This window comes from Pirellulaceae bacterium (genome assembly GCA_029243025.1).
In the GTDB taxonomy this organism is placed as follows: domain Bacteria; phylum Planctomycetota; class Planctomycetia; order Pirellulales; family Pirellulaceae.
Genome location: JAQWSU010000023.1, coordinates 1 through 57,671, shown reverse-complemented (window position 1 = coordinate 57,671; position 57,671 = coordinate 1). Strand labels below are relative to the sequence as shown.

Sequence of the window (57,671 nt, the reverse complement as noted above, 5' to 3'; positions counted from 1 at the left end):
GCGGTTCGCAGCTGCAAAATGAGTGCTGCCGCGTTGCGGCAATTGATTTAACAACGGGAGCCTTTGCCAATGGGGAAAGGTTCCTTTTTTTTTTGCTATCAATGCTGGTTTTATCTTAGCCAGCAAGCATTAGCCGTTGGCGAAGGGGGATGGTGTGATGCTGTTTGGGGCTGCATTTTGATTCGAATAGCGGCGTGCTGCCAGCCATTCGTGCTGCCTATGAAAGCACGTGCCCAAACTTTTCGGTTCTTCGCTTGACCAGAATTCCGTCGCCGCGTATCATCCCGCCGCGCTCGACGCCAGAAATGGTCATGCGAGTCAGCAAAAGTTTGAGGATTAGCTAGTGAATTTGGCGTTCCGTGTCCGAATAGCTTCAAAACGGCTCATCGACTTTTCACTTTCGTTAATTACCTTCAACGAGCCACGTCGCTTGCCATTTCGTCAAGCAGTTCGTTGAATTATCCGCAAGAGGCTGAAATCATGCGATTCATGTTGTACCACCCCGCACGATGCGCAGTGGTCCTCGCCGTAAGCGCTGTCATGTTCTCCGTCGGTTGTCAAACCACGCGAAATGGTTTGGCGCGAGTTCCCGGCATGGGTTGGGTGGGAGCCAGCGAAGACGAATCGTTTTCTGGATGGGAAAGTGAAGCGGATTCGGCAGCTCTGCCCACACCTTCGTCGGGGGCTACCCCGCAAGTGGTTTCGACGGGCGAGCAAGTGAAGCCGAATTCCGAGGCAAGCGAGGCTTATCCTAGCACGGGTTACTCGTCACCGTATAGCGGTGAGTCGAGTAGTACGAGCGAAGAGAGTTACGCGGTCAGTTCGGAAAGCTCAACCGAAGGCTCTGTCGGTGGGACCCAGAAGGGTTTCTATGATGAGAACTACGCGGCCACGAATGACTCAGAATCGGTCGCCGATCAACGAGCGGCCGCTCAGCCTTACAGTTCAGAGCCTTACAGTTCAGAGCCTTACAGAGATTATGCAACGCCTTACGGTCGAGAGCCGGAACAAGGTGGCACCATTGCGGCTTCAGCGAATGCGGATTTCGAACAGATTGGGCGAGAAAACGCCGAAACGATCGCGGAGCCATACGCGATGGATCCTGTCGATGATTTAGGCGATGGGGACTCAGGTTTACGTGAAAACTACGGGCGTTTGAAAGACGGTGTGAATGCGCGGATTCGCGACGGTGCCACCGCGATTACGGATTCGGCCGATCGCTTCCAGGATGATGTGAATGGCTATACTCGCGAGAAAGTTCAGGATCTTCGCGACTCGGTCGAATCGGGTTACGAGAACCTGTCCGAGACGGCTAAAGACGGTTACGGCAACGCGATTGGTGCCGCACAGAATGCTGTCGGAAAGGTGTATGGTCGAGAAGATGAGACGCAGGTCCCCGGCGATTACTCGGGTGCACCGGTCGATTATGATTTGCCCACAACCGATTCGCCTAATCCTTATGATTCAGCGGGCCCGTATGCGGACGTATCAACCGATCGCGTAGGTGGATATCAGGGAGTTGACGGGGATGCCGTCCAGGATTCGATTGCTCCTGCTGGTCAGCCTGCGGCGACCTTGGTTCCGGACTATTCCCAGCCCGCATCGCGTGCTGCCCGACCCCGGCGGACTCCGCGTCCCTGGCGGCCAGGAAGCACTCAAGGTTATGGCAGCAGCTCGGAGAGCGACCAGAGTCGCAGGGAGACGCCACCGACGAGTTACTCAACTTCAGGTGGCGATTATGCTCCACCGCAGGCGGGTGTCGCACCCGCCTCTTATCCGCCGCAGGAACGCAATCTTGCTCCCAGTGGCGAAGCGAACTATCGGAACGACGGCTGGGAATCAGAAGCGGACTCGCGACGTCTCTCGCCTTCTTATCGGTAGCTTGCAATCACCAAGGGGTGTTGCCACCGTTCACACAGATCGTCTGGCCAGTGACGAAGGATGCTTCTTCACTAGAGTAGTAGACGATCGCGTAAGCGACATCTTCCGGCAAACCCCAGCGACCCATTGGGACGATTGCTAAATAGCCGTCCTTCATTTCTTGTGGGTCCGTTTCGTGTCGCTCGGTGGGGATCCAGCCGGGGGCGACCGTGTTAACCGTGATGCCGAAGGGAGCCAGTTCCGTTGCCATGCTGCGACTCCAACCAATTTGTCCACCTTTGGCTGCCACGTAAGCGCTGAATGGAGAGACGCTGCGGTGGAACACTTCGCTCGTAATGTTGACGATTCGTCCCCAGCCTTTTGCCTTCATGCTCGTGAGGGCTCGACGAGTAAGTAGATAGGGGCTCTTGATGAAGAAGTCGAGCATCTGCTGGTAGAATTCCCAATCGTATTCTTCGATAGGTTTCAACGGTTGATCGGGGGTGGCGTTGACGACCAGGATGTCGACCGGGCCTAACTTCGCTTCGATTTCGGTGAACATACGGTCGACGTCTGCTTCGTCGATTACGTTGGCCTTCACGAGGATGCACTCGACACCGGCCTCTTCGAGCTCCGCTAAGGTGGCATTCGCACGCTGGTCATTGTTGAAGTAGTTGACGGCAACCTTCGCACCCGCTTTTCCCAAAGCGAGAGCGGTTGCTTTTCCCAAGCCCGTCGAGCTACCGGTTACCAGAGCCACGTGCCCTTCTAATGAGAACATCGACATGAAAAACCTCCTAGTCGAATCGCGTCACCTGGCCAGCTTTGTAAATCGCTTTCCCACGTCGGCGATTCGCCTGGAAAGAATCAGGCCCGTTGGCCTCAGCGAATCGACGATCAATCGGCTGCTTATTTGCACTGTTGATTTCTAGATGTGACTACCAGCCCATCACCATATTGGACTCGATCACCTTGCGGGCTGCCGGTAGGTCAACGCCCGTTTCCTGCATGTACAGACGGATTGCGTGAACTTTATCACCGGCCGCTTTGGCCAAGCAGTCGCGAGCGACAGAACACGGATCGACTTCGTCAGCGATTCCCAAGGCTGCTTTCGAAATAACCCAGGTATCCCGCGGTCGCTTCGTCATCCGAATCACTTCGTCGCTCGGATAGGCGTCATTGACCACCTTTGTTGCGTCTGTTTCGCTGTCGGCCCACGTGATAATGATGTGGGCCGTTGTCTCAATTTCATATAACGGCATCGTCCAATCTCCAACGTCCTCAAAAGCGAGTTTTGCGACAACCGTCGGGTGGCATTGCGTCGCTGGTGCCAATGTAAGATGAGGCACAGATGCCCCGTAGGGTCAGTTGTCCGAAAGTGCTAGAGATTCTACCTGAGGTGGTGGGCTTGTCGATGCCACACTTCAGAAGTAGCTTACAAGTTTTCCGCTTGAGCGCGATTGTCGTACCTTTGACACACGTTGCGGATCTACCTCATTTATCTGGGTTAGGCTGAAGAAATACCGCGATGGACGACCCCAAGCAGATCGGTCCAACTGGCCTTCATCCCCCTTCCTCCGTGGAAAAACCGATGCGGTTTGGTGGCTGGATTGCCATCATTCTGTGCCTGTTGCTGGTTTTGGGCCCGCTTTTGGTGATGGGCTTTCCGCATGAAGTTGCCCGCTGGCTGCAGGCGGCTGCGAAAGAGTCGGTTCTGAATGAGGATCTCGAATCCGCGAGTAATTATCTCGATCAGGCAATCCAATGGGCTCCCGATCATTCCAGCTTGTACCTCCAACGGTCCGGGATTCGTCTGCAGCAAAACGATGTTTCTGGAAGTTTGGAGGATTGTGAACGCACGCTGCAGCTGAATGGGGCTGGATTTGTCGATGGTTTGATGCAGCGACTCTTGGTCTACCAGCGGATGGGCCAGCACGAACTGGCACTCGCCGATGCGGATCGAATGGTTGAAGAATCTACAAATGCCCTCGAGCGAGCCGTGGCTCTCAACACGCGGGCCTACGGACGGGCGCTGGCCAAACTTGAGCCTCAGAAGGGTTTGGACGACATCCAAGCCGCATTCGAGGCTTTGGGGACGGAGGACAATCCGGCTTTTTTGGACACACGTGGCTACTTGTTCTATCAGACTGGCAATTTTGAGCAGGCCTTGGTTGATATGGAACTCGCCCTACAAATGTCGGAAGACGACCGCTCCAACGCCGCCATGCAGCGGGAAACCTGGTTGGAGCAGGGAGGTGATGAACGGCTGCTCGTACGGCAGGAACGGCAGGTCGACGAAAGTCTGGCCGTGCTTTACCAACATCGAGCCTTGGTCTACGAGGCGCTTGGGCGGACGGAAGAGGCAAACGCGGACTTCAAGTTGGCCGAAGAGTATGGTTACAACCCCGAGCTGGGCATCTGGTAGGTAGCCCGCGGCGGCCCCCCAGTGTCTGAGGGCCAGTGTCTGAGGGCCAGTGTCTGCTTGCTGCCGGAGTTCGACTGTTGGCACCTAGTAGTCGTGTCGGGAGCCAAAACCGCGGAGGCAGAAAAAGCTCATCACAAACACGATGCAGGCCAGGATCATCCAATCATTCAGATCCATGCGATCGAGCATGATCGATGACTTACTTATAATTTGTTGAAAGCGGTCCATTTCAATAAGGCTCCGGCCGAAGCTGGCTTTATCGCAAGTCTAGTACATGGCCTGAGGAATGCGTGGTCTGCGTCCTTGGGGTAGGTTAGGTTGGTTTGACGCGCCGATGGAGGATGGGGCTCCGTTGCCGCTTAATTGCCGCTTGAGACGGCGAGTTGTCGTTTCCTGCCGGTCGTAACAATAAACCGAATTCGCACCGAAAACCGGCTCAGATTTCGCATTAGGCGACCTTGCGACTCGGCAAGCACGCGGTATAATTCGAGACTTCAATCCACCAGGGGCCGTAGCTCAATTGGTTAGAGTACCGGACTGTCGATCCGGTGGTTGCGGGTTCGAGTCCCGTCGGCCTCGCTGATGATGAATAAAAGCCGGTGATAAACCGGCTTTTTTCGTGCGCGGATGATTGCTCCGCTTTGTTTCGGACGATGTTGAGCGCTCCTTGGCGCTTGCCGACCGCGGTGGGAAGCTGCTCAGACCAGCTTACCGTTCGCTCGGGTTCTGAGGTTTTTTCTCCTGTCCTCTGGTTTTCGACGGTCCCAGCGGGAAAAACGAGCCAGTTTCTCCCGATTGCTTGGATAGATCGGGCTAGGATTCAGCTAAGCGTGCTTCATTTCCCGGACTTGGTAAACGGTTGACGATGTTTTCTTTGTTTTCTCAAAAAAACTTGCTTGGCGTTGAAAAACAGATCCACCGACTTTGCCAACTCATTAAGTCGGATCAGGCCACTACTTCCGATGCAAGGCTGGACGTGCGACACCGGCGGTGTGTCCCGGTTGTGATTCTTCCTTGGACGGCCAGGCGACCCGCTGTTGACTTGTTGATTTCTTGTTCGACTTATGATTTGGCCGATCAAGGAATCAGTCTGATTTCGCCACGAAAGCTGAAGGATTCGACGATTTTGATCGGCTTTTGGGGGGGCGATGGGTCGCTTGAGGAGCCTTGGTTTTTTCGGGCTGAGGTCAAATCGGTTGAACCCATCGAAGCTGGATTTTGGAGATATGGGACGCATGTCCATGAGTTTATGAACCAGCAACATCGAGAATTGGTTGTTCCACTCTTCCAAGACACGAAAGAGCGACTCAACTCGGACGAAGCGACCGTGCTATCTCCGGGGTAATCCGGTTAGGGAGAGCGATGGCGTCCGAGTCCGAATTGATCTCCCACCGCGACGGGATGCCCGTCCAACATGTCGATCTCTAACATTTTCTCGCTTTGGACCACACGACCCTTTTCGTCACTAAGTTTGGCGATGATTTTTCGTGACTCAACATCGATCACCTCGCCGGTGGATGGATAAGCCAAGTCGCCATGGATTGAAAAGGTCACCCATCCTGGTTGGTCTCGTACCGGGATACTGTCAATTTGCACCGGGGGCATTTGGGTGGCGTCAAAAACATGAATCTGACTGTTTGCTCCATCGGATAACCAGATCTGTTTTTCGTCAGGTGTCATGCCCACGCCATGACTCGGGCAGCCATGTCGTTTGATGGGACCTGTTGAGAAACCTTTGACTTCGACACGGTGCAACATTTTTCCGGTTTGCAGATCGCCAATTTCGAAGCCGAGCAAATCGTTGACATTCACAAAACACTGGGTTTGACTCCCATTGATTGTGAAGGGGCGAATGCTGTTGCTGAAAGGCCCTACCGTTTTGAGCACTTTGTGGCTGGAGCAGTCGGCGACGGTTAGTAAGGGGGAACGTAATCCGGCCAGGTAGGCTCGCTTGCCGTCGAGTCCGACAATTGTATTGTGAGCACCGGAGTGAGGTGAAATGCGTGTGATTTCTGCGCCGTCGCTTCCTCGGACTACTTTCCAGTGATTTCGTTCGAGTGTTGGCAGGTAGATAAATGATCCATTGGGGGAAATGGACATGCGATCACAGCCGCCTTCGTACTGTTTTTCCCAAAGCATTTCATCGGTTGTTAGGTCAAGGCAGATTAAGTGCCGCAGTGTGCTGAGATAGATCCGTTCGCTTTTTGCATTCGCGCAGATTCCTTTCACATTGAGCGGTTTCCCTTGCTCATCGAGTCCGCCGATCGGAATTCGTCTTAGGAATTGGTGGTGGTTGTCCATGTCGTAAACCAGAATGCCGTGGCCGCCGAATTCCAAGTAATTTCGAATGCCTGGAGAAGCCACGTACAGAAGGCGACGAGCCGAGTTTTCAGCTCGGGCAGGAAAAGTCAGGATAACGCTCAGGAGTAGCGAAATGATGATGGAGTTATGCATGATCAAATCTCGTTAGGCGAATTGTTGAATAATTTCCTGGTAGCGAAAACAATTTGATGAATGGTCGTTGACGAGTCCGGTTGCTTGCATGTGAGCATAGCAGATTGTTGACCCGACGAATTTGAATCCACGTCGTTTAAGTTCTTTGCTTAGCCGGTCCGACTCGCGAGTTGTTGTGGGGGAATCTTCAGATTCAGACCACTGATTCACGCGTGGTTTTCCTTCTACAAATTCCCACAAGAAGGTTGCGAAGGAGCCAAATTCATTTTGAACCTTCATGAATTGCTTTGCGTTGTTGATGGTCGCTTCGATTTTCAAGCGATGTCGCACGATTCCCGCATTTTGCATGAGCTTGGTGACCCGTCGTTCTGTGAAACTTGCTACCCGTTGCGGATCGAATTCGGAAAAGGCCGTGCGGTAATTCTCGCGTTTTTGCAAGATGGTGTACCAATTGAGTCCCGCTTGTGCTGATTCGAGGGTCAAAGATTCGAAGAGTTTTTGGTCGTTGTAAACCGGCACGCCCCATTCTTCGTCGTGGTAGGCGACGTAGTCAGGTTTCGAGAGATCGACCCACGGGCAACGAGTCTTTTTGTCGTTCATGATCGATCACTCTAGAACTTGTCCGGCATCCAGGGTTGGGGACCGGCAAACATGGTATTTGCGCGATGAATGGCAGCTGCTGGTCCGGTTAGTTTACCCATCTGCTGCAGCGTGGTAGCGTCAAAGAGACTGGAATATAGCGATGCCAAGCCACGAATGTCCATTTCTACTTCTCCATTGCCACCTCGCGTGATCTGTCCGCTCCCATCTTCCACTTGAAGACGGAAACGGCCATTGTTTTCGGCAATAAGTGGGTCAGACAGCGAAAAATCGAGGCTCGCTTTGACGTGAGGATTGTAACCTCGCAGTGTGAGCGCTCGAGTGACATGAATGATTCGCATCATCCAGCGTTCACTGAAAATTGGTTTGGTACGAGCTTCTTGAGTTGTTGCGATGAGAGGATCGAGCGATGCGCCGTAGAAGCGGATTTTTGGGAAGATGGGGCGGTGCCCATAGAGAAATGCCGCCAGACTTTGATACGAATCTCCAGTCAAGGCAGTCATGTCTCGGATGAAAAGGTAACGATCGTCAAAACGGTTCCCCATGTGTTGCTCAAAGATGATGTAACCGGATGGGGTTTGGCTTTCACCGATCAGATAACCTCGCATTGGATAAGCTGAGTTTATGGGCGTGATTAATCGATCCCACAGACCCGGCGTGCGGGTTACGTTTCCGTTTGTGAGTGCTGCTCGCTGATGGGCAAGGTTGTCGAAGTTGACAAGATCCAACTCAACCTGATTGAGTGGCAGCGGGAAATTTCGATGACCGATCTGTGACATGTCCATTTCGTATTGATTCCACGTTCCCGCTTGTTCAAAGCCGACATTTCGATAAGCGTGTTGCGTGGAAGCAAACAGCGTCGCCAAAGGGGTCCCGTCCTGGTAGAGTTCGTTCAATAACGAGGACATCATCAACCGTGAGATCCCTGTCGCCCGTTTTTCGGGAGGGACACACACCAATGCAATTCCCGCCATGGGAATGGCTTTGCCACCGAACCACTGGGCAAGCCGATAAATCGCAAGTCCGCCCACGACCGATGCTTTGTTACTGGCCACGCGCAGGTTGTTCCTGCCTACACGTTCGACGACTTTTTCGAATGCCGCCTCGGGGAAGCCGAATGTTTCTGCAGCAATTCGACCCAGGACAGATAGTTCGTCACCACTGGGTGGGTGAAATTCGATCATTCCATCAATCCCTGCAAACCTGGAGGGATTTCCTAATTTCAAGGTGCCAAGTTCGGCAGGTTCATGGCAATATCGATTCGTCCGCGTGGTGCACACCCGCCGAATAACGACAAATTACATTGTGGTGCGATTTGTGGTGGAGCTGCAAGATGGTATCCGGTTGAGTTTCGTCATAGATTCAGTTCTTGTTTTACCGCTCCGAAGGCAGTCAACGCTGCCTGGATGTCCTCTGACGTGTGTGCGGCTGACAATTGAGTGCGAATGCGAGCCTTGCCTTTGGGCACCACCGGAAACGAAAAGCTAGTCACATAGACACCGCGTTTGAGTAAACGATCTGCCATTTCTGCCGCGGTATGAGCATCGTACAGCATGATCGGGACAATTGGATGCTCGCCAGGTAATAGTTCGAAGCCGAGTTCAACCATGCCTTGCCGGAATGTTTGCGTATTGTTGGCTAGTCGTTGGCGTAAATCGTTGGATCGGGTTACCAATTCTAAGGCTTTGAGCGCGGCCGTTACGATTGGAGGAGCAACAGAATTCGAAAAGAGGTAGGGACGAGATCGCTGACGTAGCAACTCCACGAATTGACTGCGACCGCTGGTATAGCCACCGCTGGCTCCACCCATCGCTTTGCCCAAGGTGCCGGTCGTCAGGTCGATACGATCCATCACCTTACAATACTCGTGAGTGCCGCGGCCGCTTGCTCCCAAAAAACCCGTTGCATGGCAATCGTCAAAGTGAACAATCGCATTGAATTCGTCTGCTAGTTCGCAGATGCTGTCGAGGCGAGCAATGTAACCGTCCATCGAGAAAACGCCATCCGTCGTGATCAGCTTGTATCGGGCACCCTCAGCGTCGGCTTGCTGGAGCTGTTGCTTGAGGTTATCCATGTCTCGGTTCGCGTAGCGGTAACGCTTGGCCTTGCAGAGTCGCACGCCGTCGATGATGCTGGCATGATTCAATTGATCGGAGATGACGGCGTCCTCTGGCCCCAGCAATGTTTCGAATAATCCGCCGTTGGCATCGAAGCAGGACGGATACAAGATCGTGTCGTCGGTGCCAAGAAAGTCCGACAGGCCTTGTTCCAACGTTTTGTGAATCTCTTGGGTGCCACAGATGAAACGTACCGAGGACATGCCGAATCCCCAACGATCCAGCCCTTCGTGCGCGGCTTGCACGATTTCGGGATGATCGGACAGACCTAGGTAATTGTTCGCGCACAAATTGATGACGAAGGCGCCATCACCAACCTGGATTTGGTTGGCTTGCGACGAGAGAATGACGCGTTCATGTTTGTATAGTCCTGCTTCCCGTATGGAATGCAGTTGATCTTGAATTTCATCTTGGATCGAAGAAGTCATTGAAATTCCAATCTGAAGACGCTTAGCCCAGGTCTTGCCAGTGAAGGATTACCTTTCCCGACTGCCGACTTTGCATGGCGGCAAAGCCCTGTTCGAATTCGGTGTAATGCAAACGATGGGTGATCACCGGTGATATGTCCAAGCCACTTTGAAGCATAACGGTCATTTTGTACCAGGTTTCGTACATTTCACGACCATAAATGCCTTTGATTGTCAGCATGTTGAAAACAACTTGATGCCAATCGATTGCCATTTGCTCGGCTGGAATACCCAGCATCGCAATTTTTCCGCCGTGACAGGTGTTTGATAACATGTCACGAAACGCATCCGCGTTGCCAGACATTTCCAGGCCCACATCAAAGCCTTCCTGCATTCCCAGTTCGGCTTGCACGCTGGCCATCGTGGTTTGCCTCGCATCGATCGCACGTGTCACTCCCATTTGTTTGGCGAGCTCTAGTCGGAATGGATTGACATCGGTGACCACCACAAATCGAGCGCCCGCATGGCGTACCACCGCAGCTGCCATCAGCCCGATTGGGCCTGCACCGGTAATCAGTACGTCTTCCCCCAAAACATCAAAAGAAAGTGCCGTATGAACAGCATTTCCGAAGGGATCGAAAATCGATGCCACATCCAGGTCGATCGAAGGATCCTGATGCCAAACGTTCGTCATCGGCAATGAAAGTAATTCGGCAAAGGCCCCCGATCGATTGACGCCAATTCCTTGCGTGTCTGCACAGAGGTGGCGACGTCCAGCGAGGCAATTGCGACAGCGCCCGCAGACTACATGGCCTTCGCCGGAGACAATGTCTCCCGGGAAAAAGTCGTTGACGTTTGTCCCAACATCGACGACTTCACCAACGAATTCGTGTCCGACTACCATGGGGACAGGTACCGTTGCTTGCGCCCAAGTGTCCCACTCATAAATGTGCAAATCGGTTCCGCAGATTCCTGTTCGACCTACTTTGATCAAGACATCGTTGACGCCCATCTCAGGTTCGGGTACATCCTCCAGCCAAAGTCCTTCGGCTGCGTGTCGTTTGACGAGTGCTTTCATAAGATGACGTCGGCCGACGAGGTGCAAATCGTGTCAGTCGACATTGGAATCCTTCCAATCCGAGTTGAGTGATTTCCGCCACATTTTGGACTAGATAGCAGCTAGAGTCTAGGTCATACCAAGCCGGGTGCGAAACCCCGACGCATCGTGTTTTCACAACAAGCAATAGGATTGGCGAAATGTTTTAGGTACTCCTTACTACCTGCTTTGGTACCGGTCCCTGAATGGCCGAAGCCTCCGAACGGTTGTCGCCCCACCAAAGCGCCCGTGCAGCCACGATTTAAATACAAATTACCGACTCGGAACTGTTGCTTGGCCTGTTGAAGATGAGTGGGGGTCCGGCTAAAGACACCACCCGTCAGTCGATAGACGCTGTTATTGGCGATTGAAAGCGCCTCTTCGAAGTCGGCCGCTACCATGACCGCCAAGACGGGACCAAAGATCTCCTCTTGAGCGATGGTGTCGTCGGGTTGGACGGCGGAAAAAATATGAGGCCCAATGACCGGTTTGCCAATTTGTTCTGCTAATCCTGGTGGAGTGGGCATGCCCAATTCGAGCCGGTTTTCCTGTTTGGCGATTTGAATGAAGTCGCGAATGTTTTTCGCTGCCGCTTCGTCAATGACGGGCCCAAAATCGGTATTGGGGAGCCGTGGGTCGCCCACCGTCAAGGAGGAGGTCGCTTCAACCAGTCGGCGCAGGAAAGGTTCATAAGCGTCTTTGACGACGATCACCCGACTACAGGCCGAGCACTTTTGTCCAGAGTAACCGAATGCCGAATGTCGAACGGCGGATACGGCTTCGTCCAGGTCGGCGGTGGAGTCGATAATAATCGCGTTCTTTCCACCCATTTCACAAATCACCTTTTTCGCGTTAGGAATTTCTGGTGATAATTGCCCCGCAGCCTGTAGGATTTGAAAACCAACATCCCGACTGCCGGTAAAACCAATGAGATCGATCCGCGGGTCATGAGTTAGGTAGGCGCCGACACGACTGCCCGATCCTGGAATGAAATGCAGCGCGTCGCGAGGAACTCCGCTTTCCCAGAGTGCCTCGCAAAGTAAGGCCGCACTGCCAGGCGTTTGTCGTGACGGTTTGACGAGCGTGGGATTGCCAGTGACCAAGGAGGCGACCGTCATGCCGGTGCAAATTGCCAGCGGGAAATTCCAGGGACTGATGATGGCGGCGATCCCCGCCGAATGATAACGCTGTTCATTCAGTTCACCCAGGAAATCGCCCAATCGTTCGCCACGGAACAGCGGTACTGCTTCGCGTGCGTAGAATTCGCAGAAGTCGATTGCTTCACAAACCTCTGCGTCAGCCTCCTGCCACGTCTTCCCTGCCTCTTGGATGATGACGCCTGCCAGAAAATCACGACGTTGGCGAAACCAATCGGCGGTCGCCAACAAAGTTGCGGAACGTTCGAGAACGTCGCGCTCTGACCAATCGGATGTGTTGGCGACTCGAATCGCTTGATCAGCCTGTTCGACCGTTGCATCAAAACGAACTTCAGGGATCTTTGCTTCGTTGATCGCTGAGGCAAAAGCGGAACGCTGCTGCGCATCGGCAAAGTCACGGAAAGGTTCGGTGGAAAATGGTCGACCCGCATCGATTTCCGGAACGGACACCGATAGATGATGCCGCTTGCCAAAGTCCTGCGGCGAATTCTCAGCCTTGGTTTGTCGTGGAGCTTCCAGCAGCTTCTCATCGCTAACTTCATTTGAAAGAGAGCCTCGGAGCCATGACTCGTTCGACGTGTTTTCCAGCAAGCGACGAACAAGATAAGCCATTCCTGGAATCATCTCGCCAAGTGGCAAGTAGCTGCGAACTCGAGCCCCGCTCTCGATTAAGGCAGCACGCAGTTCGTCCGCCATCCCTTCCAGAAATTGGAATTCAATCGCATTCAGCGGCAAATTTAGCTCAGAAAGCAAAGCCTTCGCTCTTGCGATCGATCGCACATTGTGCGAGCCCAAGGCTAATTTGATTCCACCTTCGGAATTTGAGCGTGGAGTCGCCTGCAGGAATTGTTCTGTCATTCGCTCAAAGCAAGCGTCCGTATCGTTCTTTTCTGTCCATACCGGAATCGGCCAGCCCATTTCCTCAGCATGGATAACTTCGTAATCCCAATAGGCTCCTTTGATTAAGCGAACTGTGATTTGACGTTTGGTTGACTGAGCCCAACTGATTAGCTGGGCCGCATCGTCCGGCCCGCTGCGCAGGTAGGCCTGCACTGCAATGCTCGCTGGAAAATCGATGCGTTCGCAGCAGTGGCGGAAAAGAGCAAGCGTTAAATCCTTGAATGCAAATTGTTCCATGTCGAAGTTGATTAAGACGTTCCTCTTAGCTGCCAGCTCCAAAATCGGACGCAATGACTCAAAAAGACGTTCGATCGATCCGTGAAAGTCTGTCAACTGAAGCTGACTCGAAAGTGAACTTATCTTGAGAGATACGTTGGTGCGTGGAATCGGCCCTAAGTGATCCGACTCTAGAATCGGTTGCTCCCGCCACTTTTCCACCTGATCCGGCAAGTGATGAAGCAGGTCGAGATAACGTTGGCGGTATGCTTCAGCCTCTTCGTCACTTAGGCAAGCTTCCCCCAACAAGTCAACGCTGAAGCCCGTTTGTTCCTGCCAGAGACGCTCAAGTTTAGGTAAGGCTGACTCTGCATCGCAACCGGCAATGAAGTTTCCAGCCATCCGTTTGATGTTTGCGGTGATCGTCTTCGCCAACGCCCCTTTCACAAAACTTCCCGCTTTGAGCCCAACTCCCAGCCCCGGCGGAATCTGCACGCCCGGTTGGCTGAGATAATCTTGCAGCACGGAATGAATCTGGTGCGAATCACGAAGTGTGGGAAACGTGTCGACATACCGAAACATCTGTACTTTGAAGGCCGCGTCCTGCATTGCCCATTCCATTAGCTTGTTTGACCAGGTCCGATGACTCAAGACAGGTGCGCGTCGTTCGCGTGTCGACTTTAGCAGATCCAAGCCAATCGACTGGGTCCGCTCTTCCAAGGACGAGGAATCTAGGCGAGCAGCTGTCGCGTGGATAAAGGATGAGTCGGAAAACGTTGATTTCGCAGTGGAAGATCCGTGCATGATTACGCTCCTGTAGCCAAAGACTGCAGCGATTGGATTTCGGCGGGCGTCAATTCGACAGCCGATGACGGGCCGAACCCCAGGCTGCGTTTCCCCAAGGAAAGCGCTCCGAGGAATCGTAGTGAGCCCGGATCTTGGATGCAAGAATTCAATGCACTATAATGGAAGCATGATCGAGCAAACCGATAACGACCGGCCTTCTGTCTCCGACAAAACGGCCGATTCTGCGACCCTTCGTCTCTGCCAACGGGTCCGTGCGTTGCGGGCCTTACGAGCTTGGACACTTGAGCAACTTGCCCAGGCCTCCGGGGTAAGTCGCTCGATGTTGAGTCAGATTGAACGACAACAGGTCAATCCAACATTTCATGTGGCCTATCGAATTGCACAGGCCTTCGGGATGTCGCTGGGACAGTTAGTTGACGAGGAGCCGAAGGAGCCATCGATTGAGGTGATACGCGCGGAGGATCAGCATTATCATTTTCAGGAGGAGTCCGACCACAGCGTTCGCTCTCTCCATCCGGTGCATCTGGAAAAAGATGTCGAGTTTTACGAGGTTAAGTTGCGACCTGGAGCTATCTTGCCGAGTAGTTCGCATTTGACGGGCACTCGTGAGTTTTTGACCGTCCAAAAAGGCAGGATTCAGGTGCGTGCGGGAACGGAAGAGGCGGTCTTGGACGCCGGTGATTTGGCTCGATACACGGCCGACGTGGATCATGTCATTGAAAATGTAGGACGTGGTGAAGCGACGGCATTCTTGGTTGCGATCTATCGACCCGGTGGGCCATGACCATCCGCCAGGAGTTGTTTTTTCCATATTTCCGTGCATTATCTGACTTTTAGGAATCCAGTCGGTTCTGCAGAGAAAAAGTAAATTTGATCTCTGCCTCACGTTATTGAGACCAAGATGACGCTCTCTATGGATTCTAATTTGGTAGAGTTGATTGCCGGCACTAATGGGTGATAATAGCGGTCCTCGCTGTTGTTCGTGGGGCTATTCAATCATTGCTAAAGAGGGACGATAGAAATGTCTGGAACGATTTCTAAAACGGTGGCTGTGGTCGCCATGCTTGCTGGGTCGATCAGCGCGGCGGACTATGGTCTAAAACAAGGTGATGCAGATCTTCAATCAGCCGGAGCGCTCGCCTTTGGTCCCGATGGGATACTGTTTGTAGGTGACAGCAAAGGGGCTGCCGTATTTGCCTTTGAGACGGGGGAAAGCCAGCAGAAATCTATCAAGCAAATATTTGAAATACCTGGAATTGGCAAGGAGATCGCGGCAGTATTGGGAACGACTGCCGATGACGTTTTGATTAACGATCTGGCGGTCAGTCCCGGCGGCAACATTTACCTATCTGTTTCCCGCGGTCGCGGCCCCGATGCGGATCCTGTTATTTTAAAGACCGACGCAACGGGGACTTTTTCAGAGCTCTCCTTCAAGAATGTCAAGTTTGCGAAAGCCCAACTCCCCAATGCGCCCGCACCGGGTGGGAAAGGGCGTCGGAATCGACGTGCCCAGGCGATTACGGATCTCGCTTTTGTCGACGATCAGTTGTTCATTGCCGGTCTTTCGAATGAAGAGTTTGCATCCAACTTGCGTTCGGTGCCATTTCCGTTTCGCGAAGTTGCCGATGGGACAAGCGTCGAGATTTATCACGCAGCCCACGGCAATTTTGAAACACGTTCTCCAGTACGGACGTTTGTTCCATTCAATATCGATGATCAACCGCATCTATTGGCGGCCTACACTTGCACTCCGTTGGTTAAATTTCCCGTTTCGGCATTGAACGGTGGTCAGAAGGTGCGAGGCGTCACGATCGCTGAATTAGGCAATCGTAATCGGCCTTTGGACATGATCGTCTACGAAAAAGATGGGAAGCGTTACTTGTTGATTGCTAACAGCAGTCGAGGCATCATGAAAGTCTCGACCGATACGGTGGCTAACCAAGCCTCGCTCGATCAACCGGTTCGAGGGGGTGGGACCGCTGGTGTTCCCTATGAAACCATCAAGGGTTTGAGCGGCGTTGTGCAGTTGGACCGCATGAATGACAAGCAGGGGGTGTTGCTCGTTGAGTCAGACAAGGGGCTCAGCTTAGAAACCTTTACGCTTCCGTGATGGAAAATCATCTGCTTAGCCGGAGGGTATCGCCCGAGGTCTTTGTGAGTCAAAGCAAAGCTCCTCGGTGCGTCGTTTGGCTGTTGGTCATCGGTTGGCTTAGCGGGGCTTCCGCCGAAGCTGTTTCAGCTCCGGCGGAAGGCTTGTCCGTTGATGAGAACTGGAGATTTGTTTCTGCAGGGCCGCTGTCCGGTGACTGCTGGGCGGAACTCGAGGCAAATCTTGCCCAGAACGCACCTCGTTTCTTACGAGTTCGGGTGCAAGTTACCGAACGGGTGACTCCGATGTTGGGGGACTACCGACGTGTGGGAAACTCGTTGAGTTTTGTGCCCCGCTTTCCATTTCGGCCGAATGTTCGTTACGTCGCAGAGTTTGATCCTCGGGGGATGTTGGGTCAATCGATCGACGAGGCAGTGCAGCTCGAATTTCATCGACAAGTCTCCAAGCCATTGGAGCGTCATCGGGTAGAACAGGTTTTTCCCACCGCGAATCGATTACCCGAAAATCTATTGAAATTCTATCTTCATTTTTCGGGGCCGATGAGTCGTGGTGAAGCTTACCGTCGCGTTCGCCTTATCGATCAGCGCGGCGGGGTGATCGCTCTGCCCTTTTTGGAGCTCGGCGAGGAACTATGGGATCCGGATGGCAAGCGTTTGACGTTGTTGTTCGACCCCGGGCGAATCAAACGAGGGCTCAAGCCCCGCGAACAAGAGGGGCAAGTTCTCGAGGCGGGAAATCGTTACACGCTCCAGATCGATGAGGCTTGGCCAGATGCCAACGGAATGCCTTTGAGGGAAGGTTTTCAAAGGCAGTTTTCGGTTGGGCCAGCCGACTACAAGCAGCCGGATTCTCTCGATTGGATCCTGCAAATCCCCGCAGTCGGGTCGCGAGATTTGTTGCTGGTCACTTTCCCTGAGCCACTGGATCACGCCATGCTGCAGCGCGTGATGAGAGTGGTCGGTGCCAACGGGCTGCCGGTGGTTGGCCAAGTTGCGGTAAAAAACGCCGAGACGCAATGGCAATTTCGACCGAAGCATCGTTGGCGGGCAGGCGATTATCGCCTGCGATTTGACAAGGTTTTGGAAGACGTTGCAGGCAATAGCATCGGTAGGCCTTTTGAGCTGTTGCAAGGAACGGTACCTAAGAAAGTACGCTTGGAACGAAGCTTTTCGATCTCTCCAGCCAATTAGCAATGATTGCCAGGCCGTTTGTGGTCCTGTTCTCGTTCTGCACTCAACGGTAAGATGCTCGTTCCCTGTCCGGAGTTTATTGATCCTGTCCGGAGTTTATCGAAGATGAAGTTAACAGCTGAGATCGTCGAGCATTGTCGTGGACAATTTCCAAGCTTGTCGCGTCAGGTAGGTGATCGGTCTGCCATTTATTTTGACGGCCCCGCCGGAACTCAAGTGCCTGAATGCGTAATCGATGCGATTCGGGAGTACCTCTGTCGTTGTAATGCAAATCACGGGGGGTTGTTTGCAACCAGCATCGAAAGCGATCGTTGGTTGGACGAAATCCATCGAGCGGTTGCCGATTTTCTTGGCGCCAACGATCCAGATGAGGTGGCCTTTGGTGCAAACATGACGAGTTTGACGATGGCCGTTTCACGGGCACTCGCCAAGACATGGCAGCCGGGTGACGAAGTGGTGGTAACTCGACTTGAACACGATGCGAATTTTAGTCCTTGGGTGCTTGCTGCTCAGGATGCGGGCGCAACGGTGAGATATGTCAATATTCATCCTGAAGATTGCACACTCGACTTGGATGACTTTCGGGGGAAAATCAACACCAAGACGCGGCTCGTGGCGGTGGGATGTGCCTCGAACGCGTCAGGAACCGTTAATCCCGTGCAGCAGATTTGTCGCTGGGCCCGTGAAGTTGGTGCAATCAGTTTCTTGGATGCTGTCCACTATGCACCTCACCAACTGATTGACATCGATGAATTCGGTTGCGACTTGCTTGTCTGCAGTGCCTACAAGTTTTTTGGTCCACACGTGGGCATCATGTGGGGACGACGCCAACTACTGGAACAACTGCAACCTTATAAGCTCCGTCCGGCAACGGACGAACTTCCCGGTCGGTGGATGACTGGCACGCAAAACCACGAGTGTCTGGCGGCAACGAAAGGGGCGATCGATTATTTAGAAACGCTGGGGCAAACCGTGGCGGAAAGTACTCCGCCGGATCGAAGACACGCATTGCGGACAGCTTTTCAAGCCATTCGCCAATATGAAAATGGTCTGGCAGAAAAACTCTTGGATGGACTGCAGCAAATTGAAGGGGTCAAAGTTTGGGGGATCACTGCCAAAGATCGAATGTCAGAACGGTTTTCTACCGTTTCGTTCACGCATCCTCAATTCACTTCAACACAAATTGCCAAGCGACTCGGTGAGGCCGGCATTTTTGTCTGGCATGGGAATTTCTATGCTCTGCCCCTGTCGGAAGCATTGGGGCTGGAGCCGGACGGCATGGTGAGAATCGGATTGGTGCATTACAACACGGCTGAGGAAGTACAATCTTTCTTGGATGCGTTGCGGGATATCGTTTCGTGACTCACGCAGACCCGCATGATGGCTGAAAACGACCCACTCGTAGCTCAAGAAAGGTCACGCGTTGAGTTGTTGAAACGCGCGATTTGTCTGTTCACCGTCGCTTTGTTGTTTAGTACCTGGAGACTGTGGATTCCACAGCCGACGTTTCCTCAGGTACCGCTTTTTCAAGGGCTGGTCGATCTGCCTTGGTGGATAGACCAAATCCTTCTCTCCCTGCTGGTTCCAATGCTGATCCTCGTGGGTATCATTCGGATCTCGCCTCGCCTTACAGCCGTGTGCCTGCTGCTGATTGTTGTTTTGCTCACGACGCTCATGGTCTTGAATCAACATCGTATTCAACCGTGGGCTTATCTTGCGCTCCTCGTTTTGGCGACGATTGCCTGTTGCACGTCCCATCAGATTGTGATTTGGTTGCGCGCGTTATTCATCAGCGTTTATTTGTTTTCTGCTTTGAGTAAATTCGATTACCTCTTTTTGACCACAATCGGACAACAACTTTTGTCGGCAGGTCTGGAATTATTGGGCATCTCCCTTTCCGAGTGGTCGGAACGAGCGAGAATTGGGTTTGCCTTACTCCTTCCAGCGGGTGAGTTGTTGACTGCAGTCTGTTTGGTTTTTCCCCGTACGCGCCGTCTGGGCGTGATCATGGCCATATGCTTGCATCTGACTCTTATGCTGATTCTCGGCCCCTGGGGCATGCAACAAAAAACAGCTGTCTTGATCTGGAATCTGCAGTTTTGCATCTTGATTCCTGTGGTCTTTTGGCCGTTTTACAATGTTTCAGCGGATGCAAAAGTGGCGGAGATTCAAGTGACCAGACGACGTTTTGTTGCGTCGGTGGGAGCACGCCTGCTGCTCTGCTTGGCGATTTGTTTGCCCGTCGTTGAGGGCTTTGGCTTTTGGGATTCCTGGGTGTCATGGGGATTGTATTCAACTCGCACTGCGCGAGTTGAACTCTATTTTCAGGAGGACCTGGCGAAGCGATTGCCTGCGGAACTGCAGCCTTATTTGAGCGAAGGCACCTACCAGGGCTATTTGAAAAAGTTTTACATCGACCGTTGGTCGTTGGCAGCATTGAACGCCCCCATCTATCCCTCGGATCGATTTGGTACGGGAACAGTCTTGGCCCTCCTCGATCAGCTTCAAATTTCCGACGGCGTCTTGATGGTTCACTCATCGATTCCTGCGCGTCGGACGGGAAGCCGCAAACAGGACCGCATTCGAGCAGTTGACGTGATGATGAGATTGCCCACTGTGTATCGGCTCAACGCGAAGCCGCGTCAGGGGTTTCTGCTGTCTTCTGATCGACAGTGAAAGCTAACGAGTGAATTGATGGCGGACGATTCAACTGAAGGCGATAAAACGATAGCAGCTGTTTGGGATTATTAGCTCCGGAAACTGAAAGTGTCATTGTTGTCGACAATGGAATCCCGTTAGATCTTATCTCTAGGTGACTTTCAAGGAACCGTCTGTCTGGCTATGATGTCGGAATTAATTCGGAGATCCAGATCATGAATATCGTCATACGTGAAGACAAAGAAGCAATGGGGCTGCAGGCCGCCGTCGATGGTGCTGAGCACATTCGTAATGCGATCCAAGACAAGGGCGCAGCGACGATCATCGTCGCGACCGGCGCATCTCAGTTTACGATGCTCGATAACCTGATTCGCCAGCCCGACATTGATTGGTCCGTCGTGACCGGTTTCCATCTCGACGAGTATCTCGGGTTGCCGATTTCTCATCCAGCTTCGTTTCGTAAATATCTGAAAGAACGATTCGTTGACCACCTTCCGCTCAAGGCATTTCATTATATTGATGGAGAAGTGCAGCCGATCGCGACTGAATGCGACCGTTTGTCTGCAGCGATTCAACAGCACGATGTTGACGTCGCCTTTGTGGGAATCGGCGAAAATGGCCATCTTGCTTTTAATGACCCTCCCGCCGACTTTGACACGCAAGTTCCCTATTTAGTGGTTGATCTGGATGATGCCTGCCGGGAGCAGCAGCTAGGCGAGGGGTGGTTTCCAACATTCGAAGATGTGCCGAAACAAGCCGTCAGTATGTCCGTACAGCAGATTCTGAAATCGCAGGCGATTGTTTGCACGGTGCCCGATCAACGTAAGGCTCGGGCTGTTGCCGATTCAGCCGAAGGCACGGTTACACCTCAGGTGCCTGCATCGATACTTCAACGTCACGAGCGGACGACGCTTTACTTAGATCGTCTCGCTGCTTCGCTGCTGAGCAATTCCTAAAACTGGCCAGCTTTGTGCTAGAGACGGCCGGCAGAGTGATTTTTCGCTTCCGGTTGTGCCCGTGAGGGATTGAATGGCTGGTAGGGCAGATGCTTGTTTTCGATCGGGCCATATCGGGTCGCGCCAGGTCGTCCTGGTTGAAGGCCACTGCTAATCGGTAGGCCGGCAGGCGTTGGGGGGACTGCCACGCTTGTTGGCGGGACTACCGAAAAAGACAGAGGACGCGACCAACTTGGAATATGTGCCTCCTGGGTGGCTCGATACCCGGGAAATCCCCTTGGCAGTCGAAGTGAAGTGGAAGGCGTTCCACTCAACTCCGCGCCCGGACGAATCAACGGGCCTTTGCCTGGCATGAGAACACCTGAACTGGAGCCACCTTGGGCTGTCGGCGGCAACTGCATTTGCAGTGGTGGCAGGCGTTCGAAGGTCGGTGGTCCGATCAACGCTGCGGGTTCCCGCATTTCTGGTAAGGGTGTATCTATCAGTTGTTGAAACGTTGATCCTAAATCATTCAGCAGCAAACGCTGTTGTTCGACATAATCGGGCAGCAAGGCGACCTGGGCTTTGGGAACGATTATTGATCCGGTTACCCCAAAGTCTGGAATCAAGACGGTATGGGATTCGTCTTGAGGTAGGAGTAAAAAGGGGGAGTTTTCGGGGTGTAATTGGAACAGGAATTCGTGGGTGTGAAGCTCTCTGTCGCTGGACGGCATCTGTGCGGCGTTAGTTTCTGTATCGTGGCGGTGGGAAGCAGATAGTTGCTTATCCCGGGGGGATGACCCGGAGGGGAGTTGCACGGCTTGCCCAAGCTCGTGATGGGGAGGATATCGATCTTCCTGAGGAACAATCGGCACTGACAAGTGGGGGGAGGGATGAATCCCGGATGTTTTTCCGGTCAACCGATGACCCGCGGATGGTGTGGACGTTGGAGGTTGAGTCAGGGCAAAGTAAGAGATCGATGCCATGACGATTCCTGTGCAAAGCGTTGCGAGAATCAAGCGTTTTCGTTTCGGCTGCGCCGGTTGTAAGTTGAAGGAAAACGGTATCGCCGTTTCGGGATGACGGCGACGGCTGCTGCTGTGAAATCGGTTGGGGCCAGATGCCTGGTAAGCTTCGGGCACGATGGTCGATTTGTTTCCTGTCTGTTCTTGTGCTAGCGGGAACAAGCCGGGATTGTCGTCATAGGCCGCGCGGCGAATTGGATCACTCAAAACTTCATAAGCTCGGCGGACATGCTTGAATTGTTCGTCTGCACCGGAGTGATTTCGATTGAGATCAGGGTGGTGCTGATGAGCAAGATTCAAAAACGCATCACGAATCTCGCGACGAGATGCGCTGCGTTCGACTCCCAGAATCTCATAGAACGAATTCATCAGTGCGTTGATTGCTCGGAACGAGAAAGGTGCTTTTCCCGAATGGGAGAGGGTTGCGATACTTCTAAGCTAAATAAGCCGACAGTCAGTCGTCAAGTAAACTTCTGCTCCCCTCTCGAGAAACCTGTCTGTTTGTCGCGTGTGAGGGGGGCGCTAACGGTCATTTCCGATGATTTCCAGGCATTGTTGCTCAAGCCTGCTGGAAATTGACGGGTGTTGTTCGATCACATTTATTGATTCTCCCAGATCATCACTCAGATTAAACAATTGGTAGGGCTTCTTGAACGATTTTCCTGCTGGACGTTCACGCCCACCCGAGCCATTGCCCAAGACGAGTTTCCATTGACCTGCGCGAATAGCGAACATGCCGGCCGCTGAGTGGTTAATGACTGGCGGTCGATTATGCGTGGCGTCACCTTTGAGAAGTGGGAAAAAGCTGTAGCTGTCCTGAGCCATTACCGGTTGCGTAACGCCGGTGATTTCGGCAAAGGTAGCCAATAAGTCGACTAAGCAAATGGTTTGATCGCAAGTGGTTTGTTCCGCGATATTGCCTGGCCAGCGTGCGAAAAATGGCACTCGATGACCGGCTTCCCAAACGTCAGCTTTCGTGCCTCGAAGGGCGCCGTTCGCTGTGTGGTGTTCAGGTCGATAAGCTTGCACGTCGGAACTTTCAACGTGATCGGGTTGGGCGTCGCGTCGAGCCATGAATGAACCATTGTCGCTGCTGTAAATTACGAGAGTATTCTTATCCACATTTGCTTCTTGCAACGCTCGCATTACGCGTCCCACGGTGTCATCGACCTGTACAACAAAATCACCGTACGGACCCAGTTGCGTTTTACCTTCGAATCGGGGATGCGGCAAAACGGGTTTGTGTGGCGCCGTCAGTGGGAAATAAAGAAAGAAAGGCTTGTCGGTTGCTGCCTGATCTTTGATGAATTCTACCGACCGGTCGGTCAGATCGTCCAGGCATTCGTGCATGATCAATTTCTCGGATCGTGGTCCTTTACGAAGGAATGCTGGGAATTTTTGTGCTGTTTGTAAAGTGGTCGCTGCTTCTGTGACCTTGCCGTCTTCAAGATACACGTAGGGGGGGAAATCCAAAGATGCCGGAATGATGTAGGAATAGTCGAAACCCAAGTTGTTGGGGCCATGCGTCAGCGGTCGTGTAAAGTCCATTTCTTCACTTGGTTGCGGACGTACAAAGCCAAGTCCAAGATGCCATTTGCCGATGATTCCCGTCACATAGTCTTGCTTCTTCAACATGGATGCAATCGTCGGCCGATGCGATTCAATTAAGGGTGCGGAGTATCCGTTGAGAACTCCTCGCTTCAGCTTTGAACGCCAACAATATCTACCTGTCAGAATTGCGTAGCGGGTTGGTGTGCACACGGCCGATGGTGAGTGGGCATCGGTGAATGTCATTCCCGATTTGGCCAACGCATTCAGGTTGGGTGTCGGGACCGATGAATGAGGATTGAGTGCCTGGACATCTCCGTAGCCCATGTCGTCAGCCAAGAGGATAACAATATTCGGTGTTGAAAATTGTTCGGCGGCAAGCGATTCTGCCGTCGGAAGCGGTAAGATGAGAACGGCAGCAACAGCAAGAAATCCTGGCCTGAATCGGTGTTGTCGGTCACTTGAGGGGATGAGGTGGCGAGTGGTGGATGGGATAGCAAGCGGCTGAAGCATGCCTATGTCCTTAGGTGCAGAATTGATGACGAAGGGTTTCGGTTTCTTTCTGAGTGTGATTGTTTAACGAGCGGCTTGGGTCAACCCGGCGCCAGAAATCAATTTTCAATTCTACTCTTTTTGGGCCGTGTGGACTGCCAATTGCCAGTGTGCTTGATCTTGTTGCACGGGAAGCGTCTTTGATATCGACAGAGAAGCGGAAAGAGAGGTGATTCTTATCTCAGACGCATCAGGGTTGATGTTTTGAGGAAATCAGCAGTTTAAGTCCACGGATGCGTCAATCAGTCGCCTTTCGAACAAGATTAATTGTGTCTCGATGATTTGGATGTTGGAATTGCAAGTTGGGGCAGAACGGTCTTCGGAAAGTTTTCCGATCCGCATTCGGCAACGATTTGCTGAAGAGAATAGATCTTTTTGGCGTCCCGGAGTTGGATCGTTTATAATCCTGCTGATTGCAAGTTGCGATGTCCAAGCTATTTGCTGTTGGTTTTCGAGGGCCCTACGGCGGCTCTGGCTCTGCGGCGACTCTGCAAAGTTTGAATACTTCTTTTTCAGTGTGACAGGGTTCGTCGAAAGAGGTCTAGCGGATCGGTGACAAAGTTGACTTGAGCAACAACAAGGCTTTGAGATGAGACTTGGAATCGCATGGAATTTGGGGAGCTGTTGCCCGTTTTTTTCTCGATGGGTGAGCCGATTATCGATGGGTCTGTTCGGGCAAGGTCTGTCTGTTCGCTGTCTGATCGTGTTTGTGCTGCTGGTCGTCATCGGGGAAAAATTATCTTTCGGTTCGCCTCCGGTTTTTGAAAAAGACGTCCGCCCCATTTTTTTGCTGAAATGCGGGGAATGTCACGGCGGCCAAGCTCGTGAAGCGAATTTGGATCTGCGTTCCGTATTTGCGATTCAACGTGGTGGCGATTCGGGGGCAGCCATCACGAAATTATCGGCGGACGAGAGTTTATTGATCGAACGGATTCAAAGTGGGGAAATGCCTCCGGAGAATCACCCCGCGCTCACTCCCGCTGAAATCGCCTTGATCCGTCGTTGGATTGATACGGGAGCCCGATCCCGTGCAAGTGATGTAACGCACGATGAGTGGACGCAGCGAATGACGAAGGGGGGTGCTTCTTGGGCTTTCCAGTCACCCATCCGCCCTGTTGTTCCTGGTTCGCTGCCTAGCATAATTTCGTCCCGTGATCAGCCGGCCATTTCGCCTGATAATGAAACGCTCCGAGGTCATTTGCAGGCTTGGTATCGCGCGGAAAGTATCTCGACCCAACATGGGGAGCGGGTTGTTGAGTGGATCGACGAGAGCGGGAACGATCGGCATCTGCGTCCGACCTGGAATCGAGTTGATGCTCTCGTCGGTGCTCCACCACGTTGGATGCGGTATTCGACAATCGGGAATCAAGCCGCAGTTCGATTCAATGAGATTGCGGGCCTGTCATCGCCTGCTGATAATCCGGTCGAGATTGATGGTGATGCGTCCTGGACCATCACGATGGTTGTCAATATGCGACCGCCAAGCCAGGACAGGCAGACCTCTGTGTTGATTGGCTTCGGGGATCCTGCTGCGGAACATGATCCGGGGCGACCGTCGGCTTCATTGCTCGAGATCCATCGTTTGAGTGGTCAGTTGAGTCACTCGGGTGGTTACGCGCATGACGCCCGTACATCTCCCCAATTAATGTGGTCACTCTACGAGAAGCCGCTCGTAATCAGCCTCGTCAAACGTGCCGGCCCGATGGCGCCGATGAGTTCTCTGTTTGTGAATGGTCGCCCGGTTCCTTCGAGAGCATTACTGGGAAGCTCGGCAAGTCCAAAAATCCGTCATCGGACCGATCTGGGGATTTTTTTGGGTCGGGCGCACGAGTCGCTTGGTGCTTTTCGAGGCGATTTGGCCGAGGTCAGCATCTACAATATCGCGTTGAAAGACTCACAACGTCGGGCGGTCGAGGAGGGGCTGATCCAAAAATATGCCATCGTGGTACCGGATCGGCAGTGGGGGGATCCGCCCCGCCATCCGATTGATGCGTTCATTCAAGCAAAGCTGCGGGAAAAAAAACTGGTGGCGGCTCCTCTCGCAGATCGACGAACGCTTATCCGTCGTGCCTATTTTGATCTGATTGGTTTGCCGCCAAAACCAGCGGAGATCGAAGCGTTTGTGAATGATACCGCAGTCGGTGCTTGGGAACGCGTCATTGAGCAATTATTGCATTCCAAGCATTACGGCGAGCGGTGGGGGCGGCATTGGTTGGACGTTGCCAGGTATGCGGACACGGGTGGCTACGAAACCGATATCTATTATCGCAACGCGTGGCGATTTCGTGACTACGTCGTGAAATCCTTCAACGATGACAAGCCCTATGATCAATTTGTTCAGGAGCAGATCGCGGGCGACGAAATCTGGGCGGACAATCTTGACCTTGGTGGCAGCTATGTGATGGATCCTGAAAAAAAACGTCACTTCGAGGCGTTGACGGGAACCGGTTTCTATGTCCTGGGCCCGCAGATTCACGAGTCGAACATGGATGTCAAGAAGCTTACGAATGAGCGACTGACCGATTGGGTGGACACGACTGGTGCTGCATTTATGGGGCTGACGTTTGCCTGTGCCAGGTGTCACGATCATAAGTTCGACCCAATTTCTCAGCGAGATTATTACTCGCTCCAAGCAATCTTTGCGACCAGTCGTGAAATTGAGATGCCGATGCAGCACGGCATGGGGCTTGCCGATTGGAAACAGCACTATCCAAAAATGCTCGCAGTCGAGGAAGCTCGCAAGGCCTATCGTGCCTATCAGCAAGCGAACTCGGAAGGTGAACGCACGGAGGTCGAGCAACGCAGGCTGCAAGAACTTAAAATGGAGCTTGCTGATCGTTTGCTCGCATTGCCGGAGAAGGATGCACAGGGTGATTTGTATGTGGGGGTTTACGAGCGTCCAACCGTGAGTGTGCTTGGGCACTACCGTGCGGGATTAGCACCGCAAGTCCTCCTGCTGAGTCGCGGCGATTTATCGCGTCCAAAGCAATCGATGGTCCCTCGCCTGCCGCAACTACTCGCTCAGCAGACGAACGTCAACAGTCTGTTGACTGTGAATTCGATAGGTCGACGGAAGGAGTTTGCACGTTGGTTGACACGACCGGACCATCCTTTAACGGCTCGCGTGATGGCCAATCGGATTTGGCAGTGGCACTTTGGCCGCGGCATTGTCGCCACGTCGAACGACTTTGGCCGCATGGGAGCACCGCCTACTCATCCACCGTTGTTAGACTGGCTAGCTTCGGAGTTTGTCGCTCGCGGTTGGAGCGTTAAATCAATGCACCGATTGATGATGACGTCGCGGACCTATCGGCAATCGAGTTTATTTTACACGGAGGAACATGCTCAGCAGGACCCTGATAACAGGTTGCTTTGGCGGATGAATCGTCGTCGGCTGGCAGGCGAAGTGATTTGGGATGCAGTACATTCGGTCGCGGGCACCATCAATTTGGCGATGGGGGGCCGTCCGGTGATGCCACCTCTGTTGGCGGAGGAGTTGACAAATAAGTCGATTTGGGTCGAGTCTGAATTGGCATCGGACCAGACGCGTCGAGGCCTGTATATTGTTGTGCGGCGAAACTTCAATTTTCCGCTGTTTGACTTGTTCGATGCGCCAGTGAACGCCGTGAGTTGTTCAGGTCGTGACGCGTCAACGGTAGCGCCGCAAGCGCTGTGGTTATTGAACAATCAGTTGGGGTTCGAGCAGGCAAAGAATTTTGCGATGCGATTGGTTCACGAAGTGGGGCAGGAGCCGACCGCTCAGGTTAAACGCGCATGGCAAGTCGCATTGGGACGCCCCGCGTCTGGCAAGGAAGTAACTGAAGCAGTTGCATTTCTCGATCGGTTGGAGGAGATGGCCGACGATTCGTTGCCCGTTGACAAGCAACCAGCAGGACTTAATCAGCTTGCTCCGCGACGGGCGGCGGCACTGACCAAGCTTTGTTTGACGCTCTTTAATCTGAATGAATTTGTTTACGTGGACTGAACTATGACTCATTCCTTAACTCGTTGTGGTCGTGTCGAGTTGGCCGATAGTCGACGCGATTTTTTGGCAAGAGCCGCAATGGGGACCGGTGCGATTGGACTCGCCAGTTTGTTGCGAACAGATCTTGAGGCTGCTCCGGCAAATTCTTTCGGCAGTTCGTTGGCCGTTCAACCTCAGCATTTTCCTGCCCACGCCAAAAGTCTGATTATGTTGTTTATGGTGGGTGGGCCGAGTCAGATTGAGACCTTCGATCCAAAGCCTGAGTTGGTCAAGCATCACCTCCAATCGCTGCCCTCAAGTTTTAACACCGCAGGGCTTTCGTTGCAGTTTATGCGACCGACTGATGGAAAATTAATGGCGTCCGCTTTTCCGTTCAAAAAGTATGGCGATTCGGGCCTTGAAGTGTCGAGTCTTTTTCCTCAACTGGCCAAGCATGCCGATGATTTAGCAGTTATCCGTTCGTGTTACCACGATTCATTCATTCATGGTCCGGCGATCACGCAAATGACGACCGGATCAACGTTACTCGGTCATCCGAGTGTCGGTGCGTGGCTCACCTACGGTTTGGGCAGCGAAAGTGACAGTCTGCCTGCCTACATTGCTTTGAGTGATGGTGGTTTTCGAGGCGGTAAAGTGATGTACCATTCCGGATACCTTCCAGCGGTTTATCAGGGAACAGTGCTTCGCGATCAAGGTCACCCAATTCAAAATCTTAATCGCCCCAAATCAATTTCACCCGAACAGCAGCGGCGGATGATCGATCGAATCAACGCCTGGAACCAGGTTCATCGGTCTAGTCGCGAAGGTGATTCGAGGCTTGATGCGCGGATTGCCAATTACGAACTTGCCTATCGTATGCAAACGGCAGCTCCGGAACTGATTGATCTATCGAGAGAAACCCGGGCCACTCAAGAACTTTATGGTATTGGGACCGACTCGGCAGATCGATTTGGGAAAATGTGTTTGCTCTCTCGCCGGATGGTGGAGCGGGGGGTGCGTTGTGTTTTGCTTTGCAATACCGATTGGGATGGGCACGGTGAGTGTGGCAAGAATCACGCCGGAAACGCGAAACGGATCGACCAACCCATCGCAGGTTTGTTGGCAGACTTGAAGCAGCGCGGAATGCTGGACAGCACGCTGGTTGTCTGGACGGGGGAATTTGGTCGCACCCCCGTGATGCAAGGAAATCAGGGACGCGATCATAGTCCTTACGGTTTCAGCTCATGGATGGCTGGTGGTGGGATTCGAGGTGGACAAGTGATCGGAGCAACCGATGATTTTGCCTTCCGTGCTGTTGAAGATAAACTGCATGTGCACGATTTACATGCGACCATCCTGTCATTGATGGGGCTGAATCATGAACGCTTGACATACCTTTTCGAAGGGCGGGAACGGCGTCTGACCGATATTGGTGGAGACCGTGACATCGCAAAGCGACTGCGGAGCTGACACGGTGATCGCTTTGACGGGCTGCACCAGCTGGTCGATCGATTGGCAAACCATTTTTGTGCGCTGATGTTGCCGGCCGGCGTATGCCGAATTCTCGGCGGGGTCATCGATGAAATGGTCGAATTGGTAGATCCTTTGTTTCTGATTATTTCACGGATGGTGCGGTTGACTTAAGATAGAATCAAGCCGGCTCTGGGAGGCAGTTGCTGTTTAAGAGGGAAGCTGTCGATTAAATCACTCCAGCCAATTGCCGCAGTCTGGGTGCGGTGAGCTGAACCAATGTTTTTTGACACCTGATTCGGGTGGGAAGGCTCTTCCGATGAACGAGAGGTTTTGCCGATTCATGTTTAAGTGCTTCGTGGTTGGAATGTGTTTTCTGAGCTGCAGCCATGCGGCGATTACGGCGGAAGCTCGCAAGCCGAATGTGATTTTCATTTTGACCGATGATCAAGGAAGCGTAGACATCAATGTTTACGGAGCAAAAGATCTGATTACACCCAACATGGATGCCTTGGCAGAGCGAGGCGTCCGTTTTACGCAGTTTTACGCGGCATCGCCCGTCTGCGCGCCTTCAAGAGCGGCCTGTATGACCGGCCTGACACCCCAGCGCGCTGGCGTGTCAGGTAATGTGGGCACGCGCCGAGGGCAAAAGGGCGGTTTGGCAGTCGAACGAAAGACGATGGCTGACATGTTTCAATCGGCTGGATATCGGACAGCGCACATTGGCAAGTGGCACCTCGGCTTTGAACCGCACTTGCTGCCGAATCAGCGTGGTTTTGATTATTCCTTTGGTCACATGGGTGGCTGCATCGACAACTACTCACATTTCTATTATTGGAATGGTCCCAATGAACACGATCTTTATCGCAATGGTGTCGAAGTCTTCGAGAACGGACGATTCTTTGGCGATCTGATGGTTGAGGAAGCAACGCAATTTATCCAGCAAGATCCTGAATCGCCATTCTTCATCTACTTTGCCGTTAACATGCCTCACTATCCGTATCAGGGGGATGAGCAATGGCTTGAACGTTATCGGGATCTTCCCTATCCACGCAACCTTTATGCTGCCTTTATTTCCACGATCGATGAACGAATCGGTCGATTGGTCAAGCTGCTTGATGATCTGGATTTGCGAGATGATACGATCTTGGTCTTTCAATCAGACCACGGACATTCGGTGGAAGAGCGAGCTCACCATGGCGGCGGAAGTTCTGGTCCGTACCGCGGGCATAAATTTCAACTGTTGGAAGGGGGGATTCGGGTTCCTGCCATGATCTCGTGGCCAGGACAGTTACCTGCCGGCCAAGTTCGGGGACAAATGGTCACCGCCTGTGATTGGCTGCCGACGCTGGCCAGTTTGTGTGACATCGCCGTACCCGATGATTCCTTGGACGGGAAAGACATCTTGCCAGTGATTCAAGAGGCGGCGGCAGCCACACCCCATGCGAGCTTTTGTTGGGAGTTGGGCGGTCAACGGGCGGTTCGACAAGGGGCGTGGAAGCTGTATCAGCCCTCCAAGAAGACGGAGCCCGAACTGTATCGAATCGATTCAGACCCTGCGGAGAGTCGAAATCTGGCCGCGGATGAGCCTGCTCAGGTCGAGCAGTTACAGGCGATTCATCGCCGATGGAAACAATCTTGGCAAAAATAGACGCAGATGCTGCGGGGCTGCTCTAGTCTCGCGAATCACGATGCTTAGAATGGCGAGAGTTCGCTGCCGTTTCCGCATTTTATTCTGGCCCCCAGCAACGCGAAGATGTCTGACCCGATTTGCTTCAGTTTACTCGCCGAATTCAACGGCCTTGATGGTTTTGTCGGATTTCGCGGATCACTCATGCTTGATGTCGTTTTCCTGGCGATGTTTGCGGTCGTGCCAGTGATGTTTTGGAGCATTTATCAGGTGCGGTATCACCGCCGCTATGGCTTACACAAAACGACCCAGTTGATCCTTGCTGCAGTTCTGCTGGCGGCCGTTACCTTGTTTGAAATTGATATGCGAGTGAATGGTTGGATGGATCGAGCAATGCCCTCCCGATTCTGGCAAGATGGTCGCTGGAACGATTGGATCGATTTAAGTTTGGCGATCCACTTGGCGTGCGCTATTCCGACTGCCCTGTTGTGGATCTTTGTCGTGGTGCGCGCGTTGCGACAATTCCCGCGTCCGCCAGCGCCCGGTGACCACAGTCGCTCCCACATCTTTTGGGCGCGACTCGCTGCGATTGAATTGTTCTTAACCGCTTTGACGGGCTGCGTTTTTTACCTGTTAGCCTTCGTTGCCTGATTCGACCGAGGTGGCGATTCGGTTTACTGCATTCAGGATTGCCAGGACGGTGGCTTCGACCGTATCGGTCGAAACGCCCCGACCCCGATAAGTTTCATCGTTATGTTCCACTTCGACGATGACTTCGCCCTGGGCGTCGTGGCCCAAAGTGGCACTCCGTACGAGAAAATCTTTGCAGGCGAGTTTCATACCTGTGATTTTCTCCGTGGCCAAAAACGCTGCGTCGACGGGGCCATCACCTTCCGAAAGCTCCTCAGTAATCTCATTGTCACCCCGTTTCAGCGTCAGCTTTACCGTCGGTTGCCGACCGGTTCCTGATGTTGACTGAAAGGCTACCAATGACCACTCTTCCCTGGAGCTCGAGGCGTGAATGGTCTGTTTGATAATCGCAGCGATATCGCCATCGTAGATTTCCTTCTTCTTGTCTGCCAACAGCTTGAAGTCCTCAAAAACCGATTTGAGTTGCTCACCCGTGAGGTGAAAACCCAATGCGCGAGCTCGGTCCGCCAAAGCGGCTCGTCCTGAGTGCTTGCCTAGCACCAGTTCGGTGTTCAGAAAGCCCACATCCTCGGGACGCATGATTTCGTACGTGGTGCGTTCTTTCAGCATCCCATCTTGATGAATACCTGCTTCGTGAGCAAAAGCATTGCGACCTACGATGGCCTTGTTGCGTTGCACCTGCAAACCGGTAATGCCGGATACCAACCGGCTTGCCGGGACCAGTCGCTCGGATTTGATTCCCGTATCGGCCTGGAAATAATCGACGCGCGTTCGTAGCGCCATAACAATTTCTTCGAGTGAGCAATTTCCGGCCCGTTCTCCAATCCCGTTAATCGTACATTCGACTTGACCAGCTCCGTTTTCCACTGCCGCCAGGCTGTTTGCGACCGCCAGTCCCAAGTCATTATGGCAATGGACGCTGATCACGGCTTGGTCAATGTTGGGAACGCGGTCAACTAACGTCTTGATCACACGTCCCATGTGAGCAGGAGTCGCATAGCCAACCGTGTCGGGTATGTTGACGGTCGTTGCACCGGCTGTAATCGCGGCTTCGACGACTTCACAGAGGAAGTCGACTTCCGTTCGTGCGGCATCCTCCGGAGAGAATTCGACGTCGTCGCAGTAACTGACAGCCCGTGCGACGCCCGAAACGGCTCGTTTGACAATCTCTTGGGGAGTCATCTTAAGCTTGAACTCGCGATGGATTGCACTCGTTGCCAAGAAGACATGGATTCGTGGTCGGTGGGCCTGCTTCAACGCATCCCAGGCACGGTCAATGTCTTTTTCATTGCAACGAGCTAGGCCGCAGATCGTGGCACCGCTGACGTTCGTCGAGATTTCCCGGACAGCCTCGAAGTCACCCGGTGAAGCAATGGGAAAACCGGCTTCGATAATGTCCACTCCCAAATCGACGAGTGCGTGAGCAATTTTCAGTTTCTCGTCGAGATTCATACTCCCGCCGGGAGATTGTTCACCGTCTCGAAGTGTAGTATCAAAAATGCGGATTGTGCGTGTGTTGGACACGGGGTTGTCCTTCAAGAGATAAGAAGTCATCGAGGGTTGCTGAGTTATCGAAATTTTCTAGCCGGCCAAATGCCGGCTGGAAAGTAACAACCCAGCCCTTGTGACGCAAATCCAACGCGGTCGGATTTGGCGACTTTCGTGATCATCGGAATACAGGAGCATCGTTACCATTTCAAGGCGCTTACGTCCGCTTATACTTCGCGAGGAATCTGGATTCTGCTCGCAGACTATTCCATGAAAAAACCCCGGGACCCATGCGAAGCAGGCCTCGGGGAGGACTTGCAGATTGGTCGTTCACCCAACGTTAGCCCTCAGCTGCCAAGGGCAAGTAACGATAGCAGCAGTAGGAGCAGTGCTGGCGTGAACATCGTCTATCTGGGGGGGATTTGCTGATTCTCAATCACTTAAGAGAGTCTATCTTGGGGTTTTGGTTCGGTCAACAAGCTGCGAAATCATCAAGGTTTGCGGTCGGAACCGGCCGCCAGCCGTCATTTTGAACGTCCGTTGGCTGGCTTCGCCTTGTCGCGATGGCCGCTTTTTCGTACCATCCCGCCGCGCGAGACGTCTGGGGTATTTTTTTTCCTGGTAGATAGACAGTCGACGAACATGGATTTCGAAGTCCAGAAATTCACTCGATGTTGTGCAGCTTCGGAGCGAGAGCTGGCGGCTGGAGAAGTGTTTTATTCGGCGTTAATTGCCGAGGGGGCCGAAGTGCTTAGGCAGGATTTTGCTGAGGATCAATGGAAGGGCCCACCGGAAAATTCACTCGGTTGGTGGAAGTCGGAAGTTCCGGATCCGAAGGCTAACCGACTGCATTGGGCTCCGAATGATGTCATGCTGCACTATTTCAAAGAGTTGCAAAACCAAGATCACAAACGGGATGTTGCTTACATCCTTGCCTTACTCATGTTGCGGAGACGAATCTTCAAGCTCGAGGCTTCCGAGGTAACAGCGGAAGGTCACGAAGTGATGATGGTTTTCTGCCCCCGTGCCGAGGAAGAGTATCAAGTTCCCGTTTGTCATCCGACAGAAGCGGAGGCCGCTGCAATTCAGCATGAATTAGCTGCGTTGTTGTTTGCGAAGGGCGATTAGTCCGGAAGCGGCTCGCCAGGCAAATTATTTTCGCGTTACATGAATTAACAGCATGGATGCTCTGATTTTGAATCACAAGTCACTATACGCTTTGATTGTTGTTGTCGTTCTGTTTTGCGCATCGGGTGCCAGCTGTCCTAAGAAAAGCCAGCTTGTCAACGATAACGCTCCTGTTCTGCTCTCGCTGCAGCCCTCGCTGGAAGACATCATTCGAGTAGTCAACGCCAACAGTACTCAGGTGCAAAAAGTTCAATCCACAGGCGCTACATTGACCGTTCCGGGCCCCGGAATTCCAGCTTTGGAAGCAACTTACGCGTTTGAACGTCCCAATCGATTTCGACTTCGAGCGGAAACTCGCCTGGCCGGTCCGGAGCTTGATCTAGGGAGCAATGACGAAGCCTACTGGATGTGGGTGAAGCGTAGCGATGAACGAGCCGTTTATTGGGGAAGACACGAACAGTTTTATCAGAGTGCGACTAAAGAGATCGTGCCCGTGCCACCTAATTGGCTGATCGAGGCGTTGGGCGTCGTAGAAATCGATCCGACGGGTGAGCACGAAGGACCGTTTCCAGCGCGACCGGGCCATTTGCAAATCCGATCCCGAATCCATACTCCGTCGGGGGAACTCACCAAGATTACCGTTGTCGATGCATCGAGGGGATGGGTCGTTGAGCAGCATTTGTTCGACACGGCCAATCAACCGTTGGCCAGTGCACTTGCGTCGGGGTTCCAATATGATGCCTCGAATTCCGTCTCGCTGCCGAGAAATGTCGAGATTCGCCTGCCGCCGGCAGACTTGGTCTTCACGCTGAAGACAGAGCGACATTTGATCAACCAAGTCGTCGGAGACGATCGGCAACTTTGGGCCATGCCCCAAATTGATGGTTATCCGTACGTCGATTTAGGAAACCCGAACGCCTTGCAGCCCAATCAGGCTCAGGCCGGGGTCATGCCCAATCCGTACAGCAGCCAAAGCATTCCTCGAAATGCGGCGATTCGACGCTTGCCCCCCTTCGATCGACTCCGATAAAAAAGAAAATGCAAAAATAGATCAGAAGTGCGTTTTCAATCGACCAGCTGGGATCTTTGGCCGGTCTGGCAGCAGCGAACGATAGGAGCATCGCTCTCACGGGAAAAAAAATTGGGGCCGTTCGCTTCTTAGGCGTCTGCACGGGCCTGGCGCAGTTTGGTCCTCGCTCGACTTAAGGTGGGCCCGATGCTGTTTTCGGGCATCCCCACCACACTGCTGATTTCGCGATAGCTCTTGCCTTCCAAGTGGTACATGCGGACCACGTCGGCTTCTGCACCGTCCAATCGAGAGAGCAGTCGCGAAAGCTCTTCTTGATTGCTAATTCGCTGCTCCACACTCCCGTTGGAACGCGCGTCCTCACGGCTGGAGTCACGAACGGTCTTCAAGGTTGCCGCATTACGCCCGTTTTGGAGTTGTCGTACCACAACTCTACGGGCAATAACCGTCAGATAGGTGGCCAGACTGCTGTCGCCGCGAAATCGCCGTAGAACCGAAAAATCGTCCTGAATTAGCACAACGCAGATCTCAGCGACCAAATCCTCTCGGTCCTCGTCTGTTAGACGGTGACCACGTACCTGCGAGGTGTGATTCACCACATGGAGCATCAGACCGATGAAACGATCAACGAAGTCTTCCCACGACCTCGGTTCGCGAGCCAAGCAGCGTTCTAGCAGTCGGCGATCGATATCAGAAAGAGCCACCCGTTATTTCCTTCCAGCCCCAATGTGCGGATCCATCCTTGGTTTCCGGTGAATCAGTTGTCTTTGCCTAAAGCCTCCTGACCCCTTTTCCTTGATCGATTCTAGGTAGACCCGGCGAACGAAGCAAGTCTGACCGGCTTGACTGTCCCTTGACATAAGCTTCCGCCAGCACTAGATTTCCAAGGGATAGCAAGGGCGCAAGCCGCCCACACGTTAAACTTTAACAACACGATTGCCCGGTCGGACAAGCTTCTTATTTAGGATCGATTGTCACGAGCCGATAACTAGTTTGAATCCCGTGTCGCCAGGCTCGGGTCCGCGTCCACAGACGAATAGGAGATTTGGTTCCGATGACTCATGTAGTTGCCCAGCCTTGCTTTGGATGCAAGTACACCGACTGCGTCGTCGTTTGTCCCGTCGAGTGTTTCTACGAAGGTGACAAGATTCTTTACATCCACCCAGACGAATGCATCGATTGCGAAGCATGCGTCCCCGAATGCCCCGTTGAGGCGATCTTCCACGAAGACAATTTGCCAGAAGAGTGGGCTCCCTTTACGGAGTTGAACGCCGAAATGGCGCCTAAGCTTCCGGTAATCACGGAAAGAAAAGAGCCCTTGGCTGACAATTAATTCTCAGCCATCCCAGCGGCTTCTAGTAGACGCTCGCCGATTCTGCGAATCTGCGAGCGTTTTTTGATCCTATCGCCTGCAGCTACCCCTTTTGCTCTATCTGGTGGATCAAAGGCTGATTGGTCGTCTGGCGGCCTCCCCCAGCGGAGATGAGCTTGGCCTAATGGGTAATCTTTAACCTGGCTGGAATCTTGGCACTGGATTTCAATGAGCGACCGTGCCGGGTTTACGAGCGGATCAACTTTCGTCAGAATTGCGGGGTCGCGGAGAACAAATTGGCCGTTTTCCGACACGCTTCTTGGCCGGGTGGCGGAATTGGCAGACGCACGGGACTTAAAATCCCGTATCGGGTAACCGGTGTGAGGGTTCGAGCCCCTCCTCGGCCATCGATTGACATCGAATCTCTAATAAAACCAGATTCTTGGTTTTTAAATGCAAGACAATTGGCAAGTCGGCTTCGTTTACTGGAGCGTTTGCTGAACTCAATCTTTGGTCGGGTTTTCTAGCCACGAAGCGACGGTAGGTTACAAAAAATGGCGAGTCTATTTGCAAATCTTTAACTGCTAATCCCTCCTTGGTTGGTGATTTTTTGATGCAATTGGCGCGTGAATGGTCACCCGCATTGTGAATCCCAGTAAGATCTCTGTTGCTGATCAGTCTTCGAGATTTCCGATGAAAACGTAGAGAAATCATGATGGACGAGAAAAAAAGAACCTTCCCACGAAGAATTAACGAGCCAACCTCAACACGGGTTTTCCTGGATGGATGGGAAGACTGGCATTTGTATTGGCTTGGGTGTGGTGATATTGGGTCCTTTGATTTGGGCGGTCTTGAAACTGGCAGGTGTTGAGGTATTCGATTTAATAAACGCCAAATAAAAAAACGGCAGGGTCGTTCAACCCCGCCGGCTTATCTACCCGGGTAATGCAGCAGATTATCATTGTTTGGCACAGCGCTTCGGCGTTGCCCTGCATTCCGTGGGACACGATCGGCGACTGGACACGATCGGCGACCAGGTCATCGCGTGCTTCTATGCTCGTATCGAACGGCTGCTGGCCTGGACCATCGCCGGCCCGATTTTTGCGGTTTTCCGACAAGCTAAGTTGGAAGTCGAACGAACACAGCAGTGAATTGGGATCGATGCTGTATTCGGGCTCGGTTCTGTCAGGCTAATTGGCACATCTTTGCGCCTGGGGGAGGGGACGATGAACATTGTTAAGAAGCAAGACGGTAGGGAATTACGAATTTCGGGCAGAGGCTCTTTCTGGTTGTTTCGGATCGCGATTGTTCTGTCTGCTATTCCATTCATCTGGGCAACTAGCGCCACTGCTGCCGCCAGCATTGGTTTGAATGGAGTTGGAATCGAACGCTCTTTCATTGTCTTTGGCGTTAATTGCACGATTGCGATCTTCATTGTCTATTTCGTGATGGCGATCTACTTGAATCGAGCGATGCTGAGCGTCACCAAGGAACAGATCATAATTTATCGAGGTCCCATACCCGTTCCTTGGTCACGCAAGAAAATCATTTCAACTGCTGATGTCAAACAGGTGATCGTGCTTGAAGCGAAGAATCAAGGTGTTGTTTATTCTCAAGATAGTGGATCCGTCGCAACAACAGGCCATTACAAATCCAGTTATGAGGTATGGGCTCTGCTTGATCAGGAGCGGAAGATCCCGTTGATTCAAATCAAGAGCGGCGAAGGTGAATGGTGGGAACAGGCCACCAAGACGATCGAGGAAAATGCTGTGATTGCCAAACGGATTGAAGAAGAGATTGAAGGGTTTCTTGGAATTACTGACGATGCCGACAGCAACGTGACAGAGAAAAGGCTTCACGCGTTTGTGCAACCACGTAAGCCTGATGGGTACCGGGGACGCTGGAACTGACCTGGGGACGATTTGATTCGATTTGCGGCGTTTGCGATTTACGAATCGATTTTTTTTGGACGAATCTCTCGCGAGTATCTTTGCTTGTGTTACGATCGCTTTTCGACGGTGTGATCGAGTAAATTCGATTGGTTGGAAAACGAAATCGGGTTGCATCCGAACGGTGAGCCTGCGGCGAAAAAGTTCGTAAGGACCTGTCTCATGGGCATTTTCGTAATGGATCTGAACGAATTTCGGTCGAAGTGGTAAGGGTCGACGAGTCGAAATGAGTTAGGATAGTAGGCTGGATTTCGAGCCATGGAAATTCTTAGGAAACATGTCACAAGAGGGCAGTCTTATGGTTAGTCGTAGCCTGTTGGGAGTTATTCTCCTATTGTCGAGCCTCTCTTCCGCGGGTTGGGCGGAAGACGAAGTATTCTCCGGTCCCCAGGTAGGTGAGCCGTTGCCGCCATTCAAGGCGGTCGGCGTATTTGGTGAGTTGGCAGGTGAGGAATTTGATCCGATTCAGCAGGCGGATGGGAAACCCGTTGCGTTGATTTTTGTTCATGCTCGAACGCGTCCAGCGTTTGGTTTGACGAACACCGTCATGAAATTCGCTGCCAAAAGAAGGGAGCAGGGGCTTCAGTCAGGGGTGATTTTCTTGACTGATGATGCGACTGCGACGAAGGAATGGATGCAGAATGTCAAGCGACACTTTCCCCAGCAGGCGGCCTATGGGATTTCAATGGACGGTTTGGCGGGGCCGGGCGCTTATGGGCTCAACCGACAGGTGACGCTCACGGTATTGGTTGGCAAAGCGGGTGAGACATCGGCTAACTTTGCCCTTGTTCAGCCAAGTCTTCAGGCCGATGCGCCGAAGATCTTGAAAGCGATTGCGGATGTGACAGGCGGTGGTAAGGTACCCACGCTTGCTGAGCTTCGCCCAGCGCGGGGTGCCAATCGAGGTCGCATGAACATGCGCACGGATGATCCGAGATTAGCAAGATTGGTGCGTGCTGTGATCAACAAGCAGGCGACCGACGAACAAGTTCGTGTTGCGGCAGCCGAAGTGGAATCTTATGTTGAAAAAAATGACAAAGCGGCCAAACAGCTTGGGCAAATTGCTGGTCGGATTGTGAACTCTGACAAACTTGCCAACTATGGAACCGATGCTGCTCAAACAGTTATCCGCGGATGGGCCAAGAAATATGGTAAGAAGAATTAGGGTTTGTGCCGCCTTTCTTCTCAATTGGCAGTCTGCACTTCGTGGGGAATTACCGATGCAAACTGGATCGGCCAGTCTGTCGAATCCTTTGATGGCAGTCGTCTTCTTCCTCTGTTCGTTATTGTCGACCGTGTTAAGTGGCGCGGTTGTCGATTTTGACAATCAGATCATTCCCGTTTTGACGAAAGCGGGATGCAACACGGGCGCCTGCCATGGGGCGGCGGTAGGGCGAGGCGGTTTTCGCCTGTCGCTCTACGGGGGAGATTCCGAATTCGATTACCGATCGATCGTTCAAGAGCTTCAAGGGCGGCGAGTTAATCTAGCCACACCCACCGCGAGTCTGCTTGTGCGAAAGCCGACGGAATCACTCGAGCACGGTGGCGGTTTTCGACTTGAAGACGATGCCGCGCAACTTGTATTGACGTGGGTCGAACAGGGGGCGCCCAAGATTCAAGCCAAGCAGCTTATCCGTTTGGATGTATCGCCTCGCAGCCAAGTTGCGAATTGTGTTGGTGATTCGGTAACGCTTCAGGCGATCGCTTTTTTCTCAGACGAAACCGAAGTGGATGTTACGGCGTGGACCGTCTTCACTGCCGAGGATCAGGCAGCGGTCCGAATTGATTCAGAAACGGCAATGGCTGAATTGCTGCGCCGTGGTCGACACCTCGTGATCGCTCGTTATTTGGATCAAGTGGTCCCGGTGGAATTTCTTGTGCCGATCGGTAATCAGCCCGTTGAACTCGCTTCTGAGCCTCGTTTTAATTTTATTGATGAACTGGTTTTGGCTCGATTGGCAACATTGCAGCTGCCCGTTGCACCTCAAGCAAACGCTGCTACGTTCTTGCGACGTGCGACACTGGATTTGACGGGACGTCTTCCAACGCTTGAGCAACAACGGATTTATGGAGCTAATCGTCAACGCCAAACCCGAGTGCAGCTTGTCAATGAATTACTGGAATCGGATGCGTTTGACGAATACTGGACGTTCCGATTGGCCCAGTTGTTCAGGGTGAGTCCACAACCCAATGATCGACAGGGTGCGATTACCTACCATCGTTGGTTGAAACAGAGAGTGTCCCAGCGAGTTGCTTATGACCAAGTTGCCCGTGATTTACTGATGGCAACAGGGGATACCCATGAGATTGGTCCGGCGAATTTTTTTCGTACGGTCCGTGGGCCGCGCGAACAAGCTGAGTTGGCAAGTGAGTTATTTATGGGGAGTCGTTTGCGCTGTGCCAACTGCCATAATCATCCACTCGATCACTGGACGCAGGATGATTACCACGGTTTGGCGGCTGTGTTTGCGGGGGTCGAACAAGGGCGAGTCATCCGAGTAGATTCGGATGGTGGTGAAGTAATTCACCCTCGGACGGGCGAAGCGGCCAAGCCGCGTATCCCGGGAGGCCCTTACCTGACGGGTGTCGATGATGGACGAGTCGCTTTTGCAACTTGGTTGACGGGGCCTGAGAATCCCTATTTTGCGAAAACTGTTGTGAACCGATTGTGGAAAGCCATGATGGGACGAGGATTGGTCGAGCCTACCGATGATTTTCGGTCAACTAATCCGGCGACCCATCCCGTGTTACTTGATAAACTTGCCGCAGACTTTGTGCAAAACGAATATGATCTTCGACATGTCATCCGACGGATCGCACTCAGCGCTACTTATGGTCGCTCTTCATCAACCGTTGTAACCAATCAGAATGATGATCGTTTTTACTCTCGCGCGCTGTCCCGGCCTTTGTCACCCGAATTGTTAGCAGATGCGATTTCTGACGTCATCGACATGCCTGATCAATATGGCAATGAGCCGTTAGGGACGCGAGCCATTTCACTGGTTGATGCTGGGATCGCTTCCACGTCGCTTGACGTGCTGGGACGTTGCTCAAGGCAGGAATCCTGTGAGACGACTGGGGCAGTTGTGGGTGGACTCACTCGCACGCTGCATTTGATAAATGGCCCTTTGTTGAATCGAAGAATTAGTGATCCACAAAGTCGCTTGATTAAACTTGTGAAGGCGAAGGAAGATCAGGCTGGCGTAGTTAACCGTTTTTATCGTTTGGCGCTGAGCCGAAATCCAACCGATGATGAGCATGCGTATTGGGACAGCCAGCTAAGGCGGAATAAAGATGATGCTCAAGCAGAGTTGAAAGTTCTGGAGGATTTTGTTTGGAGTGTTCTCAGTTGTCAGGAATTTATGACAAACCATTGAGATCGCCGTGTCGTGTGTTTGAGAACTGTATTCGATGGAGTTCGGGAAATGAGATCGATCTTTTTGGGAAGCCAATGCAGGCAGGCAGCCTCCCGTCGCGAATTCTTGCGAATCGGAGGTCTCAGCGCACTTGGATTGGGACTTGGATTGGGACTTGGCGACTTGTTTCGCTTGCAGCGTCTCAAGGCAGAGGAAACGAATTTCCAGAAGACTCGTAATGCACCGCGAGCCAAATCATGCATTTTGATTTGGCTCGACGGGGGCCCGAGCCATCTTGAAACGTTCGATCCAAAACCCGATGCTCCCATCGAAGTACGGGGACCGTTGCAGTCGATTGCGACCAGCGTGCCGGGAGTCCATTTCACGGAATGTCTGCCGAAAACTGCTGCGTTGGCTCACAAACTGGCGATTATTCGATCGATGACTTCGCCGCTAGGGGAGCACAATTTTGGCACCCACTATCTCATGACAGGTTACAAACCGACACCCGTTCTTGAATATCCGATGTTGGGAGCCGTGTTGGCAGAGGTTCGTGAACAAATCGGGGTGTTGCCCGCGAATATTGCAGTGCCAGATTTTCGCGTTGGCGGCAGTAAGCTCTCGGGGGCCGGATATCTGTCCGCAGCCAGGCAGCCCTTTTCCCTGGGGGGTGATCCAGCGAAGCCTGGCTTTCAAGTTCGCGATCTTGACTTTGCTCGAGGGATGAATCTGGCTCGTCTGGATCGTCGTCGTCAATTCGTGAATGCCTTGAATGGTTTTCACGAAAAGATCGAGAGCAAAGCTGACCACAGGGAAGATTCGGACCTGGAGCGGGCCTACCAATTGTTGACTTCAAACGATGCCAAAAAGGCTTTCAAACTGTCCGACGAAACTGTCGCGACGCGCGACCGATACGGTCGCAAAACGATTGGGCAAAGTTGTTTGCTGGCTCGTCGTCTCGTGGAGCGTGGTGTGCCATTTGTCACCGTTAATAATCCTGGCTGGGATACCCATGACAAACTCTATACGCGGCTGAAAGAGGGCTATGCAGGAGCAAAGATTGGCGTGGGGCTGATCCCGTCGCTGGATTTGGCGCTGAGTGGTCTAATCGAAGATCTGCATGATCGCGGCATGTTGGATGAAACGCTTGTGATGGTGATGGGGGAATTTGGTCGCACGCCAAAGCTGAATACAGCGGGGGGGAGAGATCATTGGCCTCGTGTCTTCAGTGCCGTTGTTGCCGGTGGTGGAATTCAAGGCGGCCAAGTTGTGGGCAGTAGCGACGCGGTTGGCGAAAGTCCGCAAGATCGCCCCATAACACCGAGTGATTTGGCCGCAACGGCTTACACGTTGCTCGGCGTCGATCTGACTCATGAATTGCGCACTTCGGACGGCCGCCCCGTTCGTGTAACGCCTGAAGAAGCGACCGTCGTTGATGAACTGATTTCTTGATGTTGGCGACGCGTCTCTCGGGCCTGCAAGGCTGTCCGTTGATTTTTTTCTGTCGCGATCAATGAGTTTCTGATTGTGTGATTTCTGCACGATTTGCTGGGACTCATCTGGATTGGTGAGAGATTCGGGCGATCGATCAGGCCGCCAATACGAATGAACTTTGGGAGTCGAATCGCGTTTCGTCAGCCAGTCTACCCGCGATTTTTATTTGACTGATTGCCAGCTCGGCGTTGGACTGAACGTTTCCAGTATTGGGCCCGCGTGCCAACCACGATGAAGGACCGATCACTTTCCTCGGCTTGCCTCGTGTTTTAAAATAACAATTGCTTACCCATTGTAATTCCTTCACGTACGGAGCCTGTTGTGAATTTCCGATTGATGCCTCTTGCCTTGTTGGTTTTCATCTGGAGTTTTCCCGCCTTTGCTGAAGAGTACGACGTCTATTACTTGGGCGGACAATCGAATATGGATGGGTTTGGTCGCAATCAAGATGTACCCGCATCGCTTGCGTCGGAACTGGAGGGCGTGTTTATCTTCCATGGAAATAGCTCACCCGATGGTCATCCGATCGATGGGCGGGGGCAGTGGGCGCCGCTACGCGCTGGTCACGGTTACGGGTTTCAGTCTGATGGCAAGCAAAATCGCTATTCCGATCGTTTTGGTGCAGAATTGACTTTTGCTCAGAGATTAAGGCAGCTAGATCCCGACAAGAATATTGCGATCATCAAGTATTCACGTGGCGGAACATCGATTGACGAGTCATCGGCAGGTCAGTTTGGCTGTTGGGAGCCTGATTTCTCAGGAGGCACCGGGGCCGGGAAGGGAGTGAACCAATACGACCATTTTCTGGCTGCCGTTCGTCAGGCCATGTCCGATCGCGATATTGATGGCGATGGAGAAGTTGATTCGTTGAATCCTGCTGGCATCGTTTGGATGCAAGGGGAAAGTGACGCTCTTTATTCACAAGAAGTTGCGGACCGATATCAGCAAAACTTGAAACGCTTAATGGACCTGATTCGAGCAAGTTTACGCGTCGATGATCTTCCTGTCGTTGTTGGACAAATCTCCGACTCGGGCGCAGACAATAAGAAAGTTTGGCCATATGGTGAAACAGTCCGTAAGGCACAGCGAGATTTTGTCGAACAGGATTCGGCTGCTCGATTGGTGATCTCGACGGATAAATACGGATATTCAGATCCGTGGCATTATGACTCGAACGGGTACTTGGAGTTGGGACGAGAATTCGCTGAGGCGGTCAGTGATGCAAGGAGCAAGCATGAGTGAGTTTGTCGGGGAATTGTTGGCGATTCAGATCAGCGATAACGCTGCTGAGGCGATGCGTGAGCTAGACCAAATTGAAGCGACGCTGGGGCGTGGGCTCGTTGGGGATCGGTATGCGAATTTGAAAGGAGCTTTTCAGAAAGGCACGATTCGGCCATCCCAACAGGTTACCTTGATTGAACAGGAATCGATCCAAGCTGCCAATGCCGACTATGAAGTCCAGATGACCCATGCGACCACTCGTCGAAATCTATTGACCATCGGTGTGCCACTTAATCATCTGGTCGGTAAACAGTTTCGTGTCGGCGACGTCACGTTGAAAGGCATCAAGTTGTGCGAGCCTTGCAGCTATTTGAATAAGCACTCCGGACAAGATCTGCTTTCAGCCTTGCGACACCGAGGAGGGCTCAGAGCTGAAATCGTCGCTGCAGGCACGTTGCGAGTCGGGGACTCGATTCGCGTTACCTGATCATCCGGCCTATGCCAGAAGGTCGTGAATGACACTTCCGTGCACATCGGTGAGCCGGAAATCGCGACCCGCGTAGCGGTAGGTGAGTTGCTCGTGATCAAATCCCATCAGGTGCAGCATGGTAGCGTGCAAGTCATGGACGTGGACCCGTTTGTCGACAGCTTGAAAGCCGAAATCATCCGTCGCTCCGTAGACGGTTCCACCTTTAATTCCGCCACCCGCCAACCACATGGTGAAGCCGTGATGATTGTGGTCGCGACCGTTGACTTTTCCCTGGTTGGATCCTTTTTTCGGTAATTCGACGGTTGGGGTTCGCCCAAACTCTCCGCCCCAAATAACCAAGGTGTCTTCCAACATGCCTTGTTGCTTAAGGTCGACCAACAAGGCGCCGATTGCCTGGTCGCATTCACGAGCAAGACGTCGATGATTGACCTCGATGTCATCATGGTTATCCCAAGGTTGGCCCGCGCCGTGCCAGACTTGTACGTAGCGAACGCCTCGCTCGACTAAACGTCTGGCAATAAGTATTTGACGAGCTTGCGTCCCCGAACCATACATCTTTCGGATCGAGCGAGGCTCACGAGAAATGTCAAACGCCTCGGCTGCCTCTCGCTGCATTCGGAACGCCAATTCAAACGATTCGATTCGAGATTCTAAAGCAGAATCGTTTTCTCGCTCAGAGAGGTGTTGTTGGTTTAGTTTTCGAAGTAGGTCAAGCTGCCGCCGTTGCACCGCGGTCGAAGTCTCTGGATGACGAATGTGCTCGATGAGTTTGTCGATTTCGCGATGCTTTGTATTGATATAAGTGCCTTGATAAATTCCTGGCAAGAAACCGGATTGCCAATTCTGAGATTCTTGAATCGGATATCCACCAGGGCACATGGCGATGAAGGCCGGTAGATTCTGGTTTTCAGTGCCAAGGCCGTAAGTGAGCCAGGAGCCGACACTGGGGCGAATTAATCTCGCGGCACCGCAATTCATCAGTAGCAAGGATGGCTCGTGGTTTGGGACATCGGCGTGCATGGATCGGATGACTGCCATGTCATCCACGCATTGGGCAACGTTTGGGAAAATCTCACTAACTTCCGTTCCCGATTCGCCGAATCGATGAAATCGATAGGGCGAAGGAAATGCGGCACCCGTTTTTCGTTCGGTCCGCAAGTTTTTCATTGGCAGTTTCTTACCCGCATATTTGTCTAATGCCGGCTTTGGATCGAACGTGTCGACGTGCGAGGGACCTCCGTTCATGAACAAGTGAATCACGCGTTTTGCTTTCGGGGCAAAATGCGGTGACTGTTGTTCCAAGGGAGATTTGCGGTTGGCTGATGCATCTTCTGCCAACAAATTACCTAACGCCAGCGTTCCGAAGCCCATTCCGCTGCGGGCAATCATTTCTCGGCGTGATAGTGGGTTGTGCATGGCGGTTAGTCCAAGAAAAGAAACTCGTTTGAAAGCAGTAGGACCTGTGCGAAACGCGCCATGGCTTGCTGCCGCAGTTGTTTTTCGTCCGACTTTTCAGCAAGGAAGTGACAAGCGAGGTCCAACTCGGTCGAATTGGGTTCCCGACCAAGAATTTGCCGATAGAGTCCGCGAACGATCTCGGAGTCGTTGGTCTCCTCGGCCAATCTCCAGGAAGAAATCGCGCTGTCTGCATTCGCCCGAATAAATGGGCTGTTCATCAAAAACAATGCTTGTTGCGGAACTGTTGTTTGGTAGCGGCGTGGCACATGGGTATCGGGTAAGGCGACGTCGAAAACGCGGAACAGACTCGGTAAGTTTTGGCGATCAATGAAAGCGTAAAGGCTGCGACGGTGAGAGCGCTCTTTGCCCGTCAGGTTTTCGGAAGGGCCACCGATGGCTGCCTGATCAAGTTGTCCACACTTCAACAGAATGCCGTCACGCATCGATTCGAAGTCAAGCCGGCGACGATTCATCTTCCAATAAAGTCGATTTTCTGGGTCAAGCTCGGCTGCTGTCGGGCGATCGGTTGCCGATTGGCGGTAAGTTGCTGACAGTACAATTTCCCGTACCAGCCATTTGATGGACCAATCTCGCTTGACGAATTCTATCGTCAGATAGTCGAGCAGGGCGAGTTGGTCGGGCTTTCGACTTCGCGTTCCGAAATCACTTGGTGAATCGACCAAGTGGCTTCCGGTTAAGTGTCCCCAAACACGGTTGATAAAGACGCGCGCGGTTAGCGGATTTTGGTGATCGGCAATTGCATGGGCTAATTCCAAACGGCCGCTGCCTTTTTGAAAGGGAGGACGCTCTGGTTTTGACAAGATTTTGAGAAACTGTCTCTCGACCCGTTTGCCGCGGTTCGAAGAATTGCCTCGTACAAAAATGTATGCGTCGCTTAATGACTCACGGTCGACCAATCGCAACGGCGAAGGTTCCCCTCCCGGTTCTTCGGAATTGGAAAAAACGCCATAGAGAGAGTAGTAATCTGCGGTGGGAATCGGATCGTACTTGTGATCGTGACAGCGTGCGCAGGTCACTGTCAGACCCATCATGCCACGCGTCACCACATCGATCCGATCATCAATGATGTCGTGTTTGTCGTTGAGGAAACGTCGGCCGAGGGTCAAGAATCCCATTGCGGAGAGGTTTTCGGGTTTGTCGGCGGACAGCTGGTCAGCTGCCAGCTGCAAACGAAGGAAATCGTCAATCGGTCGATCTCGATTGAAGGATTCGATGACCCAGTCCCGGAACTTGTACGCATCTGGGTAGTTCCGATCTTCGGTAAACACGTATCCTTTTGTGTCGGCGAATCTCGCGACGTCGAGCCAATGTCTGGCCCAACGTTCTCCAAAACGGGGCGAATGAATGAGACGCTCGACCAATTGTTGATAGCGATCGGGACGCCCGTTTTGCTGATAGCTAGAGATCTCTTCGAAGCTGGCCGGTAGACCTGTGAGATCGATGGAAAGGCGGCGGACCAGTGTAGCGGCGTCGGCTTGAGGAGATGGCGCCAAATCGACTTCGGCGAGTTGTGATTGGATGATCGCGTCGAGGATTGAATGAATGTTGGTTGAGCTAGTTTTGATTTTCGCAACGTCGAGGGACTGATAATGTGGACGTTGAAAGGCCCAGTGAGATTCCGCGGTAAATTGCTGGGGAGATTCGGGCGCATCGTTCGTTCCGCGGCCGGTGGACGCATTCGGTTGCGGTGCGGGGGCGCCCATCTCAATCCAAGCGGTGAATCGTTCGACGATTTCGTCCGCCAGTTTCTGGTCAGGCGGCATTTGGTAGAAGTCGTCCTCGTAGCTGAGCGCCTTCAGCAGCAAGCTTTCTTCCGGAGACTCGGGGATGATTGCCGGACCCGAATCACCGCCGTCCAACCAACCAGCAGGTTGGTCGAGTCGAAGGCCAGCTTGTAATTCTTCCGCATCCGCCGAATGACATTCATAACAATGCTCAACCAGCACGGGACGAATGTGTTGCTCATAGTAGTCTGTCCCCTCATCAGCGACCGCATTCCGATAAAAGCTCGTGATGAGCATCGAACTCAGCCATGTGATTAGCAGCAGTCGGCGCATGTCGGACACGTGCGTTTTTTAAGGTTGGGTGGGCTTGCGGAGAGTAACCGCATTATAGATGAACCCTGAGGGATTTGTAAGCTTGCAAAAGGATGCCCTCTTGCCTCTTGTCGAGTCAGAATTGGAAGATCATCTCTTGCGTAGGCAAGCGGTGAATGGAACTCATGGAGCCGATCAGGCAAGAATGTCGTTGATCCGACGCCCATGAACGTCGGTCAGGCGTCGCTGGATACCATTGTGGTAGTAAGTGAGTCGCTTGTGATCAATGCCCAGTAGATGCAAGACAGTGGCGTGAAAGTCGTACCACGATACGGGGTTTTCGACTGCCTTCCAGCCAACTTCATCGGTTGCTCCGTAAGCAAAGCCTGGTTTGAGTCCGCCACCCGCCATCCAGACGCTGAACCCCGTTTGATTGTGGTCACGTCCTTTGCCAACTTCGTTAGCAGCTGATTGAGTGAAGGGGGTACGACCGAATTCGCTCGTGAATAGCACCAGCGTATCCTCGAGCATACCGCGTTGTTTTAGATCACGAATCAAAGCTGCTACCGGTTGGTCAATTCGCTGTGCTTCGCGATTGTGATTGCGAATCATGTCTTCATGTCCATCCCAATTGATTCGCGGGGATCCGAATGATCCTCCGGAGAACAGTTGTACGAATCGAACGCCATTTTCCAATAAGCGACGGGCCATTAAGCAACTGCGTCCAAAGTCCTTCGTCGCTTCACCTGTCATTCCGTAGTCTTCGAGTGTCGCCCTCGTTTCGTTGGCAAGATCGGTGACTTGAGGAACAGCAAGCTGCATTTTTGCGGCCAAAGCATAGCTGCGAATTCGACTGTCGAGCAGGTCATCTTTTTGACCCCGCTCCTGAAAATGTTGTTGATTCAGTTGCTGTAATAGGACTCGACTGGCTGCATCTGTTTGTGCATTAATCGCACGTGCAGGTTGCAAATTGTCGATGACCGTTTCGTTGGTCTTGAAGACGACTCCTTGATGTTGAGCTGGCAGAAATCCATTGGTCCAATTGGTTGTGCCTCCAGCCGGGTAACCTCGTGCGTCAGGCAGCACGACGTAAGCAGGAAGCTCATCTGTTTCGGAGCCTAGCCCATACGACATCCAAGCGCCGGCAACTGGAAATCCATTGAAGCGAAATCCTGTGTTTTCTTGAAATGTTGCTGGAGTGTGGCTCGATGAATTGGCGACCATTGAGCGAATAACCGTGAGTTCATCAGCGACTTGCGAAAGGTGGGGGAACAGATCCGATACCCATAGTCCACTTTCGCCGCGTTGTTTGAAATTCCAGTCGTTTTTCCGGAGTAACCCGACCTTGCCAAAAAAAACATCCGGTCTTTCGTCGCCGGTTAGCGGTGTTCCGTGCCGCTTGCTGAGTTCGGGTTTGTAGTCAAACGTATCAATGTGGCTGAATCCACCACAGAGGCAGATATGGATCGCTCGCTTGGCTTTTGGAGCTTGATGGGGCACGTTCTCAAGTGTTGCTGATTCGTTGCTTGAACCCGTTGCCTGAGCAATTCCATCCCGCATTAACAGGCTGGATAAAGCTGCTCCCCCCAAGCCAGCTTGCGTCCAGCGGAACCATTGCCGGCGATCGATGGGAGTGGGGGCATTCGAGTGTGGGTCAGGAAATGGATTCAACTGGAAGCTCCCAATCAATCGATGTGCATGAACTCATTACTGTTTAGCAGCACGCGACAAAAGGCGGCCAAGCCATGTTCTTGAACAAATTGACTTGCACGCTCAAGCTCGATCCCCTTGGGGGGGCGTGAAAATGAATTCTGATAGGCGAGGCTGATTTGTTCAGGAATCGTTTCTCTTTCAGACTGCAGTCGTTCGGAAAAACTTTCTGAAAGACGCATCACGAACGAACTGTTTAACATCGTAAGTGCTTGTATCGGTGTCGTTGTCATAGCCCGTTGGGGGGCGGTGGCGGAAGGGTCGGGGCAATCGAAAGCATCTAGCAGGGGATGACGCCCGCCTCGAGCCCATAAACGGTAGATGCTACGACGAGCAAATTCATTGCCAGCTGGATCAATCGGTTCGTAGAACTGAGCACCCCGGTGTGTGTAGGGTCGCACGTCTTGGAATGGCGGGCCACCGTGCTGGCGATTCAGTCCGCCAGAGACCGTGAGTACAGCGTCTCGGATTTCTTCTGCGGATAATCGTCTGGGGGAAAAACGCCAAAGCCATCGATTGTCGGAATCAATTTTTGCGGCCGCCTCATTCCAGCGTGATGATTGTTGGTAGGTGTTGCTGGTGACAATCAGGAAGTGCAGTTCTTTTAAGCTCCAGTCATGCTCAATCAGTTTTCCCGCTAACCAATCCAGCAATTCTGGGTGCGAGGGATGGCCACCGCTGAATCCAAAATCATTTGGGGTGTCCACCAAGCCTCGTCCAAAATGGTAGTGCCAGATTCGATTCGCAATCACACGCGCGAAGAGCGGATTGTCAGGATTCGCTATCCATTCGGCAAGTCGTTGTCTTCGCTGAGCATCGCTCGCCTTCTCATCAATACCAAAATCGGGGTCTACGCCTTGAATCGCCGCAATGCCTCCGGCAGCTACCACATCGCCTTTTTGCAATGGATTGCCGCGGAGCAACACGTGCACCGAAGCCGGATTTCTTGTGATGGCCGCGTAAACCTTTCCTTCCTTCATCGTCGCTTGTTCGTTCGTCAGCTTTGCCAGCTCTTCGGATAATTCTCGATGTGTTTCTTGCTGAGTTGGATTGAGTTGACGAATGATTTCATCCCGCGAGATGTAAGAGCTATCCCCGGCAGAAGCAGCGATTTGTTCTTCGTTAAGCACGTAGTCGTAAAGTTTCGCCTGTCGAATCGTGCCAGCTAACATACGGCCCGATCCGGCTGTACCGTGTCGTAGTCCGAAAATGATTTGAGCTTGATTTGGTGCAAAGGATGCGACACCGGCGGCCTGATACGATTGGCCATAGGGCCTGCCCTGACGGTACGCCGATATTCGACCGTCCTCACCGTACGTGATTGCGATATGCACGAATTCCTTGGTGGCAATTCGCTCCTCTTCCCCCTTGAATGATTGGGTGCGCTGAAAGCCATTGCTACCAGCCATCCATTGGTGAGGGTCTCGTTCACCGTAAACGATCGCATCGAATGTGACGCCATCCAAAGTCTGTAAACTGATCACGCCGCCTCCGCGTTGATCGCGATTACTCAGGCGGACCCAAGCCTCAAACGTTTTTGCCTTGAGTGAACCTTTCAGAGACTGAGTTACGGCGTGTGCTGTTTGTCCATCCAGTTCTAATCCGTCTGCGGTCTGTTGCGCGCCACCGATCACTTTGGCATGAAGTTCACCGATCTGATCATCGAGGCCTGACGTGAAATCCCAAGCAGCGATTGGACGCAGGTCGCCATTGCTGGACAGGTCCGGTTCGGGGGCTTGTTGGTTTTCTTGTCGCTTCGCGAGCAGTTTCGATCGGATGGGTGTTTCCAATGCTGCGAGTGCTTCACTGATTTGATCGGCCCGTTGCTGCAATCGTTTCAGGCGATCTTGATCAAGTTGAATCTTGCGCTCCCCATGATTGACGCCAGCCAAGGCGGCGGTCATTTCGTAGTATTCACGCTGGGTGATGGGGTCGAATTTGTGGTCGTGGCAACGTGCACAATTGATGGTCAATCCGAGGAACGTTTGCCCAACCGTTCCCACAAAATCTTCAAGCGTATCCTGTCGCATCACCTGACGCATCACATCCCCTTGGGGAATGAGGCCATCATGGGCGCCACAGACAAGAAAGCCAGTAGCCGTGATGGCGGCAGGATCATCTGGGGAGAGGATATCGCCCGCGATCTGCAGTTGAGCGAACTTACGATAAGACATGTCTTGGTTGAAGGCGTTGATTACCCAGTCTCGATAACGCCACGCGTTCGGACGCATCCGATCATATTCGAAACCATCGCTTTCACCGTAGCGAGCAACATCGAGCCAATGCCTGGCCCAGTGCTCACCGTAGTGAGGTGAATCCAGAAGCTTACGGACTAATTCACGATAGCTGGACGGATGATCGGAGGATTCGAGCTTCGCGACATCTTGCTGCTCAGGTGGTAACCCCGTGATGTCAAAGGCAATTCGACGTGCCAACTCTCGCGCCGATGCTGGCGGGGAGACCTGTAGGTGTTGTTCAATCAGTTTGGCTTGAATGAATCCGTCGATTGGATGATCGGCAGTGGCCGGCGGATTCGATTGTTGAAGCGGTTGCAGTGACCACCAGTCGCGACCGGCCCGTTGCTCGGTTGTGAATTGAAACACGTCAATGGGATTGGTGCCCCAGGTTGCCCCCGACTCAATCCAGCTTTTCAACGTCGCTTGCTCCTCTTGTGAAACGGTTCCTTCTGGTGGCATTTCTCCATCGAGCACACGCTGCCAGAGAAGGGCAGGTCCTTCAGTGGTGGATTTTAACGGGTTGCCGCTTTCGCCACCTTTGGTGGCGGCTTGGAGTTCGGACAGATTGAGACCGCCCTTTTGCTCTGCCGCGTTGTGGCAGGCTAAGCAGTGTTTCGCGAGGATGGGCGCGACCTGACGATCGAAATTTTCTGCTGCGCCTGGGTCGGGAACTTCCCCCAAGATTAATGATGGCCAGATGAGCCACAAAATGATCACCAAGAAAAAATGATCCCGTCTAATGCTCATTCCATGCATGAATCCACCGTTCCGCGAATTATTGTTGCCGTAGCAAGCTATGCAGGTCAATTTCGCTGCAGGTCACTGGTTTTTTGAAATCGTAACTTCGCGCCCTTCGAAATGCAAATATGAGGTCCGTTAGCAAGATCAGTGTGCCGTGGGGTTCGGGGACTATTAATAATTCAATCCCCGCCGGTACGAGTTCGTGATCCGAAGCGAGTAGTCGTCGCGCGAGCGGGACACGCATATCAGGCAAAATAGACCAACTTCCCCAATCTCCATGTTACTCAATGGGAGCACATAATCCACTCGAAGCTCAGGCGTCACTGTCTGGGGTGAACCATTCGGTTGCATCGGAATCGTCGAACAATCAATACTTGGATGATAAAAAAGTTGATTGAGGGTACCAAGATAGTTGTCGCTGCCTGTCGGAGCCGCGTTTAAATCAACGAGTCCAACCAGGCGATCGGCAGCCGTTAAGCGATCTGTCAAGCCTTAATCATCCCGCTGGGTAAATGAGAGCGTGCTGTTATCTTGTCTTTGAATTTTGTCTCGACGGTTGACCGAGTTGAGACAGAGGGAGCTAGCGGGCTGACTGAACCGCCTTTTTCCAGTTTTTAAGTTTGGTAGAAAGCTGGTCGCGAATCTGCGGTTGTTGCTGGCTTACATCTTTGGATTCTTTTGGATCGACCGTCAGCTGGAAAAGTTGTGGCGACTTCGAGTTGTTTTGTTGGACCAATTTCCATGCACCGTCACGAACGGCTTGGGATTTTGTGGTGTCCCAGAAGAGGGTTCGTTCAGGAAGGTCTGCTGCTGCCAACCAATGCTCTGAGACATCGATGCCGTCGAATGCAAATTTGTCTGCATTTGCGTCCGCCAACGCTAACAGGGTTGGCATCAGATCCATGCTCAGCATCGTTTGATTGGATTCACGAGGCTTGATCTTGCCAGGCCAGTACGCAATCGCGGGGACTCGATGTCCGCCTTCCCAGACTGATCCCTTGTGACCACGAAAGGGCGCATTGGATCCCAGTCGTGTCGCTCCGTTATCGGAGCAAAAAAAGATTACTGTTTTTTGATCGATTTCCAATTGTTGCAGTTTTTGGACAATTTGTCCGACACCCTTGTCTAATTCTTCTACCATTTCGCGGTAGGCCTGCTTTTTATCAACCCGTGAGCCATGATTGGCGAATGACCCGCCCGGGCTGCGATCTGCCTTGTCATGAGGGCCTTGATAGGGGTAGTGCGGTGCTTCATGGGGAAGATACAAGCAGAAGGGACGATCTTGATGTTCCTCTAGAAAACGTACTGCGTGCGCAGTGATCAAGTGGGTCACGTAACCTGATTCGTTGACGCGTTGCTGGTTGTGCCACCAGTCGGCATTTCCAGCCTGGTCGACATGTGAGAAAAAGTCGACATTCCCACTCACATAACCTCGGAATTCCTGAAAGCCGTGCAAGCGAGGGTTGAATTGGGGGAAGTAGCCCAAATGCCATTTTCCAAAAATAGCCGTCGCGTATCCTTGCTGCTGAAGTGCTTCTGCAAAGGTAGTTTCTTTTTCGGGGAGTCCGTTGCGATGCTCTGCTGCTTTGGGGTTGGCAACGATGACACGTGGGATCCCGACCCGTTGCTGGTAGCGACCTGTTAGCAACGCAGCTCTCGTCGGACTGCAGACCGCACCGTTTGAATGATAATCCGTCAATCGCAGTCCTGATTTTGCGAGTTGATTTAGGTGGGGCGTGTTGATCCATCCATGGAAGCAGGAAAGGTCGCCAAATCCTAAATCGTCCGCCATGATAATGACAAAGTTGGGGCGTTTCGAATCGTCAGCTCTGATTCGAGTTTGTGGGGTCGTGACAAAAATGAGAAAGAGGCTTAGCAGGCTTGGTATGAGATACTTCATGATTCGTAATCACCACCTTGGTTGCTGTGTCGGCACGAATCGATCCATTTGCTCAGCTCTTTCTGCATTCGGTTCACCATATTCTTGTGGTCAGCTGCAATGTCTTTTGATTCGGACGGGTCGTGGATGAGGTCAAATAAGAAGATGTTACTACCGCGTCTTAACAGTTTATAACGATCTTCGATCCATGCTGCCTGATTTGCGGATTGGAAACCAATCCCTGTTTGACGCTTGATGGGGTCACCGCACAGCAATGGCGCGAGGCTAGTACCGTCGAGAGGCCGATCGTTAATGGGAGACATCTCAAGCAAATCGAGGATGGTCGGTAAGTAGTCGCTTGTTACGGCGGGAATGTGAGTGCGTTGATTCGTTTTAATCTGCCGAGGCCAAACGACGAATGCAGGAACTCGAATGCCGCCTTCAAACAAATCACGCTTGCGTCCTCGGAACGGTCGAGCACTGCCCGGGGCCGATCCACTACGTCCTTCGGGCCCATTGTCAGCACAGAAAAATACGAGTGTGTTATTGGCGATCTTTAGCCGGTTCAAGGCATCTCGGACTCGCCCCATTTGATCGTCGAGAGCGGTGATGCAGCCAAAGTAATGTTGTTCATATTTTGAATAGTTTGCATAGCGTTCTGTGTACTGCTTGCCTGAGACAACCGGCAAGTGCGGGGCGTGAAGCCAGATCACCGCAAAGAATGGTTGGGAGTTTTTTGCATGCTGATCGAAGAAAGGTAAGACTCGGTCAATAATCACGCGTGAGTCATCTCCCACTAGATTTTCCGTCACGAGTGCACCGCGTTGGTCCCAGTAATGGGTTCCATATTTTATCCCCTGCTCCGCAGGGATGGGGGCCCACCACTTGTTGTTCGCCTTAGGGGGTTTCTGCATCGGATCCCAAGTGGGGACTTTGGCTTCTGTTGAGAAGCAGATGTCGAAACCATGTTCCGAAGGAGGCGCGAAATGCTTACGTCCTCGTGGGCCACCACGGTTCGATTCTCGAAGCGTCGTCGTCAATGTTCCTAAATGCCATTTACCGAAATGTCCCGTTGCGTACCCGGATTGCCGCAGCAGCTCAGCCAGTGTGATTTCTTTCTTTTTGAGATGGCCGCGGTTCGCGGTGAAAATCCCGTATCGGTAAGGATGTCGACCGGTGAGGCATGAACCTCGTGTCGGACTGCACACGGGTGCGGCCGAATAAAAACGGTCAAAGATCAGCCCCTGACTGGCCCACTGATCAAGCTGAGGCGTGGCGATTAGTTTGTTCCCGTTGAAGCCGACATCCCCCCAGCCGAGATCGTCGCACATGATCATTACGATGTTCGGATGTTGTGGCTCCGCGGCCGGTATCGCTGTAAGAAAACTCAGCCAAGGATTGTGCCAGCACGTCGTGCAAAAGAGAAACAGCAAAGCTCGCAGTATTTCACTGCGGAGGATTGTTTTGCGGAACGGAGAAGTCGAAGTCATTTGTGAAACCCGCGGGACACTGGCTGTGGTGATCATAACCCGTTTGGAGGCTTGCGGAAAGCAAAGAGCACCCTGAATGCATGAATTGAACCGGCTTTCCGACTACCCCGCTTGCTGGATGGCTGCTGCTAAAATGTTGAGAAGGCGTATTCGAGAGGGAAATTCGCTGATCGATGGGGCTTCTGGGAATGCCTTCTGATGAGTAAAGTGAGGCATCATTTGAAATCAAGCTTTATCACTAAACCGAAACTAACGATCTAACGGGTATCAATATGAAGTTCGACGCGAAAAAGCAGCGTCACATCATGGGCAAATTTGCCACCGGGGTGACGGTTGCGACCACCGTCGTCGAGGGGCAAAATTGGGGCATGACGGCGAATGCGATTACCTCGCTTTCGCTTGATCCACCACTTATGTTGTTGGCCGTTGGCCGCGAGAGTCAGTCGCACACTATGTTTCAACGCGGCGGATGTTTCGCACTCAATATTCTCTCTGCCACCCAGGAAGAGCTCTCCAATCGCTTTGCTTCACCCGCACCGCGTGAATTTGAAGATTTGCGTACCAAGGTGGGCGAAACAGGAGCCCCCATTTTGTTGGATGCGCTCGGATGGCTGGATTGCAAAGTGGTCGATGTCTTGCCAGGTGGCGATCATGACATCTTTATCGGTGAAATTTTGGAGGGCGATCATCAAGAGGACGGTGAGCCGTTGATCTATTTTTCCGGAGGCTATCGTCGCATCGCCAAGTAGTTAGCCAAGTAGTTAGCCAAGTAGTTAGCCAAGTAGTTAGCCAAGTAGTTAGCCAAGTAGTTAGCCAAGTAGTTAGCCAAGTAGTTAGCCAAGTAGTTAGCAAAGTAGTTAGC

The 57,671-nt window shown here is 52.6% G+C and carries 44 protein-coding genes and 2 tRNA genes (1 of these 46 running past the window's edge); 26 read left to right on the top strand and 20 right to left on the bottom strand.

Annotated features, from left to right (window positions below):
* Together P8N76_11120 and P8N76_11115 are read left to right on the top strand one after the other, a co-directional pair.
* Positions 1 to 22: the end of a superoxide dismutase gene (locus tag P8N76_11120; protein MDG2382213.1), read on the top strand. It extends 584 nt beyond the left edge of the window; only the last 22 of its 606 coding nucleotides appear in the window; its start codon lies off the left edge, out of view; its stop codon occupies positions 20 to 22.
* A gap of 458 nt (positions 23 to 480) precedes the next feature.
* Positions 481 to 1,881, top strand: coding sequence for a hypothetical protein (locus tag P8N76_11115; protein MDG2382212.1), 1,401 nt, complete (start codon positions 481 to 483; stop codon positions 1,879 to 1,881).
* A 7-nt stretch (positions 1,882 to 1,888) separates the two neighbouring features.
* Here P8N76_11115 and P8N76_11110 read toward each other — a convergent pair whose 3' ends face one another.
* Positions 1,889 to 2,647: a 3-oxoacyl-ACP reductase FabG gene (locus tag P8N76_11110; GenBank protein MDG2382211.1), complete on the bottom strand. Its 759-nt coding sequence runs from the start codon at positions 2,645 to 2,647 to the stop codon at positions 1,889 to 1,891.
* Positions 2,648 to 2,798: 151 nt separating this feature from the next.
* Positions 2,799 to 3,122, bottom strand: coding sequence for a hypothetical protein (locus tag P8N76_11105; protein MDG2382210.1), 324 nt, complete (start codon positions 3,120 to 3,122; stop codon positions 2,799 to 2,801).
* 266 nt (positions 3,123 to 3,388) lie between these two features.
* On the opposite strand from P8N76_11105, the gene P8N76_11100 reads away from it, so the two are divergent.
* The gene (locus P8N76_11100) at positions 3,389 to 4,285 is read left to right on the top strand and encodes a hypothetical protein (GenBank protein MDG2382209.1); all 897 of its coding nucleotides are present in this window, start codon (positions 3,389 to 3,391) and stop codon (positions 4,283 to 4,285) included.
* Between the two features lie 84 nt (positions 4,286 to 4,369).
* On the opposite strand, the gene P8N76_11095 is transcribed toward P8N76_11100, so the two are convergent.
* Positions 4,370 to 4,513, bottom strand: a complete 144-nt coding sequence (locus P8N76_11095; GenBank protein MDG2382208.1) for a hypothetical protein — start codon at positions 4,511 to 4,513, stop codon at positions 4,370 to 4,372.
* A gap of 277 nt (positions 4,514 to 4,790) precedes the next feature.
* Here P8N76_11095 and P8N76_11090 point away from each other — a divergent pair.
* Positions 4,791 to 4,864 (top strand) — tRNA-Asp (locus P8N76_11090).
* Positions 4,865 to 5,150: 286 nt separating this feature from the next.
* The gene (locus tag P8N76_11085; GenBank protein ID MDG2382207.1) at positions 5,151 to 5,630 is read left to right on the top strand and encodes a hypothetical protein; all 480 of its coding nucleotides are present in this window, start codon (positions 5,151 to 5,153) and stop codon (positions 5,628 to 5,630) included.
* Positions 5,631 to 5,635: 5 nt separating this feature from the next.
* On the opposite strand, the gene P8N76_11080 is transcribed toward P8N76_11085, so the two are convergent.
* The 6 genes from P8N76_11080 to P8N76_11055 all read right to left on the bottom strand — a co-directional run bounded on the left by P8N76_11080 (position 5,636) and on the right by P8N76_11055 (position 14,036).
* A complete protein-coding gene (locus tag P8N76_11080; protein ID MDG2382206.1) occupies positions 5,636 to 6,739 on the bottom strand; it encodes a hypothetical protein in 1,104 nt (367 codons plus the stop codon).
* A gap of 12 nt (positions 6,740 to 6,751) precedes the next feature.
* Positions 6,752 to 7,339, bottom strand: coding sequence for a DNA-3-methyladenine glycosylase I (locus P8N76_11075; protein ID MDG2382205.1), 588 nt, complete (start codon positions 7,337 to 7,339; stop codon positions 6,752 to 6,754).
* A gap of 11 nt (positions 7,340 to 7,350) precedes the next feature.
* Positions 7,351 to 8,523 carry a GNAT family N-acetyltransferase gene (locus P8N76_11070; GenBank protein ID MDG2382204.1) on the bottom strand — a complete coding sequence of 391 codons (1,173 nt, stop codon included), beginning with the start codon at positions 8,521 to 8,523 and terminating at the stop codon, positions 7,351 to 7,353.
* 170 nt (positions 8,524 to 8,693) lie between these two features.
* A complete protein-coding gene (kbl, locus tag P8N76_11065; protein MDG2382203.1) occupies positions 8,694 to 9,884 on the bottom strand; it encodes a glycine C-acetyltransferase in 1,191 nt (396 codons plus the stop codon).
* 22 nt (positions 9,885 to 9,906) lie between these two features.
* Entirely contained in the window at positions 9,907 to 10,941 is a 1,035-nt protein-coding gene (gene tdh / locus P8N76_11060; protein MDG2382202.1) for an L-threonine 3-dehydrogenase, read from the bottom strand.
* A 113-nt stretch (positions 10,942 to 11,054) separates the two neighbouring features.
* The gene (locus P8N76_11055; protein MDG2382201.1) at positions 11,055 to 14,036 is read right to left on the bottom strand and encodes a proline dehydrogenase family protein; all 2,982 of its coding nucleotides are present in this window, start codon (positions 14,034 to 14,036) and stop codon (positions 11,055 to 11,057) included.
* 151 nt (positions 14,037 to 14,187) lie between these two features.
* Here P8N76_11055 and P8N76_11050 point away from each other — a divergent pair, with 151 nt between their 5' ends.
* The 6 genes from P8N76_11050 to P8N76_11025 all read left to right on the top strand — a co-directional run bounded on the left by P8N76_11050 (position 14,188) and on the right by P8N76_11025 (position 20,953).
* Positions 14,188 to 14,823 (top strand): XRE family transcriptional regulator, encoded by a 636-nt coding sequence (locus tag P8N76_11050; protein ID MDG2382200.1) that lies wholly within the window; start codon positions 14,188 to 14,190, stop codon positions 14,821 to 14,823.
* Positions 14,824 to 15,060: 237 nt separating this feature from the next.
* The gene (locus P8N76_11045) at positions 15,061 to 16,149 is read left to right on the top strand and encodes a hypothetical protein (GenBank protein ID MDG2382199.1); all 1,089 of its coding nucleotides are present in this window, start codon (positions 15,061 to 15,063) and stop codon (positions 16,147 to 16,149) included.
* 44 nt (positions 16,150 to 16,193) lie between these two features.
* A complete protein-coding gene (locus tag P8N76_11040; protein MDG2382198.1) occupies positions 16,194 to 17,339 on the top strand; it encodes a hypothetical protein in 1,146 nt (381 codons plus the stop codon).
* 105 nt (positions 17,340 to 17,444) lie between these two features.
* Positions 17,445 to 18,701 carry a cysteine desulfurase-like protein gene (locus P8N76_11035; GenBank protein MDG2382197.1) on the top strand — a complete coding sequence of 419 codons (1,257 nt, stop codon included), beginning with the start codon at positions 17,445 to 17,447 and terminating at the stop codon, positions 18,699 to 18,701.
* A 15-nt stretch (positions 18,702 to 18,716) separates the two neighbouring features.
* Positions 18,717 to 20,015, top strand: a complete 1,299-nt coding sequence (locus P8N76_11030; GenBank protein ID MDG2382196.1) for a hypothetical protein — start codon at positions 18,717 to 18,719, stop codon at positions 20,013 to 20,015.
* 197 nt (positions 20,016 to 20,212) lie between these two features.
* Entirely contained in the window at positions 20,213 to 20,953 is a 741-nt protein-coding gene (locus tag P8N76_11025) for a glucosamine-6-phosphate deaminase (GenBank protein MDG2382195.1), read from the top strand.
* A gap of 17 nt (positions 20,954 to 20,970) precedes the next feature.
* Here the strand turns inward: P8N76_11025 and P8N76_11020 are convergent, their stop codons facing one another.
* Positions 20,971 to 22,326, bottom strand: a complete 1,356-nt coding sequence (locus tag P8N76_11020; protein MDG2382194.1) for a J domain-containing protein — start codon at positions 22,324 to 22,326, stop codon at positions 20,971 to 20,973.
* A gap of 153 nt (positions 22,327 to 22,479) precedes the next feature.
* Complete coding sequence (locus P8N76_11015) at positions 22,480 to 24,018, bottom strand: arylsulfatase (protein ID MDG2382193.1); 1,539 nt, start codon at positions 24,016 to 24,018, stop codon at positions 22,480 to 22,482.
* Between the two features lie 700 nt (positions 24,019 to 24,718).
* On the opposite strand from P8N76_11015, the gene P8N76_11010 reads away from it, so the two are divergent.
* The 4 genes from P8N76_11010 (at position 24,719) to P8N76_10995 (ending at position 31,772) form a co-directional block, all read left to right on the top strand.
* A complete protein-coding gene (locus P8N76_11010) occupies positions 24,719 to 28,042 on the top strand; it encodes a DUF1553 domain-containing protein (protein ID MDG2382192.1) in 3,324 nt (1,107 codons plus the stop codon).
* Positions 28,043 to 28,045: 3 nt separating this feature from the next.
* Positions 28,046 to 29,491: a DUF1501 domain-containing protein gene (locus tag P8N76_11005; GenBank protein MDG2382191.1), complete on the top strand. Its 1,446-nt coding sequence runs from the start codon at positions 28,046 to 28,048 to the stop codon at positions 29,489 to 29,491.
* 343 nt (positions 29,492 to 29,834) lie between these two features.
* Positions 29,835 to 31,142 carry a sulfatase-like hydrolase/transferase gene (locus P8N76_11000; GenBank protein MDG2382190.1) on the top strand — a complete coding sequence of 436 codons (1,308 nt, stop codon included), beginning with the start codon at positions 29,835 to 29,837 and terminating at the stop codon, positions 31,140 to 31,142.
* Between the two features lie 105 nt (positions 31,143 to 31,247).
* On the top strand, positions 31,248 to 31,772 hold the full coding sequence (locus tag P8N76_10995) for a DUF420 domain-containing protein (protein MDG2382189.1): 525 nt from the start codon (positions 31,248 to 31,250) through the stop codon (positions 31,770 to 31,772).
* Here P8N76_10995 and P8N76_10990 read toward each other — a convergent pair.
* A complete protein-coding gene (locus tag P8N76_10990; protein MDG2382188.1) occupies positions 31,755 to 33,326 on the bottom strand; it encodes a 2-isopropylmalate synthase in 1,572 nt (523 codons plus the stop codon). The two genes, P8N76_10995 and P8N76_10990, sit on opposite strands and share 18 nt — an antisense overlap.
* A 576-nt stretch (positions 33,327 to 33,902) precedes the next feature.
* Between P8N76_10990 and P8N76_10985 the strand changes: the two genes are divergently transcribed.
* Together P8N76_10985 and P8N76_10980 are read left to right on the top strand one after the other, a co-directional pair.
* Positions 33,903 to 34,388, top strand: coding sequence for a hypothetical protein (locus tag P8N76_10985; GenBank protein ID MDG2382187.1), 486 nt, complete (start codon positions 33,903 to 33,905; stop codon positions 34,386 to 34,388).
* 52 nt (positions 34,389 to 34,440) lie between these two features.
* Entirely contained in the window at positions 34,441 to 35,418 is a 978-nt protein-coding gene (locus P8N76_10980; GenBank protein MDG2382186.1) for a hypothetical protein, read from the top strand.
* A 128-nt stretch (positions 35,419 to 35,546) separates the two neighbouring features.
* Here the strand turns inward: P8N76_10980 and P8N76_10975 are convergent, their stop codons facing one another.
* On the bottom strand, positions 35,547 to 36,119 hold the full coding sequence (locus tag P8N76_10975; protein ID MDG2382185.1) for a sigma-70 family RNA polymerase sigma factor: 573 nt from the start codon (positions 36,117 to 36,119) through the stop codon (positions 35,547 to 35,549).
* A 350-nt stretch (positions 36,120 to 36,469) separates the two neighbouring features.
* Here P8N76_10975 and P8N76_10970 point away from each other — a divergent pair, with 350 nt between their 5' ends.
* The 8 genes from P8N76_10970 (at position 36,470) to P8N76_10935 (ending at position 45,234) form a co-directional block, all read left to right on the top strand.
* Positions 36,470 to 36,748 carry a ferredoxin family protein gene (locus P8N76_10970; GenBank protein MDG2382184.1) on the top strand — a complete coding sequence of 93 codons (279 nt, stop codon included), beginning with the start codon at positions 36,470 to 36,472 and terminating at the stop codon, positions 36,746 to 36,748.
* Positions 36,749 to 37,048: 300 nt separating this feature from the next.
* Positions 37,049 to 37,134 (top strand) — tRNA-Leu (locus P8N76_10965).
* A gap of 819 nt (positions 37,135 to 37,953) precedes the next feature.
* Entirely contained in the window at positions 37,954 to 38,637 is a 684-nt protein-coding gene (locus P8N76_10960; protein MDG2382183.1) for a hypothetical protein, read from the top strand.
* Between the two features lie 337 nt (positions 38,638 to 38,974).
* A complete protein-coding gene (locus tag P8N76_10955; protein MDG2382182.1) occupies positions 38,975 to 39,841 on the top strand; it encodes a hypothetical protein in 867 nt (288 codons plus the stop codon).
* Positions 39,842 to 39,896: 55 nt separating this feature from the next.
* A complete protein-coding gene (locus tag P8N76_10950; GenBank protein ID MDG2382181.1) occupies positions 39,897 to 42,053 on the top strand; it encodes a DUF1553 domain-containing protein in 2,157 nt (718 codons plus the stop codon).
* A 48-nt stretch (positions 42,054 to 42,101) separates the two neighbouring features.
* The gene (locus tag P8N76_10945) at positions 42,102 to 43,484 is read left to right on the top strand and encodes a DUF1501 domain-containing protein (protein ID MDG2382180.1); all 1,383 of its coding nucleotides are present in this window, start codon (positions 42,102 to 42,104) and stop codon (positions 43,482 to 43,484) included.
* Positions 43,485 to 43,847: 363 nt separating this feature from the next.
* A complete protein-coding gene (locus P8N76_10940) occupies positions 43,848 to 44,768 on the top strand; it encodes a sialate O-acetylesterase (GenBank protein ID MDG2382179.1) in 921 nt (306 codons plus the stop codon).
* Complete coding sequence (locus tag P8N76_10935) at positions 44,761 to 45,234, top strand: MOSC domain-containing protein (GenBank protein ID MDG2382178.1); 474 nt, start codon at positions 44,761 to 44,763, stop codon at positions 45,232 to 45,234. Before P8N76_10940 ends, P8N76_10935 begins: the two co-directional genes overlap by 8 nt.
* A gap of 9 nt (positions 45,235 to 45,243) precedes the next feature.
* On the opposite strand, the gene P8N76_10930 is transcribed toward P8N76_10935, so the two are convergent.
* The 7 genes from P8N76_10930 to P8N76_10900 form a co-directional block, all read right to left on the bottom strand.
* Positions 45,244 to 46,653: a DUF1501 domain-containing protein gene (locus tag P8N76_10930; GenBank protein MDG2382177.1), complete on the bottom strand. Its 1,410-nt coding sequence runs from the start codon at positions 46,651 to 46,653 to the stop codon at positions 45,244 to 45,246.
* Positions 46,654 to 46,658: 5 nt separating this feature from the next.
* Positions 46,659 to 48,773, bottom strand: a complete 2,115-nt coding sequence (locus P8N76_10925) for a PSD1 and planctomycete cytochrome C domain-containing protein (GenBank protein ID MDG2382176.1) — start codon at positions 48,771 to 48,773, stop codon at positions 46,659 to 46,661.
* Positions 48,774 to 48,947: 174 nt separating this feature from the next.
* Positions 48,948 to 50,423, bottom strand: coding sequence for a DUF1501 domain-containing protein (locus P8N76_10920; GenBank protein MDG2382175.1), 1,476 nt, complete (start codon positions 50,421 to 50,423; stop codon positions 48,948 to 48,950).
* Positions 50,424 to 50,437: 14 nt separating this feature from the next.
* On the bottom strand, positions 50,438 to 53,446 hold the full coding sequence (locus P8N76_10915) for a DUF1553 domain-containing protein (protein ID MDG2382174.1): 3,009 nt from the start codon (positions 53,444 to 53,446) through the stop codon (positions 50,438 to 50,440).
* 165 nt (positions 53,447 to 53,611) lie between these two features.
* Positions 53,612 to 53,929: a hypothetical protein gene (locus P8N76_10910; GenBank protein MDG2382173.1), complete on the bottom strand. Its 318-nt coding sequence runs from the start codon at positions 53,927 to 53,929 to the stop codon at positions 53,612 to 53,614.
* 91 nt (positions 53,930 to 54,020) lie between these two features.
* The gene (locus tag P8N76_10905) at positions 54,021 to 55,340 is read right to left on the bottom strand and encodes a sulfatase-like hydrolase/transferase (protein MDG2382172.1); all 1,320 of its coding nucleotides are present in this window, start codon (positions 55,338 to 55,340) and stop codon (positions 54,021 to 54,023) included.
* Complete coding sequence (locus P8N76_10900) at positions 55,337 to 56,809, bottom strand: sulfatase-like hydrolase/transferase (protein ID MDG2382171.1); 1,473 nt, start codon at positions 56,807 to 56,809, stop codon at positions 55,337 to 55,339. Before P8N76_10900 ends, P8N76_10905 begins: the two co-directional genes overlap by 4 nt.
* Positions 56,810 to 57,081: 272 nt before the next feature.
* Here P8N76_10900 and P8N76_10895 point away from each other — a divergent pair, with 272 nt between their 5' ends.
* Positions 57,082 to 57,558, top strand: coding sequence for a flavin reductase family protein (locus P8N76_10895; protein MDG2382170.1), 477 nt, complete (start codon positions 57,082 to 57,084; stop codon positions 57,556 to 57,558).
* Positions 57,559 to 57,671: the final 113 nt, after the last annotated feature.

Excerpts from the sequence above, each read along its gene's own strand:
- P8N76_10950 (MDG2382181.1), top strand. The coding sequence starts at position 39,897 with ATGCAAACTGGATCGGCCAGTCTGTCGAATCCTTTGATGGCAGTCGTC.
- P8N76_10980 (MDG2382186.1), top strand. The coding sequence starts at position 34,441 with ATGGATGCTCTGATTTTGAATCACAAGTCACTATACGCTTTGATTGTT.
- P8N76_10990 (MDG2382188.1), bottom strand. The coding sequence starts at position 33,326 with ATGACTTCTTATCTCTTGAAGGACAACCCCGTGTCCAACACACGCACA.
- P8N76_10945 (MDG2382180.1), top strand. The coding sequence starts at position 42,102 with ATGAGATCGATCTTTTTGGGAAGCCAATGCAGGCAGGCAGCCTCCCGT.
- P8N76_11000 (MDG2382190.1), top strand. The coding sequence starts at position 29,835 with ATGTTTAAGTGCTTCGTGGTTGGAATGTGTTTTCTGAGCTGCAGCCAT.
- P8N76_11085 (MDG2382207.1), top strand. The coding sequence starts at position 5,151 with ATGTTTTCTTTGTTTTCTCAAAAAAACTTGCTTGGCGTTGAAAAACAG.
- P8N76_11115 (MDG2382212.1), top strand. The coding sequence starts at position 481 with ATGCGATTCATGTTGTACCACCCCGCACGATGCGCAGTGGTCCTCGCC.
- P8N76_11055 (MDG2382201.1), bottom strand. The coding sequence starts at position 14,036 with ATGCACGGATCTTCCACTGCGAAATCAACGTTTTCCGACTCATCCTTT.
- P8N76_11010 (MDG2382192.1), top strand. The coding sequence starts at position 24,719 with ATGGGTCTGTTCGGGCAAGGTCTGTCTGTTCGCTGTCTGATCGTGTTT.
- P8N76_11100 (MDG2382209.1), top strand. The coding sequence starts at position 3,389 with ATGGACGACCCCAAGCAGATCGGTCCAACTGGCCTTCATCCCCCTTCC.
- P8N76_10995 (MDG2382189.1), top strand. The coding sequence starts at position 31,248 with ATGTCTGACCCGATTTGCTTCAGTTTACTCGCCGAATTCAACGGCCTT.
- P8N76_11045 (MDG2382199.1), top strand. The coding sequence starts at position 15,061 with ATGTCTGGAACGATTTCTAAAACGGTGGCTGTGGTCGCCATGCTTGCT.
- P8N76_11020 (MDG2382194.1), bottom strand. The coding sequence starts at position 22,326 with ATGAATTCGTTCTATGAGATTCTGGGAGTCGAACGCAGCGCATCTCGT.
- P8N76_10955 (MDG2382182.1), top strand. The coding sequence starts at position 38,975 with ATGGTTAGTCGTAGCCTGTTGGGAGTTATTCTCCTATTGTCGAGCCTC.
- P8N76_10905 (MDG2382172.1), bottom strand. The coding sequence starts at position 55,340 with ATGAAGTATCTCATACCAAGCCTGCTAAGCCTCTTTCTCATTTTTGTC.
- P8N76_11035 (MDG2382197.1), top strand. The coding sequence starts at position 17,445 with ATGAAGTTAACAGCTGAGATCGTCGAGCATTGTCGTGGACAATTTCCA.
- P8N76_11075 (MDG2382205.1), bottom strand. The coding sequence starts at position 7,339 with ATGAACGACAAAAAGACTCGTTGCCCGTGGGTCGATCTCTCGAAACCT.
- P8N76_11015 (MDG2382193.1), bottom strand. The coding sequence starts at position 24,018 with ATGCTTCAGCCGCTTGCTATCCCATCCACCACTCGCCACCTCATCCCC.
- P8N76_11050 (MDG2382200.1), top strand. The coding sequence starts at position 14,188 with ATGCACTATAATGGAAGCATGATCGAGCAAACCGATAACGACCGGCCT.
- P8N76_11005 (MDG2382191.1), top strand. The coding sequence starts at position 28,046 with ATGACTCATTCCTTAACTCGTTGTGGTCGTGTCGAGTTGGCCGATAGT.
- P8N76_10970 (MDG2382184.1), top strand. The coding sequence starts at position 36,470 with ATGACTCATGTAGTTGCCCAGCCTTGCTTTGGATGCAAGTACACCGAC.
- P8N76_10960 (MDG2382183.1), top strand. The coding sequence starts at position 37,954 with ATGAACATTGTTAAGAAGCAAGACGGTAGGGAATTACGAATTTCGGGC.
- P8N76_11070 (MDG2382204.1), bottom strand. The coding sequence starts at position 8,523 with ATGATCGAATTTCACCCACCCAGTGGTGACGAACTATCTGTCCTGGGT.
- P8N76_11110 (MDG2382211.1), bottom strand. The coding sequence starts at position 2,647 with ATGTCGATGTTCTCATTAGAAGGGCACGTGGCTCTGGTAACCGGTAGC.
- P8N76_10895 (MDG2382170.1), top strand. The coding sequence starts at position 57,082 with ATGAAGTTCGACGCGAAAAAGCAGCGTCACATCATGGGCAAATTTGCC.
- P8N76_11025 (MDG2382195.1), top strand. The coding sequence starts at position 20,213 with ATGAATATCGTCATACGTGAAGACAAAGAAGCAATGGGGCTGCAGGCC.
- P8N76_10935 (MDG2382178.1), top strand. The coding sequence starts at position 44,761 with ATGAGTGAGTTTGTCGGGGAATTGTTGGCGATTCAGATCAGCGATAAC.
- P8N76_10925 (MDG2382176.1), bottom strand. The coding sequence starts at position 48,773 with ATGCGCCGACTGCTGCTAATCACATGGCTGAGTTCGATGCTCATCACG.
- P8N76_10985 (MDG2382187.1), top strand. The coding sequence starts at position 33,903 with ATGGATTTCGAAGTCCAGAAATTCACTCGATGTTGTGCAGCTTCGGAG.
- kbl (MDG2382203.1), bottom strand. The coding sequence starts at position 9,884 with ATGACTTCTTCGATCCAAGATGAAATTCAAGATCAACTGCATTCCATA.
- P8N76_11080 (MDG2382206.1), bottom strand. The coding sequence starts at position 6,739 with ATGCATAACTCCATCATCATTTCGCTACTCCTGAGCGTTATCCTGACT.
- P8N76_10915 (MDG2382174.1), bottom strand. The coding sequence starts at position 53,446 with ATGAGCATTAGACGGGATCATTTTTTCTTGGTGATCATTTTGTGGCTC.
- P8N76_10900 (MDG2382171.1), bottom strand. The coding sequence starts at position 56,809 with ATGACTTCGACTTCTCCGTTCCGCAAAACAATCCTCCGCAGTGAAATA.
- tdh (MDG2382202.1), bottom strand. The coding sequence starts at position 10,941 with ATGAAAGCACTCGTCAAACGACACGCAGCCGAAGGACTTTGGCTGGAG.
- P8N76_11095 (MDG2382208.1), bottom strand. The coding sequence starts at position 4,513 with ATGGACCGCTTTCAACAAATTATAAGTAAGTCATCGATCATGCTCGAT.
- P8N76_11105 (MDG2382210.1), bottom strand. The coding sequence starts at position 3,122 with ATGCCGTTATATGAAATTGAGACAACGGCCCACATCATTATCACGTGG.
- P8N76_10930 (MDG2382177.1), bottom strand. The coding sequence starts at position 46,653 with ATGCACAACCCACTATCACGCCGAGAAATGATTGCCCGCAGCGGAATG.
- P8N76_11030 (MDG2382196.1), top strand. The coding sequence starts at position 18,717 with ATGATGGCTGAAAACGACCCACTCGTAGCTCAAGAAAGGTCACGCGTT.